58 protein-coding genes, 1 rRNA gene and 1 riboswitch (1 of these 60 running past the window's edge) are annotated in these 57671 nt (G+C 57.9%); of the genes, 3 read left to right on the forward strand and 56 right to left on the reverse strand.

Translation table 11 applies throughout. The features are described from left to right. The 22 genes from F560_RS0112275 to F560_RS0112380 all read right to left on the reverse strand — a co-directional run. A 16S ribosomal RNA gene (locus F560_RS0112275) occupies positions 1–133 on the reverse strand; the annotation flags it as partial. Positions 134–449: 316 nt separating this feature from the next. Then, entirely contained in the window at positions 450–1952 is a 1503-nt protein-coding gene (gene lysS, locus F560_RS0112280; RefSeq protein ID WP_019006031.1) for a lysine--tRNA ligase, read from the reverse strand. A 256-nt stretch (positions 1953–2208) separates the two neighbouring features. After that, complete coding sequence (greA, locus tag F560_RS0112285) at positions 2209–2685, reverse strand: transcription elongation factor GreA (protein WP_019006032.1); 477 nt, start codon at positions 2683–2685, stop codon at positions 2209–2211. Between the two features lie 257 nt (positions 2686–2942). Next, the gene (gene dusB / locus F560_RS0112290) at positions 2943–3968 is read right to left on the reverse strand and encodes a tRNA dihydrouridine synthase DusB (protein WP_019006033.1); all 1026 of its coding nucleotides are present in this window, start codon (positions 3966–3968) and stop codon (positions 2943–2945) included. Positions 3969–3989: 21 nt separating this feature from the next. Continuing rightward, positions 3990–4475, reverse strand: a complete 486-nt coding sequence (gene folK, locus F560_RS0112295) for a 2-amino-4-hydroxy-6-hydroxymethyldihydropteridine diphosphokinase (protein WP_019006034.1) — start codon at positions 4473–4475, stop codon at positions 3990–3992. Positions 4476–4481: 6 nt separating this feature from the next. Then, positions 4482–4874 carry a dihydroneopterin aldolase gene (gene folB, locus F560_RS0112300; protein ID WP_019006035.1) on the reverse strand — a complete coding sequence of 131 codons (393 nt, stop codon included), beginning with the start codon at positions 4872–4874 and terminating at the stop codon, positions 4482–4484. Between the two features lie 5 nt (positions 4875–4879). Then, positions 4880–5740, reverse strand: a complete 861-nt coding sequence (gene folP, locus F560_RS0112305; protein WP_019006036.1) for a dihydropteroate synthase — start codon at positions 5738–5740, stop codon at positions 4880–4882. Next, the gene (gene pabC / locus F560_RS0112310) at positions 5718–6626 is read right to left on the reverse strand and encodes an aminodeoxychorismate lyase (protein ID WP_019006037.1); all 909 of its coding nucleotides are present in this window, start codon (positions 6624–6626) and stop codon (positions 5718–5720) included. Before pabC ends, folP begins: the two co-directional genes overlap by 23 nt. Next, the gene (gene pabA / locus F560_RS0112315; RefSeq protein WP_019006038.1) at positions 6623–7204 is read right to left on the reverse strand and encodes an aminodeoxychorismate/anthranilate synthase component II; all 582 of its coding nucleotides are present in this window, start codon (positions 7202–7204) and stop codon (positions 6623–6625) included. The genes pabC and pabA overlap by 4 nt, the downstream gene beginning before the upstream one ends. 18 nt (positions 7205–7222) lie before the next feature. Next, on the reverse strand, positions 7223–8812 hold the full coding sequence (locus tag F560_RS0112320; RefSeq protein WP_019006039.1) for an anthranilate synthase component I family protein: 1590 nt from the start codon (positions 8810–8812) through the stop codon (positions 7223–7225). A gap of 139 nt (positions 8813–8951) precedes the next feature. After that, the gene (cysK, locus tag F560_RS0112325) at positions 8952–9890 is read right to left on the reverse strand and encodes a cysteine synthase A (protein WP_019006040.1); all 939 of its coding nucleotides are present in this window, start codon (positions 9888–9890) and stop codon (positions 8952–8954) included. 174 nt (positions 9891–10064) lie between these two features. Further along, entirely contained in the window at positions 10065–10967 is a 903-nt protein-coding gene (locus F560_RS23160) for a peptidylprolyl isomerase (RefSeq protein WP_019006041.1), read from the reverse strand. Between the two features lie 13 nt (positions 10968–10980). Further along, entirely contained in the window at positions 10981–11859 is an 879-nt protein-coding gene (hslO, locus tag F560_RS0112335) for an Hsp33 family molecular chaperone HslO (RefSeq protein WP_019006042.1), read from the reverse strand. 28 nt (positions 11860–11887) lie between these two features. Beyond that, positions 11888–12652: a type III pantothenate kinase gene (locus F560_RS0112340; RefSeq protein ID WP_019006043.1), complete on the reverse strand. Its 765-nt coding sequence runs from the start codon at positions 12650–12652 to the stop codon at positions 11888–11890. Then, positions 12649–13548, reverse strand: a complete 900-nt coding sequence (gene nadC, locus F560_RS0112345; protein WP_019006044.1) for a carboxylating nicotinate-nucleotide diphosphorylase — start codon at positions 13546–13548, stop codon at positions 12649–12651. The genes F560_RS0112340 and nadC overlap by 4 nt, the downstream gene beginning before the upstream one ends. Further along, positions 13541–15157, reverse strand: coding sequence for an L-aspartate oxidase (gene nadB / locus F560_RS0112350; protein ID WP_019006045.1), 1617 nt, complete (start codon positions 15155–15157; stop codon positions 13541–13543). The genes nadC and nadB overlap by 8 nt, the downstream gene beginning before the upstream one ends. Before the next feature lie 34 nt (positions 15158–15191). Continuing rightward, complete coding sequence (gene nadA, locus F560_RS0112355; protein WP_019006046.1) at positions 15192–16130, reverse strand: quinolinate synthase NadA; 939 nt, start codon at positions 16128–16130, stop codon at positions 15192–15194. A gap of 254 nt (positions 16131–16384) precedes the next feature. Beyond that, positions 16385–18400 carry an ATP-dependent zinc metalloprotease FtsH gene (ftsH, locus tag F560_RS23165; RefSeq protein ID WP_019006047.1) on the reverse strand — a complete coding sequence of 672 codons (2016 nt, stop codon included), beginning with the start codon at positions 18398–18400 and terminating at the stop codon, positions 16385–16387. Between the two features lie 99 nt (positions 18401–18499). Next, positions 18500–19039 carry a hypoxanthine phosphoribosyltransferase gene (gene hpt, locus F560_RS0112365; protein WP_019006048.1) on the reverse strand — a complete coding sequence of 180 codons (540 nt, stop codon included), beginning with the start codon at positions 19037–19039 and terminating at the stop codon, positions 18500–18502. A gap of 75 nt (positions 19040–19114) precedes the next feature. Further along, positions 19115–20512: a tRNA lysidine(34) synthetase TilS gene (gene tilS / locus F560_RS0112370; RefSeq protein ID WP_019006049.1), complete on the reverse strand. Its 1398-nt coding sequence runs from the start codon at positions 20510–20512 to the stop codon at positions 19115–19117. A 65-nt stretch (positions 20513–20577) separates the two neighbouring features. Continuing rightward, entirely contained in the window at positions 20578–21495 is a 918-nt protein-coding gene (locus F560_RS0112375; protein WP_026298247.1) for a serine/threonine protein kinase, read from the reverse strand. Continuing rightward, a complete protein-coding gene (locus tag F560_RS0112380; protein WP_019006051.1) occupies positions 21479–22234 on the reverse strand; it encodes a vWA domain-containing protein in 756 nt (251 codons plus the stop codon). Before F560_RS0112380 ends, F560_RS0112375 begins: the two co-directional genes overlap by 17 nt. Positions 22235–22561: 327 nt before the next feature. Here F560_RS0112380 and F560_RS25575 point away from each other — a divergent pair, with 327 nt between their 5' ends. Continuing rightward, the gene (locus F560_RS25575; protein ID WP_156828977.1) at positions 22562–22765 is read left to right on the forward strand and encodes a hypothetical protein; all 204 of its coding nucleotides are present in this window, start codon (positions 22562–22564) and stop codon (positions 22763–22765) included. A 438-nt stretch (positions 22766–23203) separates the two neighbouring features. On the opposite strand, the gene spoIIE is transcribed toward F560_RS25575, so the two are convergent. From spoIIE to pth, 14 genes are all read right to left on the reverse strand, one after another. Then, positions 23204–25741: a stage II sporulation protein E gene (gene spoIIE / locus F560_RS0112390; RefSeq protein WP_019006053.1), complete on the reverse strand. Its 2538-nt coding sequence runs from the start codon at positions 25739–25741 to the stop codon at positions 23204–23206. A gap of 637 nt (positions 25742–26378) precedes the next feature. Continuing rightward, entirely contained in the window at positions 26379–26804 is a 426-nt protein-coding gene (locus F560_RS0112400; protein ID WP_019006055.1) for a S1 domain-containing RNA-binding protein, read from the reverse strand. A 123-nt stretch (positions 26805–26927) separates the two neighbouring features. Beyond that, positions 26928–27236, reverse strand: coding sequence for an FtsB family cell division protein (locus tag F560_RS23170; RefSeq protein ID WP_156828978.1), 309 nt, complete (start codon positions 27234–27236; stop codon positions 26928–26930). Positions 27237–27365: 129 nt separating this feature from the next. After that, on the reverse strand, positions 27366–27932 hold the full coding sequence (gene yabQ, locus F560_RS0112410) for a spore cortex biosynthesis protein YabQ (protein WP_019006057.1): 567 nt from the start codon (positions 27930–27932) through the stop codon (positions 27366–27368). Beyond that, the gene (yabP, locus tag F560_RS0112415; protein ID WP_019006058.1) at positions 27929–28213 is read right to left on the reverse strand and encodes a sporulation protein YabP; all 285 of its coding nucleotides are present in this window, start codon (positions 28211–28213) and stop codon (positions 27929–27931) included. Before yabP ends, yabQ begins: the two co-directional genes overlap by 4 nt. Positions 28214–28411: 198 nt before the next feature. Further along, entirely contained in the window at positions 28412–28693 is a 282-nt protein-coding gene (locus F560_RS0112420) for an RNA-binding S4 domain-containing protein (protein WP_019006059.1), read from the reverse strand. A gap of 3 nt (positions 28694–28696) precedes the next feature. Continuing rightward, positions 28697–28969: an HU family DNA-binding protein gene (locus F560_RS0112425; RefSeq protein WP_019006060.1), complete on the reverse strand. Its 273-nt coding sequence runs from the start codon at positions 28967–28969 to the stop codon at positions 28697–28699. Between the two features lie 166 nt (positions 28970–29135). Next, complete coding sequence (gene yabN, locus F560_RS0112430) at positions 29136–30623, reverse strand: bifunctional methyltransferase/pyrophosphohydrolase YabN (RefSeq protein WP_019006061.1); 1488 nt, start codon at positions 30621–30623, stop codon at positions 29136–29138. Positions 30624–30631: 8 nt separating this feature from the next. Beyond that, complete coding sequence (locus tag F560_RS23175) at positions 30632–32434, reverse strand: oligosaccharide flippase family protein (protein ID WP_019006062.1); 1803 nt, start codon at positions 32432–32434, stop codon at positions 30632–30634. 380 nt (positions 32435–32814) lie between these two features. Then, positions 32815–33357, reverse strand: a complete 543-nt coding sequence (spoVT, locus tag F560_RS0112445) for a stage V sporulation protein T (RefSeq protein WP_019006064.1) — start codon at positions 33355–33357, stop codon at positions 32815–32817. Positions 33358–33723: 366 nt separating this feature from the next. Then, the gene (locus tag F560_RS23180) at positions 33724–34806 is read right to left on the reverse strand and encodes a peptidylprolyl isomerase (protein WP_019006065.1); all 1083 of its coding nucleotides are present in this window, start codon (positions 34804–34806) and stop codon (positions 33724–33726) included. Next, positions 34793–38317, reverse strand: coding sequence for a transcription-repair coupling factor (gene mfd, locus F560_RS0112455; RefSeq protein WP_019006066.1), 3525 nt, complete (start codon positions 38315–38317; stop codon positions 34793–34795). The genes F560_RS23180 and mfd overlap by 14 nt, the downstream gene beginning before the upstream one ends. 274 nt (positions 38318–38591) lie before the next feature. Then, the gene (locus tag F560_RS0112460) at positions 38592–38822 is read right to left on the reverse strand and encodes an anti-sigma-F factor Fin family protein (RefSeq protein ID WP_019006067.1); all 231 of its coding nucleotides are present in this window, start codon (positions 38820–38822) and stop codon (positions 38592–38594) included. A 69-nt stretch (positions 38823–38891) separates the two neighbouring features. Continuing rightward, positions 38892–39464 carry an aminoacyl-tRNA hydrolase gene (gene pth / locus F560_RS0112465; protein WP_019006068.1) on the reverse strand — a complete coding sequence of 191 codons (573 nt, stop codon included), beginning with the start codon at positions 39462–39464 and terminating at the stop codon, positions 38892–38894. Between the two features lie 163 nt (positions 39465–39627). Between pth and F560_RS0112470 the strand changes: the two genes are divergently transcribed. Next, positions 39628–39822, forward strand: a complete 195-nt coding sequence (locus F560_RS0112470) for a hypothetical protein (RefSeq protein ID WP_019006069.1) — start codon at positions 39628–39630, stop codon at positions 39820–39822. A 75-nt stretch (positions 39823–39897) separates the two neighbouring features. On the opposite strand, the gene F560_RS0112475 is transcribed toward F560_RS0112470, so the two are convergent. From F560_RS0112475 to F560_RS0112545, 15 genes are all read right to left on the reverse strand, one after another. Next, a complete protein-coding gene (locus F560_RS0112475; RefSeq protein WP_019006070.1) occupies positions 39898–40539 on the reverse strand; it encodes a 50S ribosomal protein L25 in 642 nt (213 codons plus the stop codon). A gap of 55 nt (positions 40540–40594) precedes the next feature. Next, positions 40595–41551 carry a ribose-phosphate diphosphokinase gene (locus tag F560_RS0112480; protein ID WP_026298249.1) on the reverse strand — a complete coding sequence of 319 codons (957 nt, stop codon included), beginning with the start codon at positions 41549–41551 and terminating at the stop codon, positions 40595–40597. A gap of 70 nt (positions 41552–41621) precedes the next feature. Then, on the reverse strand, positions 41622–43025 hold the full coding sequence (glmU, locus tag F560_RS0112485) for a bifunctional UDP-N-acetylglucosamine diphosphorylase/glucosamine-1-phosphate N-acetyltransferase GlmU (RefSeq protein WP_019006072.1): 1404 nt from the start codon (positions 43023–43025) through the stop codon (positions 41622–41624). Between the two features lie 142 nt (positions 43026–43167). After that, positions 43168–43452, reverse strand: a complete 285-nt coding sequence (gene spoVG / locus F560_RS0112490; RefSeq protein WP_019006073.1) for a septation regulator SpoVG — start codon at positions 43450–43452, stop codon at positions 43168–43170. 111 nt (positions 43453–43563) lie between these two features. After that, entirely contained in the window at positions 43564–43962 is a 399-nt protein-coding gene (locus F560_RS0112495) for a RidA family protein (RefSeq protein ID WP_019006074.1), read from the reverse strand. Positions 43963–43990: 28 nt separating this feature from the next. Next, the gene (gene purR / locus F560_RS0112500) at positions 43991–44824 is read right to left on the reverse strand and encodes a pur operon repressor (RefSeq protein WP_019006075.1); all 834 of its coding nucleotides are present in this window, start codon (positions 44822–44824) and stop codon (positions 43991–43993) included. 110 nt (positions 44825–44934) lie between these two features. Further along, complete coding sequence (gene ispE, locus F560_RS0112505; RefSeq protein WP_019006076.1) at positions 44935–45798, reverse strand: 4-(cytidine 5'-diphospho)-2-C-methyl-D-erythritol kinase; 864 nt, start codon at positions 45796–45798, stop codon at positions 44935–44937. 231 nt (positions 45799–46029) lie between these two features. After that, the gene (locus F560_RS0112510; protein WP_019006077.1) at positions 46030–46209 is read right to left on the reverse strand and encodes a small, acid-soluble spore protein, alpha/beta type; all 180 of its coding nucleotides are present in this window, start codon (positions 46207–46209) and stop codon (positions 46030–46032) included. Positions 46210–46359: 150 nt separating this feature from the next. After that, positions 46360–46635: a biofilm formation stimulator Veg gene (gene veg, locus F560_RS0112515; RefSeq protein ID WP_019006078.1), complete on the reverse strand. Its 276-nt coding sequence runs from the start codon at positions 46633–46635 to the stop codon at positions 46360–46362. A 68-nt stretch (positions 46636–46703) separates the two neighbouring features. Further along, positions 46704–47585, reverse strand: a complete 882-nt coding sequence (gene yabG, locus F560_RS0112520; protein WP_019006079.1) for a sporulation peptidase YabG — start codon at positions 47583–47585, stop codon at positions 46704–46706. Positions 47586–47696: 111 nt separating this feature from the next. Then, positions 47697–48596: a 16S rRNA (adenine(1518)-N(6)/adenine(1519)-N(6))-dimethyltransferase RsmA gene (rsmA, locus tag F560_RS0112525; RefSeq protein ID WP_019006080.1), complete on the reverse strand. Its 900-nt coding sequence runs from the start codon at positions 48594–48596 to the stop codon at positions 47697–47699. A gap of 6 nt (positions 48597–48602) precedes the next feature. Next, positions 48603–49157, reverse strand: a complete 555-nt coding sequence (gene rnmV / locus F560_RS0112530) for a ribonuclease M5 (protein ID WP_019006081.1) — start codon at positions 49155–49157, stop codon at positions 48603–48605. A gap of 299 nt (positions 49158–49456) precedes the next feature. Further along, the gene (locus tag F560_RS0112535; RefSeq protein ID WP_245554841.1) at positions 49457–50422 is read right to left on the reverse strand and encodes a resuscitation-promoting factor; all 966 of its coding nucleotides are present in this window, start codon (positions 50420–50422) and stop codon (positions 49457–49459) included. 451 nt (positions 50423–50873) lie between these two features. Then, positions 50874–51056, reverse strand: a riboswitch (cyclic di-AMP (ydaO/yuaA leader). Positions 51057–51235: 179 nt separating this feature from the next. Then, entirely contained in the window at positions 51236–52009 is a 774-nt protein-coding gene (locus tag F560_RS0112540) for a TatD family hydrolase (protein WP_019006083.1), read from the reverse strand. Positions 52010–52031: 22 nt separating this feature from the next. Further along, positions 52032–53324: an HD domain-containing protein gene (locus F560_RS0112545; protein ID WP_020621283.1), complete on the reverse strand. Its 1293-nt coding sequence runs from the start codon at positions 53322–53324 to the stop codon at positions 52032–52034. 325 nt (positions 53325–53649) lie between these two features. On the opposite strand from F560_RS0112545, the gene F560_RS0112550 reads away from it, so the two are divergent. After that, on the forward strand, positions 53650–53904 hold the full coding sequence (locus F560_RS0112550; protein WP_019006085.1) for an AbrB/MazE/SpoVT family DNA-binding domain-containing protein: 255 nt from the start codon (positions 53650–53652) through the stop codon (positions 53902–53904). A gap of 125 nt (positions 53905–54029) precedes the next feature. Here F560_RS0112550 and rsmI read toward each other — a convergent pair whose 3' ends face one another. The 5 genes from rsmI to F560_RS0112575 form a co-directional block, all read right to left on the reverse strand. Then, positions 54030–54989 carry a 16S rRNA (cytidine(1402)-2'-O)-methyltransferase gene (rsmI, locus tag F560_RS0112555; RefSeq protein WP_019006086.1) on the reverse strand — a complete coding sequence of 320 codons (960 nt, stop codon included), beginning with the start codon at positions 54987–54989 and terminating at the stop codon, positions 54030–54032. A gap of 118 nt (positions 54990–55107) precedes the next feature. Continuing rightward, positions 55108–55881: a tRNA1(Val) (adenine(37)-N6)-methyltransferase gene (locus F560_RS0112560; RefSeq protein WP_019006087.1), complete on the reverse strand. Its 774-nt coding sequence runs from the start codon at positions 55879–55881 to the stop codon at positions 55108–55110. A 168-nt stretch (positions 55882–56049) separates the two neighbouring features. Then, positions 56050–57009 (reverse strand): MraY family glycosyltransferase, encoded by a 960-nt coding sequence (locus F560_RS0112565; protein WP_019006088.1) that lies wholly within the window; start codon positions 57007–57009, stop codon positions 56050–56052. Between the two features lie 180 nt (positions 57010–57189). Beyond that, positions 57190–57504, reverse strand: a complete 315-nt coding sequence (locus F560_RS0112570) for an initiation-control protein YabA (RefSeq protein WP_425393281.1) — start codon at positions 57502–57504, stop codon at positions 57190–57192. Between the two features lie 90 nt (positions 57505–57594). Continuing rightward, on the reverse strand, positions 57595–57671 hold the 3' portion of the coding sequence (locus F560_RS0112575) for a PSP1 domain-containing protein (protein WP_019006090.1). The gene runs 724 nt beyond the window's last position; 77 of the gene's 801 nt are visible here — the last part of the coding sequence; its start codon lies off the right edge, out of view; the stop codon is at positions 57595–57597.

Raw genomic sequence — 57671 nt, forward strand, 5'->3', positions numbered from 1 at the left:
GGTTGCCTACGTGTTACTCACCCGTCCGCCGCTAACCTTCTCGGAAGCAAGCTCCCTCGAAGGTCCGCTCGACTTGCATGTATTAGGCACGCCGCCAGCGTTCGTCCTGAGCCAGGATCAAACTCTCCATAAAAGGTCCAACGGACCGGTTTATCGAAGAGCCGTTTGGCTCCAAATTCTTCTGGCTTGTCTCGCAAGAAAACTCTTGCTTGACGGTGTTTCGAATTACGCTCGATGTTCAGTTTTCAAGGAGCAATCGCTTGGCCCGAAGGCCTTCGCTTTCGCGCCGCCGTTCAGCGGCGACTCAAATAATATATCACGATCTATCCGCCTATGCAATACCTTTTTTAAAATTTTTTTGTGGGCAGATGATCATCCCCGATCTACCTTTCATATTGGCCATAATAAAGAAAGAAAGCCCGCTCTTGCGAGCGGGCTGCCGGCCACCCTTATTCTCCGCGCATATGCGGGAACAGCAACACGTCACGGATAGACGGGGCGTCGGTAAGCAGCATCACCAAGCGGTCGATGCCGATGCCGAGACCGCCGGTCGGCGGCATCCCGTATTCCAGGGCGCGGATGAAATCCTCGTCCATCTCGTGCGCTTCGTCGTTGCCCGCCTCCCTTTCGGCAAGCTGGGCTTCGAACCGCGCGCGCTGGTCGATCGGATCGTTCAGCTCGCTGAATGCGTTGGCATGCTCCCGCGCGACGATAAACAGCTCGAACCGGTCGGTAAACCGCGGATCTTTGTCGTTTTTCTTCGCAAGCGGAGAGATTTCAACGGGATGGCCGGTTACGAATGTAGGCTGAATCAGCGTATGCTCCACGAACGTCTCGAAGAACGCATTCAAAATATGGCCGACCGTCATGTGCGGCTCTACCTGCACCTTGTGCTCCTTCGCCAGACGATGCGCTTCCTCGTTGCTGATCGGAGCCGTAAAGTCGATGCCCACCGCTTCTTTGACCAACTCAGCCATCGAAACCCGGCGCCACGGCGGCGACAGGTCGACTTCCTGTCCTTGGTAGACGATCTTCGTCGTCCCAAGCACTTCCTTGGCGATATGGGCGATCATATTTTCGGTCAAATTCATGATGTCTTCGTAATCCGCATACGCTTCGTACAATTCGATCATCGTAAATTCCGGGTTGTGGCGCGTCGAAATGCCTTCGTTGCGGTAAACGCGTCCGATTTCGTACACTTTCTCCAAGCCGCCGACAATCAGCCGCTTCAAATGAAGCTCGATGGCGATACGCATATACAGCTGCATATCGAGCGCATTGTGATGCGTAATAAACGGACGCGCAGCCGCGCCGCCCGCAATCGCGTGAAGCGTCGGCGTCTCCACTTCCAGATACCCGAGATTGTCCAGGTACCGCCGCATCGACTGGATAATGCGCGAACGGGTAATAAACGTCTTTTGAACCTCGGGATTGACGATCAGGTCCACGTAGCGCTGACGGTAGCGCGTTTCGATGTCTTTAAGGCCGTGGAATTTGTCCGGCAGCGGAAGCAGCGACTTCGTCAGCACGTCCAGATCGCTTACTTTAATGCTGGTTTCGCCTGTTTTGGTTTTGAAGACGATGCCGCTGACCCCGATAATATCCCCGATATCAAGCAAATTAAACGCTTTGTACTTATGTTCGGGAACGGAATCCGCCCGCACGTAGATCTGGATTCTGCCGCTCAAATCCTGAATGTGGGCAAAGGAAGCCTTGCCCATCGAACGCTTGGTCATAATGCGGCCGGCTACCCGGACCTGGATATTCTGCGCCTCCAGCTCTTCGTTGGACAACGAATCGTAACGGCGGAGCAGATCGCCCGCGTGATGCGTCCGGTCAAACTTGACGCCGAACGGGTCGAGACCGAGCGCCCGCAGCTCGTCCAATTTGTTGCGCCGAATCTGCAGCATCTCGCTAAGCTCGGCCGCGTTTACCTGATGTTCCTCACTCATGCTTTTTCATTCCCTCCAGCCTGCGCCTTGCAACCCTCTGTTACGCAATTAAACGTCTTCGCCCGCATTTCGGAGGACGAGACGTTTAACGGCATTCCTTCATTACTATGAAGACAATTTCCCGAAGGACTGTGAACATGATGGTTCCGTCACAGAAAGTTAACATGCGTTTATAAAATTTCGGCAAAAAGCGGCCAACCGGCCGCACATGACGCCCGCGCTGACCGCCATCCGTTTGCGTTTTGCGCTCCGATGGTCACTTCTTGATTTCAACGATTTTGTAGGAAATGATGCCCGCCGGAACATTGACTTCCACGGTCTCGCCTTTTTTCCTGCCGAGAATCGCCTTGCCGACAGGACTTTCATTCGAAATTTTGTTTTGCAGCGGGTCCGATTCAGCCGTACCTACGATTGTATATTCAAGCGTATCCCCGAATTCCAAATCTTCGACGACGACCGTGGAACCGATTCCGACCGTATCGACGTCGATCTCGTCGTTATTGATGATTCGCGCATTGCGCAGCATCTTCTCCAGGGTGATGATACGCCCTTCGATGAAAGCCTGCTCGTTCTTTGCATCCTCGTACTCGGAGTTTTCGCTGATATCTCCATAACCGATCGCGACTTTAATGCGTTCCGCAACTTCGCGCCGCTTGACCGATTTGAGGTTTTCAAGCTCTTCTTCGAGTTTCTTTAACCCGTCCGGGGTCAGAAGGACTTCTTTCTCGGCCATCTCATCGATCTCCTGTCATATGGATATAATTTTCATGCGCGCTGCATGAACGGTCTGCTGCCATTTAAGTAAAAGGGTTTGGTACAGTCCGTTGCTATTCAAATATATGGCTGAACATCGCTGACATGACACCTGCTGCATGACATCCATAAACTCCGACAACCGTTCTGAGAGACGGTCGCGAGAATATTGGTTACGATTATATTTCAACCCCATAGAAATGTCAATTAGCGGAAAACCCTTCTATTTTTTAAATTTTAATGGACAAGCGTCTCGCCGGCGGATTCGCTTCCGGCTGGACGGGCAGCTTCCTCCTCGATCGTCCGGACGTATTCCTCCAGCCTTGCGGCCACAGCCGCGCGGGTCGTCATTTCCATAATTTCGTTTTTGACGCGGGCGGCGTCGGGCAGCCCCTTCAAATACCAGGCCAGATGCTTCCGCATTTCGCGAACGGCCTGTCCTTCGCCTTTCAGGTTCACCAGACGGTCCATGTGCAGCATGGCAATCCGAATCTTTTCTCTCGGCGTCGGCTCCGGGAGCAGTTCGCCGCGCGTCAAATAATGCACGGTGCGGTACAGCATCCACGGGTTGCCCAAAGCTCCGCGGCCGATCATCACTCCGTCCACGCCCGTATGCTTCAGCATGCGCTCGGCATCTTCGGGGGTAAAGACGTCCCCGTTGCCGATCACCGGAATGGATACCGCCTGTTTAACGTCCCTTATAATATCCCAGTTCGCTTTGCCGGTATACAATTGTTCCCTGGTCCGCCCATGCACGCTGACGGCCGCGCCGCCTGCACGCTCGACCGCCTGCGCGTTCTCCACCGCGTAGATATGCTCGTCGTCCCAGCCGATCCGCATTTTGACCGTAACCGGCTTGTCGACGGCGTCAACGACGGCCGATACCATTTCGTAAATTTTATTAGGATCGAGCAGCCAGCGGGCGCCCGCATCGCATTTCGTCACCTTGGGCACAGGGCAGCCCATATTGATGTCGATGATATCGGCATTCGTGTTCTTGTCGACGAACTTGGCCGCCTCGACCAGCGAATCCTTGTCTCCGCCGAAGATCTGCAGGCTGAGCGGCTTTTCGCGTTCGTCCACGTACAACATTTCCATTGTCCGCTTGTTGCCGTGCAGAATCGCCTTGTCGCTCACCATTTCCGCGCAGACGAGCCCGCACCCGAATTCCTTCGCAATGAGACGAAAGGCCGGGTTGCAGACGCCGGCCATCGGGGCCAGCACCACATTGTTGCTCATTTCGATATTTCCGATCTTAAGCATCGCTTTTCACTCCTTTCGGGCTTACCATTTCGCCCACAGCCGGATTCCGGCTTCTTTTAGCACACGATCCGTCAAAAACGAATTCCACGGAAAAGCCTCCGGCCCGTCCGCCCACACCTCGCGCAAAGGCACCAGCACGAACGCGCGTTCCTCCATGCGGGGATGAGGGAGCGTAAGCTCTTCCGTATTCATCTTTACCCCTTCGTACAAAAGCAAATCGAGATCGATCGTTCTCGGCCCGTACCGTATTTCCCGCACTCTGCCCATTTCCCGCTCGATGCCGAGCATGACGCGGATCAACTCGACGGGGGAAAGCGTCGTACCGAGCGCGACCGCCATGTTGAGAAAAGCGGGTTGTTCCGTATATCCGACCGGGTCGGTCTCATAAAGCGCGGAATGCCGCCGCACCTCGATGCCGGACGTCGCCGCCAGACGGCGGACCGCCTCGCGCAGCGACTGCTCCCGGTCTCCGAGATTGGCGCCCAACGCCGCGTAAGCTTCATACACGTATAATCAATCCTCTACAGGGACGATTTGGCCATCGCGATCCCGGCGCCTTCGCAGTTCGACCGTCACGCCGTCGAACTTGATATCGAAGGGCGGATGCGGCTTCGTTACCGAGACGGTAACTTCATGGATACTAGTATACGTTTCGAGCACACCAATGGCAATCCTGCCGGCAAGCGTCTCGATGAGCTTAACCGGAGGCCCTTCGACAATTCCCTTTACCAGCGAATGAACGTCCGCGTAATTGACGGTGTCGTCCACTTCGTCGCTCGCCGCCGCCCGGCTCAGATCCATCCGCATATCCAGATCGACGATAAACTGCTGGCCGAGCTTGTTTTCTTCCGGATAAACCCCGTGGTAGCCGTAGAACACCATCCGTTTGAGCGCCATGCGATCCATCCGTCTCAAGCCTCCTTCCGCCGTACGGCCTGGCGGTATACGATCGCATCGGTCATTTGGGCGATGCGCTTGTTCGCCTTCACGTCATGCACGCGCACGATCTGGCAGCCTTGCGCGATGCCCAGCGCCGTCGTGGCCCCCGTTCCTTCCACCACATCGTCCGCAGGCAAGCCGAGCGTATTGCGGATGAACGTTTTGCGCGAAGTGCCCAGCAGAACCGGATACCCCAGCGCCGTCAGTTCGTCCAGCCTGCCCATCAATTCCAGGTTTTGCTCATAGCTTTTGGCGAAGCCGATGCCCGGATCAAGCCATATCCGGTCGTCCTTTACGCCGGCTTCGCGCGCAAGGTCGATGCTTTGGCGCAGATCGTCAAGCACATCCGGCACAAAGTCGGCATAATCCGTGTCACTGCGGTTGTGCGTCACAATGACCGGGCAGCCGAACTCGGCGGCAACCGCGGCCATCTTGGGGTCTCCCTTCAATCCCCAAATATCGTTCAGGATATGCGCACCCGCCTCCAGCGCCCGGCGCGCCGTGTCCGCCTTGTACGTATCGACGCTGATCGGAACGCCGATACTGCCTGCCAGGGCGCGAATAACCGGCAAAATGCGGGCTTGCTCCTCCTCGGCCGACACCGGTGCGTGTCCCGGCCGGGTCGACTCTCCTCCGATATCGATCAAGTCGGCGCCTTCCTCGACCATCTGGCGCGCCCTTGCGACCGCATCTTCCACATTCAAATAACGGCCGCCGTCCGAGAAGGAGTCCGGCGTCACGTTCAGAATCCCCATCACCAGCGTGCGCTGGCCCAGTTCCAGCGTCAGCCCGTCATTAAACGTATACTTTCTAACATATATGGTCGGTTTCATGATTTTCGTCTCCTGCCTTCCCTATGGCCTGCCGGTACGCCGACATCAATCTGGCCGTCCACGGACCGCGGGCTTTCCATGCGCCGCTTGAAGCCGGACGGCCCTCCGCATCCTCCAATTTGTCGATCGGCACAATCTCCTGAATCGAATTGGTAACAAAAGCCTCTTCGGCCGCCGCCAAGTGCTCAAAGCGATACAAGCCTTCCCGCACCTCAAGCCCGAGCTGCGCCGCCAGTTCCATCACGTAATCCCGGGTAACGCCCGCAAGCGGCCCGGCCTGCAGGGCGGGGGTGTAAAGCACGCCGTCCCGTACCCAAAACACGTTGCTGACGATCCCTTCCGAAATATATCCCGATTCGTTCAAAAACACCCCTTCCGTGCCGGGCGCGGCGCCCGACGCGGACAGCTCCCGCTTCGCCGCTATATTATTCATATAATGGAACGATTTTAACCGGACGCCGCCTTCGGGCCCGCTGCGGGGCAGGCGAAGCAGCCGCAGCGTCTTGCCGGGCCGGGACGCCGGATCGTCCGGAGCCAGCGGCTTCATGTAGACGATTTCGCTCGGCTCCGGGTAATCGTCCGACGGCAAGCCGACCGGCCCCGTTCCCGCAGATACCGACCAGCGGACATAGGCGTCGCGAAGCCCGTTCGCTTCAAGCAGGCGCGCCACCGCCGCGGCCATTCGGTCCGGCTCCGGCCGATAACCGATGCCCAGCAAGCGGCACCCTTCGCCTAATCGCTTGGCGTGACGCTCAAGCAGCCAAGGCTTGCCTCCGTACGTCCGGAACGTTTCGAACAGCCCCATCCCATACAGAAAGCCGTGATCGTAGACGGAGATCACGGCTTCGTCGCTGTTCACCAAATGTCCGTTCAACAGCACCTTCATGCGCGTACACCGGACCGATAGGCGAGAAAATTGCTCAGCATTTTCAGGCCGCTGTCAGTCATGATCGACTCGGGATGGAATTGCACGCCTTCGATCGCGTACTCCTTGTGCCGCAGCCCCATAATCTCGCCGTCTTCGGTCTCCGCGCTGATTTCAAAGCAATCCGGCAGCGTCTCCCGTTTGACGATCAGGGAGTGGTAACGCGTTGCCGTAAACGGCGAAGGAATGCCTTCAAAGATCGTCTTGCCGTCATGGCGGATCGCCGACGTTTTGCCGTGCATCAGCTTGTCCGCCCTTACGACTTCGCCGCCGAACGCTTGGCCGATCGATTGATGGCCGAGACAGACGCCCAATATCGGAATTTCCCCTTTGAAGCGCTCGATAACCGCAAGGCTGATGCCCGCTTCGTTCGGCGTGCAGGGACCCGGAGAAATCAAAATATGATCCGGCTTCATGGCCGCGATACCGTCGAGATCGATCTCGTCATTCCGACGGACTTCGATTTGCTCGCCCAGCTCGCCCAAATATTGCACCAAATTATACGTAAACGAATCGTAGTTGTCGATCACCAAAATCATGGAGGCTCCTCCTTCGAATCAGACAAGTTCCCCGCTTGCGGCTTCAGGGTCTGCCCGATCCCAGGCCCCCTCCCCGTACTGCACCGCTTTCCAAAGCGCTTTGGCCTTGTTCAGGCATTCGTAAAATTCCCGTTCGGGATCGGAATCGATCACGATGCCGGCTCCCGCCTGGATATGGCATATTCCGTCCTTGACAACCATCGTGCGGATAATAATATTAAATTCCATATTCCCCGCATAGTCAATCCACCCGAACGACCCGGTATACGGCCCGCGGCGCACCGGTTCAAGCTCCTCGATGATTTCCATCGTCCGGATTTTGGGCGCGCCGGTAATCGTGCCTCCGGGAAAAACTCCCGCCAACACGTCGAACGCGTCCTTGCCCGCAGCCAGCCGTCCTTCGACCTGGGACACCAGATGCATCACATGCGAATAGCGCTCGACCGTCAACAGCTCCGGCACATGGACCGAGCCGTAGGCGGCGGTGCGGCCGATATCGTTGCGCAGCAAATCGACGAGCATTATATGCTCCGCGCGCTCCTTCTCGCTTGCCTTCAGCTCTTGTTCGAGGTTTTGGTCCTCCTCGTCCGTCCTGCCCCGCCTGCGCGTTCCGGCGATCGGTCTTGCGCTGATCCGGTCGCCTTCCAGCCGGATGAGCAGCTCCGGAGAAGCGGAGACAAGGCAAAAATCCGGAAACTTCAACAGTCCCATATAAGGAGAGGGGTTGAACAGACGCAGCCATTCGTACAGCTCCTCCGGACGCGAGCGAATCGGCCGGCTTTGGCGGAGCGACAAATTGACCTGGAATACGTCGCCCTGGCCTATATAGCGCTGAATTCGCCGGACGGCTTCCATGAAGGCTTCTTTGTTGAACGACGTGGCCAGTCCGGGAATCGCTTCGACGTCGATCTGCAAACTGCCGGATGCGATCGCCGCCTTCCGCGCGTCCGTCTCCCGCCGGGAATCCGCTTCTTTCGCAGCAGCCGTGATCCGGTCCCACAGCCGCTTCATTTCGTCCGCCCGGGCCGCCGCCCGCTCGTATGCCGCGCGCGCCCGGGCTTCGCCTTCCCCTTCCGGAAGCGGAACATGCACGGCGCAAAACAAAGCGGGTTCCCGATGGTCGATAATCCACAACTCATCGATGCGCATGAAGAGAAAATCGGGCAGCATCAGATCGTCGGCGGCCGTCTCCGGCAATCTTTCTAAAGAACGGGCCACATCGTAGCTCAAATAACCGACACAGCCGCCGATAAATTGGGGAACCCCCGCCGGCCTGGGCGCGCGATGACGCCCCATCCATTCCCGCAGCGCCTGCAGCGGCGCTCCAGTCCGTTCGGCTTCGGATGCGGGTTCCCTTCCCGCCTGAACGGCGACGAACCCGTCCTTGCCCCGAATCGTTTCGCTCGGGCGCAAGCCCAAGTAGGTGTATCGGCCCCCTTTGCCGCTTTCCAGCACGAAGGCGTGCTCGTCCGCCTGCTCCCAAGCGCCGCGCCAGACCGCAACCCGGTCCTCGCCCGCTTTCAGCGAATATTTTCTAACGTAAGGCAAACGATTGTAAACCCGCTCAGCCGCCCATTGCGCCCACTGTTCCCACGTTGTCGAAATCAACCCCGGTCCTCCGCTCTCACTTGTTGGTGCCCATAATTATACAAGATGAAGAAGCGTTGAACAAAGGCGGATTTCGGATTGCCAAAAAAGCCCTCGCGGCAAGCGAGAGCTTCTGGACGATCTATGGATGAAAAAACGATCAGTTTTCGAAATTGAACAGCGGCGTGCTCAGATAGCGTTCGCCGTTGGACGGAACAACCGCGACGACGCGTTTGCCTTCGCCCAGCTCTTTCGCGACTTTGAGCGCGGCATGGATCGCAGCCCCGGAAGAAATGCCGACAAGCAGGCCTTCCTTCTTTGCTACCGTACGAGCCGTCTCGAACGCTTCTTCGTTTTCGACCGTGATGACTTTATCGTAAATATCGCGATTCAGAATTTCCGGAATAAAGTTCGCGCCGATGCCTTGGATTTTATGAGGCCCCGGCTTGCCGCCGGACAAGAGCGGAGAAGCCGCCGGTTCGACCGCATAGATCTTGATGTTCGGGAAGTTCGCCTTGAGCACTTCGCCCGCACCCGTAATCGTGCCGCCCGTACCGATCCCGGCAACGAATGCGTCCAGCTTGCCGTCCAGAGAGTTGATCGCCTCCACGATTTCCGGTCCGGTCGTCTCGCGGTGAATTTTCACGTTCGCTTTATTCTTGAATTGTTGGGGCAGGAAATATTCCGGATGCTCGGCCGCGATTTCCTCGGCTTTCTTGACCGCGCCGTTCATGCCTTCGGAACCCGGCGTCAGCACCAGCTCGGCGCCGTAAGCGCGAAGCAGATTGCGGCGTTCCAAGCTCATCGTCTCCGGCATGACGATAATGACGCGATAGCCCTTGGCTGCGGCAACGAGCGCAAGGCCGATTCCCGTGTTGCCGCTGGTCGGCTCGACGATCGTGTCGCCGGGCTTAATGCGGCCTTCCTTTTCCGCTTCCTCGATCATGCTCAGAGCGATACGGTCCTTAACGCTGGAGCCCGGATTTTGGTATTCCAGCTTCACATAGATTTCGGCGCTTCCTTCCGGAACAACGCGGTTCAACCGAACGAGCGGCGTGTCGCCGATTAATTCGGTGACGCTTTGTACAATCCTTGCCATGGATACATTCCCTCCCAATGTATTCGGACGACCGGTTGCCGCCCCGCTTCTTAATCCGACTATTTCAGTCGGCATTTTCTGATTTCATCTTATCAACGAATGTTCGTATTGTCAATACTTACATAACGATTGCCGCGCTTCGCTGAACGAAAGGCGAAAGCCGTACTCCCGCCTTCACAGCTTCAGTTCGGGATCCCGGATTTCCGCCCCATACTTGTCCAGCAGCGCTTGTTCCAGCTCCGCCATCGGCTCCGCCCGGTCGAGCGCCAGCCGGCGCCTGGCTTCCTGGCGGGCCGCCTCGCGCCCCATGGCGGGCGTGTCCTTCCGTCCGGTGAGCATGACGATCTCGTAACCGGCTTCCGTTTCGATCGGTCCGGCGATCTGTCCGACCTCCAGTTCCGAGACGGCGTCCACAACGGCTTGATCGACAAACGGATCGCCTATTTCCATCCACCCGAGATCGCCTCCCTGGGACGCCGTCCAGCCGTCGACGGAAAATTCTTGGGCTAGCTCCGCGAAGTCCCCCCCGTCCTCCAGCTTCTTTAAAACCTTCTCCGCATCGTCGCGATTTTCGGTTACAATGTGCGAAAGTTGAAGCTCGGTTTTGGGCCCGAAATCCTCGGCGTGTTCTTTCAAATACCGATCGATTTCTTCGTCGGTCACGTTTACGGACATCGTGGCGATCCGTTCCAGTTTCAACCGGTACAGCGCGTCTTTGCGCACCTCGTCCCGGGTCAGGCCCAACTGCTCCCGCATGGCGGAAAAGTAGTTCTCCAAGCCGCCGTAGCCTTCGCTCAACCGTTCAAGTTCCTGCTCCACTTCTTCATCCGTAACGGCAATTCCGGCGGCAGCCGCCTCCTTGTCGACGGCGATCCGCAGCATAAGCGTTCTCAACGTCTGCGCGCCGGAGTTCGCAAGAAGCTGGTCGACCAGCTCCTGCCGTGTAATCTTCACATCCCCCACGGTGGCTACCGTATCGTTGCCCGGCTGGCCTGCCGTACAACCCGTTTCTCCCATCAGCACCCAGATGAGGGCGAGCAGAACGACCGGCGAATAGAGCCGCTTCGTTCGTCTCATCTCGATCAACCCCTCATTGCGCAGCCCGTTCGAACAACGCCTCGAGATAAGGACCGTCAAACCGGTACGTCTCATTGCAGAAATGGCAGTGAACCTCGGCATGGCCGTCTTCATCGATCAGCCGCCGCAGCTCCTCCTTGCCCATGCTGATGAGCGTCCGCTCCACGCGTTCTTCGGAACATTGGCATTGAAACTTGGGTTCGATTTCATCAAGCAGCCTCAGGTCGTCGCCGACCAAAAATTTCAGAATACCTTCGGGCGTTTCGCCTTGATCGAGCAGGGCCGTAACGGGAGGCATGGCCGCCACCGCCTTTTCCAGACGCGTCAGCTGCTCCTCCTTAAGTCCAGGCATCACCTGCACGATGAAGCCGCCCGCGTGAACGACCGAATTGTCCGTATCCACGAGGACGCCCAGCCCGACCGCGGACGGCGTCTGTTCCGAAAGCGCGAAATAATAGGTAAAATCTTCACCAAGTTCGCCGGAAATGAGCGGGACGCTGCCTTTGTAAGGTTCGCGCATTCCCAAGTCTTTGATCACGTACAAATAGCCTGTGCGGCCGACGGCTCCGGCCACATCCAGCTTGCCTTGGGCATTGCTGGGCAGATGCACGTGCGGGTTGTCGACATATCCCCGGACTTCGCCTGCGGCGTTGGCGTCGATCACGATTTGGCCGAGCGGCCCGTCGCCCTTGATTTGAATCGTCAGCTTTTCTTGACCCTTAAGCATGTTGCCCATCATCGCCGCAGCGGTTGCGGCTCTTCCCAGCGCCGCCGTTGCGACCGGATACGTATTGTGACGGCGCTGGAGTTCTCCGACGAGCGCCGTCGTCCTCGCGGCGAACACACGGATTCCGTCGTTCCAGGCCGTACCGCGAACCAGCTGGTCCTTCATCTCTCTTTGCTCCTTTGCCGATCTTTTCTTATTGATTGCGTTCGTAAATGATTCTTAACCCTTCCAGCGTGAGCATCGGATCGACCCGTTCGATCGTTTCCGATTCCCCCGCGATCAGTTCGGCCAGTCCCCCGGTCGCAATCACCTTGGCTTCGACGCCCTGCTCTCGGCGGATGCGGTTCACGATGCCGTCCACTTGACCCGCATAGCCGTAGATGAGCCCGGACTGGATCGCCGCAACCGTGTTGCGCCCGACCACGCGCTTAGGCTTGACCAGTTCGACGCGGGGCAGCTTGGAAGCCCGCTGGTACAAAGCTTCCGCGGAAATGCCGATGCCGGGAAGGATGACGCCTCCCAAATACGAACCGCTCGGATCGATGTAGTCAAACGTCGTCGCCGTGCCGAAATCGACGACGATAAGGGGAGCGCCGTAATGCTCGATTCCGGCGACCGCATTGACGATCCGGTCGGCCCCGACTTCCTTCGGATTTTCATAGCGGATGTTCAGGCCGGTTTTCATGCCCGGACCGACGACGAGCGGTTCGCGCCCGACGTATTTCCGGAACAGCCGTTCGAGCGTCGGCATGAGCGGGGGCACCACGCAAGCCAGCATGACGCCCTCGATATCCTCCACGTTCACGCCGGCGAACTGAAACAGGGTGACGATCTGAATTCCGTATTCGTCGACGGTCGCCGAACGGTTGGTGCTAAGCCGCCAATGCTGCTTGAGCGCCGCTTGATCGTAAAGTCCAAGCACGATATTGGTATTCCCGACATCGACAACCAGAATCACGATTTCGCCCCCTCTTTGATCTCGTTCAGATCGAGGCTGATGTCAAGCGCCTGGAACGAATGGGTCAGGCTGCCGACCGAAATAATGTCCACGCCGCTGGCGGCCAGCTCCCGGACGCGTTCCGGACGGACGCCGCCCGACGCTTCGAGCAGCACGTGCGGAGCGAGCTCGCGAACGCGGGCAACCGCCTCGCGCAGCCGTTCGGTGGGCATATTGTCGAGCATGACGATGTCCGCGCCGCTTCGGACGGCTTCCTCCGCCTGGGCGAGCGATTCCGCTTCCACCTCGATCTTCATCGTATGCGGCACGCGCGATTTGGCGGCCCGCACCGCTTCCGCGATGCCGCCCGCCGCTTTGATATGGTTGTCCTTGATCAACACGGCATCGTAAAGGCCGTACCGGTGGTTGTATCCTCCCCCGACCCGTACCGCGTACTTCTCCAGCGTGCGGTGTCCGGGGGTCGTCTTGCGGGTATCGGCGATCCGCACCGGGTACCCCTCCGCCGCATCCACATAAATCCGGGTCTGGGTTGCGATGCCCGAAAGCCGCTGCAGCAAGTTGAGCGCAAGCCGCTCGCCGGTCAGGATGCTGTGCGTGGAGCCTTCCACAACGGCAAGAACCGTCCCTTTTTCGAGACGGGTGCCGTCTTTTACTCTCGCTTCGAATTTCAGGCCGGGATCCACCGTTTCGAATACAAGCCGCGCAAGCGGCATGCCCGCCGCAATTCCGCTTGCCTTCGCATGAATAATGCCGCTTGAACGATGTCCTTCCGGCACGGTCGCCATCGTCGTCACATCGCCGCTGCCGATATCTTCGGCCAGCCAGGCGCGAATTTGCGACCGGATGGCTTCCACCGCCGGCCCTCCGACGCGAAAATCGCTTTCGCGCTCAAACATGCCCGACAACCTCCTCGCTGATCCCGCTCTCCCGATGCAAAATCGTATGTTTCTGCCAGCGAAGATCGTCCCGTTCGGGGAAATCCTCGCGATAGTGCGCCCCGCGGCTCTCCTCGCGGGAAAGCGCCGCCTCGGCCGTCAGCAGCGCGCACGTCAGCAGATTGGCGAATTCCAGTTCCTCGCGCTTTGTCAGCGCCGTCTGAAACAACGGTTCCTGCCGCTTCAATTCCTCGAGTCCTTTTTGCAGTCCGGCGCCGTTGCGCCTTAGCCCGACGTACCGCACCATAACCTTCTGCAGCTTCAAGCGGCGCTCGATGACCGCTCCCATCGGCCCCGCCGTCCGGTCCGTTTTGCAGCTTGTCCTCAGCTTGCCTTCGAGCGGAGTCAGACTCCCGATGCGCTCCGCGATCCGCCGCCCGAACACGATCGCCTCCGAAAGCGAATTGCTCGCCAGCCGGTTGGCGCCGTGAACGCCGGTGGACGACACTTCGCCGCAGGCGAACAACCGCGCGATGTTCGTCTCGCCGTTCAGATCGGTGCGGACACCGCCCATCATATAATGAGCCGCGGGCGCAACCGGAATCCAGTCGGCCGTCATATCGAGGCCGTAATTGAGGCAAAATTCATAAATATTCGGAAACCGGTGTTTGATCCGTTCCGGCGATTCATGGGTAATATCGATATACACGTACGTCGATTTGGTCGCTTCCATCTCGCTGACGATCGCCCTGGCCACCACGTCCCGCGGCGCCAGCTCCAGCTGCGGGTGATATTTTTCCATGAACCGTTCGCCCCGGATATTCCGCAGCACGGCCCCTTCGCCCCGCACAGCCTCGGAGATGAGGAATCGGGGCGCGCCCGGATAGCACAGCGAAGTCGGATGAAACTGAACAAACTCCATGTCCCGGATCACCGCTCCGGCCCGATAAGCCATCGCGATCCCGTCGCCCGTCGCCACTTCGGGATTGGTCGTGTAGCGGTACAGTTGGCCCGTTCCCCCGGTGCACAGCACGGTCGCCAGACCGCGGACGGCAACGCGCGCGCCGCCCGGCTTCATCACAAGCGCCCCGTGGCATTCCCCATCCTCGGTCAACAGATCGAGCGCGAAGTGGTCCTCCCATACTTCGATCCGGGAATCCGTCTTCACCTTCTCCGCAAGCGCGCGCACGATTTCATATCCGGTGGCGTCCCCGTTGGCGTGCAAAATGCGCCGCTGGCTGTGCGCGCCTTCCTTCGTCAACGCGAGCAGCCCGTTCTCTTCGTCGAATTGGGTCCCGTAGCGAATCAAATCCTGAACGCCCTGCGGGCCTTCATGCACGAGAACGTCTACGGCCTCCGGGTCGCACAGCCCGGCCCCGGCAATCAGCGTGTCCTGGCGGTGGAATTCGAACGAGTCCTCGTCGGAGATGACGGCCGCGATGCCGCCCTGCGCATACCGCGTATTGCTGTCGAAGAGCGATTTCTTCGTAATCATCAGCACCCGCTTGTTGCGCCGGCTTGCCTCGAGCGCGGCGAACAGGCCCGCGATGCCCGCGCCGATCACGATCACGTCGGTTTCGTAAACGGGCAGCGCATCCAAGTCGAAATCAACAATATAACGTGGAATCATGAACGGATACTCCTCATGAAGAAAGTAGCGCATGCTACTTCACTTGCAGCATGCGCATGAGCGACAGTCTGGCTTTATCGGCTACATCTTCGGGGACGTAGATTTGCGGCTGCATCGTCTCCAGGCAGCGGACGACTTTTTTGAGATTATTGACCTTCATGTTCGGGCAGACCAGGTATTTGGATGCAAAATGGAACGTTTTGTCCGGACTGTCAAGGCGAAGCTGATATCCCGTCCCGTCTTCCGTTCCGACAATGAATTCTTTGCAGTCCGATTCCCGGCAGTACTTCAAGATGCCTGTCGTGCTTCCGACATAGTCGGCCATCGCCACCACTTCCGGACGGCATTCGGGGTGCACGACGAATTGGGCGTTCGGGTATTTGGCCCGCATTTCCACGACGTCCTTGAGCGTCAGCATGTCATGCGTGTTGCAATACCCTTCCCAGATGATCATCTTTTTGCCGGTTTGCTGCTGCACCCAGTGGCCCAGATTTTTGTCCGGACACCAGATGATTTCTTCCGCGTCGATGGAGTTGACGACCTTCACCGCGTTGGACGATGTGCAGCAAATATCCGTCTCCGCCTTTACATCGGCGGATGAGTTAATGTAGGTCACCACTTTGGCGTTCGGATGCTTGGCTTTCAGCTCCCGAAGTCCGGCCGGGTTGACCATGTCCGCCATCGGGCAGCCCGCGCGCTCGTCTGGAACAAGCACGATCTTGTTGGGGGCGAGAATCTTCGCGCTCTCTCCCATAAAATGGACGCCGCAAAATACGATCACGTCGGCATCCGTCTCGGCCGCCTTTTGGGCGAGCAGGAACGAATCTCCGCGAAAATCTGCGACTTCCTGTATTTCATCCCGCTGATAATAGTGAGCGAGAATAATGGCGTTGCGTTCTTTCTTTAGTTGAAGCAGCCGTTCGCGAAGCTCGCGGTTCTGCTCCGCTCTGCGTTCCAGAGCTAAGGCTTCCATGGCGGATTCTCCTTGGTTAAATTTGTGAATATAAGCACAAAGTATCGGTCAAGCTTCCTATAGTGTGAACAAAATGCGTCCGTTTCATCGGGTTCGACACAAACGGTTCACCAACTAATTTACACTCGCGGCATAAGGCTGTCAATGAAAGTTGGGAAAAAGACGCTGTCCAAAAAAATGAATAATAAGAAAAGAAACCTCCCGCCCCCGCGAAGTTTCGCGTTGGGACTGAAGGTTTCCGTCCGGGATTCGGGTTACGATTTCGGTTCGTCCGAACCGTTGTCGTCCACGCGCTGATCCGGCGGCGTCGGCGTTGCCGCTTCACCCTCGCGGGTCTGAATGCGGACGCGGACATTGCCGCCGAGCGTATCGATATTCGGGTCGGCCGTGGACTCCGCCGAGCCTTCCGCAGAACCGCTGCCGTCCGACGATCCGTTGAGGTCGCCTTTCTCAAGAAGCCTCTTGATTTGCTCCAGCTCGAGCGTTTCTTGTTCGAGCAGCGTCTTCGCGAGCAAGTGCACCTCTTCGCTCTTTTCGGTCAGCAGCTTTTTCGCGCGTTCGTAGCAGCTTTGGATGATCGACCGCATTTCCTGATCGATCTCGTACGCGATTTTGTCGGAATAATTCTGTTCGTGCCCGAGATCGCGGCCGAGGAACACTTGGCCTTGGCTTTGGCCGAACTGCATCGGCCCGAGCTTTTCGCTCATGCCGTACTCCATAATCATGCTGCGCACGATGCTGGTCGCCTGCTTGAAGTCGCTGTAAGCGCCGGTGCCGATCTCGCCGATAAACAGCTCTTCGGCCACACGTCCGGCGAGCAGCCCGGTGACTTTGTCCAGAAGCTCCTGCTTCGTCACAAGCATCCGGTCTTCCTTCGGCAGCATGATGACGTAGCCGCCCGCGCGTCCGCGCGGAATGATCGTCACCTTGTGCACCATGTCGGCGTGCTCCAGGAAGTAGCCGACCACCGTATGGCCGGATTCGTGATAGGCCACGATCCGCTTCTCGCGCTCGCTGATCACGCGGCTCTTCTTCTCCGTGCCGACGATGACGCGGTCGATCGCTTCGTCGATCTCGGCCATATTGATCTCTTTCTTGTTCTTGCGTGCGGCGATAAGCGCCGCTTCGTTCAGCAGGTTCTCCAGATCCGCGCCGGTAAAGCCCGTCGTGCGCTTGGCGATCGTGTCCAGCCGCACGTCCTTGCTCAGCGGCTTGTTGCGGGCGTGAACCTTCAGGACGGCTTCGCGTCCCTTCACGTCCGGACGGTCGACCGTAATCTGACGGTCGAAGCGGCCCGGCCGCAGCAGCGCCGGGTCCAGAATGTCGGGACGGTTCGTCGCCGCGATGATGATAATGCCTTCATTCGCGCCGAAGCCGTCCATCTCGACGAGCAATTGGTTCAGCGTCTGCTCGCGCTCGTCGTGTCCGCCACCGAGGCCCGCGCCCCGCTGCCGGCCGACGGCGTCAATTTCGTCGATAAAGATGATACAGGGCGCATTTTTCTTGGCGTTCTCGAACAAATCCCGGACGCGGGACGCGCCGACGCCCACAAACATTTCGACGAAGTCCGAACCGGAAATGCTGAAGAACGGCACGCCGGCTTCGCCCGCCACCGCTCTGGCGAGCAGCGTTTTACCGGTGCCTGGCGGCCCGTTCAGCAGGACCCCCTTCGGAATCCGAGCGCCCAGCGCGGCGAATTTGCGCGGGTCTTTGAGAAACTCGACGACTTCCACAAGCTCCTGCTTCTCTTCGTCCGCCCCGGCGACGTCCTCGAAGGTGACCCTTTTCTTATCTTCATTATAAAGACGCGCCTTGCTCTTGCCGAAGTTCATGACCTTGCCGCCGCCGCCCTGCGCCTGATTGATCAGGAAGAAGAACAGGATGAACATGATCACGAACGGAATGATGGATGTCAGGAATGTGAGCCAGAAGCTCTGAGTCTTCATTTCTTTGAAATGAACGATGGCGCCTTTCTCGACAGCCATGGCCGCAAACTCGTCCGCAGCTCTATCGGTAAGCATGATCCGGCCAGCGAAGGCATCGCTCTTCCGGTCGGCTGGTCTTTCCTTGTAATGACCGGTAACCAAATACGTGCCGTTATCCGCCTGCAGCTGCAAGTCTTTGACGTTTCCCTGCTGCACGACGGCCAGAAGTTCGTTATACGTAAGTCCTTCCGTCGTCTCGTTCTTGCTGATAAAAAACTGAACGATTCCGACGGTCACCAAAAAAATAAGCAAATAAAAGCCTGTGTTCCGGATGATCCGATTCATCCCTGACCTCCTCTCGACACGCTTACATCATTTTACCATAGCCTGTCTGAGCATCACAACAAAATCAGCCTGCTCTTCAAGGCGGTCATCAGCGCATCCTTAGCTCGAATACACTTCGGGTTTCAGCACGCCTACAAAGGGCAAATTGCGGTATTTCTCCGCATAGTCGAGCCCGTACCCGACCACGAAGGCGTCCGGAATGACGAAGCCGGTGTAGTCGGCATTCAAATCGACCGTGCGGCGTCCCGGCTTGTCGAACAGGGCCACGACGCGAACGGACAGGGCGTTCCGGCGCTCCAGAACGTCCATGATGTAGCTTAGGGTCAGTCCGCTGTCGATGATGTCTTCCACGATCAGAACATCCCGGCCTTCGACGGAAGTGTCCAGATCCTTGACGATCCGGACTTCCCCCGACGAACGGGTGGAATTGCCGTAGCTAGATACGGCCATAAAGTCCAGCCCGATCGGCACCGTGATGTTCTTGGCCAAGTCCGCCATAAAAATAAAGGCGCCCTTCAGCACGCAGATGACGAGCGGATTGCGCCCTTCGTAATCGCGGCTGACGGCGGCACCCAACTCCTTGACTTTTTCCTGAATCTGTTCCTCGGTGAACAAAATTTCTTGAATGTCGTTCAGCAAAAATAAATCCTCCCGATCCGATTTAATACACGGTATGATAACGTTACTCCGTTCATGTCGCCGTTTATTGGCGATCTACCGGAGCTCTTCGACGAAAACCCGAACCGTCTTTCGGGTCCCGGCGTCCGGAACGGCGTGCCGCGAACGGCGCAACCCCGGAATCCACAAAATCCTGCCGTCCGCATCCGCCAGCAAAGGCACCGCATCCCGGAGGGAACGCGGAATTTTGGCGTCAACGAACATATCTTGCACTTTTTTGGAGCCTTTTAATCCGAGCGGCTCAAGCCGGTCACCGGGCCGGCGGCTGCGAATCGTCAGCGGAAACCGCAAGGCGGCCAAGTCGAAAAAAGCCTCCCTTTGGCTTTCCGCAAGCGAGGAGCCGCTTTCGTCCAGCGATCGCAAACGAAACACAACCTTTGCCTCCGGCACGGCGATGTCCGCATCCGGACCGGATACGGCATAGGCAAAGCCCGGCCGAACGGAAGGCTGGGGACCGAGGTAAGCCTCATCGTATTCGCATGCGACGATCCAGCCGCCGCCGATGTCGGCGCGATACCCTGCGGTACGTTCCGAAGCGATCGCCTGGGCAACCACTTCCACCTGCCCGAAGTCGTTCGCGTTTTCAAGACAGCTTAATATTAATTTAATCATTCTGCGTTGTAAAGCGACGTGAAGGCTGCGAAAACGCCGCCGGTCGATCAGCCAGCCTTCTTCCTTGCGAACCGCCGATTCCGCGAGCGCCTTGCCGGCTTCGGCTTCCATATACTCGTTCTCCGCCGCCGCCAGCTCCGACAGCCGAACAAGCGCCGCGCGAAGCTGCGGGTTGTACTGCTCCAGCATCGGCAAAAGATCAAGGCGGACCTTGTTGCGGAAATAGTCGCGTTTGGCGTTGCTGCTGTCCACGGCATGCGGAACCCCGTTTCGCACACCATATTCAAGCAGCTCACGTTTGGTTATACGCAGCAAGGGCCGAATGAGTTCCAAATCTTTTTCGCGGCGGCGATAGGGAATTCCTGCCATGCCCCCGATGCCGGTCCCCCGCAAAAATCGCATCAGCACGGTCTCGGCCTGATCGTCCGCATGATGGCCGAGCGCGATCGCGCTCGCCCCGTTCCGGCGGGCCACCTCGCGCAAAAACGCGTACCGCTTCTCCCGGGCTGCCGACTGCGGATTCAAACCCGTTGCGGCGATATAAGCGGGAACGTCGATCGCCGCCGTCTCGCAGGCCACTTGCCAGCTTCGGGCGACTTGCTTGACCAGCTCTTCCTCGGCGTCCGACTCCTCCCCGCGAAACCGGTGGTTTACATGCGCGGCCACGACGCGGAAGCCGTCGGTTTCCGCCATCGTCTTGAGCATATGAAGCAACGCCATGGAGTCGGGCCCGCCGGAAACGGCCGCTACGACCGTTTGGCCTGGGGCTCGCCAGATTTCTTCGGAGGTCTCTTCCATGACCCGGAGCAAAAGATCGTCCATTGTCTCTCCCCCCGTCCGCAGGCGCTTTTCGTCTTTCTTCTTATTGATGGGCCGTGAAGGCCAGCCTACCGAAGCAGCCAGTATGCCGTTACGGATACGAATAGAATGAGCGAGACCGCGAACAGGCCGGCCATCCAGCCAGGCACGCCGGATTTGTTGCCGGCCTGGCGCTGCTGCGGCTGCTGAAGCAGCCGCCAAGCCTCGCAGGCCTCCTCCGTATCCCGGAATCCTCCCGCCAAAGCCCGCTCCAGCCACGACTCGAGCGGCTTCAGCAGCCGGTTCGTGCGGACGAGCGTCATCAGCTCGCGCGGGTGCCGGTTTTGCGGCAGCAGCGTCCGGCTCAACTGTACAAGGCGCTTGCCGTCCAGGACGTGAATCCAGAGCATGGCGACGGCGAACCAATCGTAAGACGGCTCGGCCGTCCGGCTGCCCGCCGACCAGAAGCCGCGGTCGTACAGCTCGGTAAACTGCCGGACGCCGCGGCCCATCGCCGTCGTGCCGCCGTAATCGACCAAGCTGACCCGGCCGTATTGGCCGACCAGAATGTTGTCGCTCTTCAAATCGCCGAAAACCCAACCTGCCGCGTGCAGCTCGGAAAGCCGCTTCAGCAGCCGGTAGCCGATGACGCCGACCCATTCCTCCCCGTATCGGCGTATGTACGTCTTAACGGGCATACCCGGAACATACTGCATCGCGTAAAAAGGAAGCACCCGTTCGCCGGCCACGGCGTCGTCCACATCGAGCAAGAAAGGCGAGCGTCCCCGCTCCCGCTTGTCGAGCGAGGCGAGGACGTTCGCTTCGGCCTGCAATTCCGCAGGATCCTGGCCGATCTTGACGGCGCATATCGATCTTCCCGACGCAGCGAGATACACCTGTCCGTTCGAGCCGACGCCAAGCAAACGCCGCAGGGTGTAGCTTTTGCCATTCCATTTCCCGCGCAATACCGTTCCCGGCGGCAAACGGGATTCAGACGACGTAGTCACTCCGCACCTCAACGCTATCGTCCCGCTTTATAGGCGAGGGTGTTTGTACAGGTTCTATCATGATATTACCACAAGTCTCCCGGAAAAACTCCAACACATGGAGCAAAGCCGGTCCCGTCGGCGTCGTTCCGCGCATTTTCAGCTTGCCGGTCAGCATGCGGAGGCGATCCGTCCCGTGGGTCCAATCGCTGTCCATAACGCAAGGCTCGTCCGTCGCATCGCCGGGAAAATGGAACACCGCCACCATGCTCTCGCCTTCTCGCGCCTTAAGGCTCAAAGCGAGATCGCGGATCGCCTCCTCCACCGAGGGCAGCTTCGACCTCATGCTCGCGCTGGCGTCGACCAGAAGGGCGACACGCAGTTCGGCCGTTTCTCCGATATCCTCCATGACGCGCACGACTTCCGCCCTTTTGGCGGGCGGCAGCTCCGCCACCGACTCCACGCCGAACAATTGCCGCAGCTCGTGGTTGACGGCCTGCTGAACGGTGGCCGCTACCGTTTTGCGCGTCATCATCTGCACCGTTCCGGACAGTTGCCGCGACGTTACGATGCGGCTCATGCCGCCTCCGGCCCGCGCGATCTCCGCGATTTCGGTCGCCCCCTGCTCGCCGATGGCGCCGTCATCCACGACGCCCGCAACATTGACGACGATGCCTTCGGCGTAAGCTTGAGCTGCCGCCACGACCGGGCTTTCCCCCACGTTGGAACCGCCGTCGGTAATCAGCAAGATCTGCTTCAAACCTATCACTCCTCTTCTCTTGGCTCTATCAACATTGTGGCCAACAATTGCTAGGTTTAACCCCGGCTTCAAACGCGGCCGAAGGCGGAACGGAAAGGGGCAAGTCCGAGGAGATGGGTCTTGGGGAGCCTGGGGCAAGGGCCTTTGCGGGAACGGTCCGGCAATCGAGCCGGTCGGACGGCCTTACGGGAGCAGAACAAAAAGCCCATCCGCGTGCGGGCGCGAATGAGCAGGAATCCGCTCCGTTGGCCGTTTGCCTTGGGGATTGGCGGCAAAACGGCCAACGCGTTATTAGGCCAGGTGGATTCGAGGGGATGGCAAAGGGGAGTGAGCGGAGAGGGAAGAGCGGGCCCAAAGCGGGAAACGGACGAGGAGCGGCTTCGTCCCTTCCGCGTAACCCGGCTGCGTTCAGCCGGGCTTCTTCAGGGCCGGTTCGGCGTTCCGGAACGGTTCGGCTTTTGCCTCCGGGCGGGAACGGTCGACCGTCCGGCGCATGGCCTCGCTCCCCGTCTTTCCGGTTTGCGCGGGTAAGGACCGACGTATGGGCGCTATGGCCCCGGAGCGTTATGTCCGCTTATTGTCCGCCCTGTCGGAAACGGAAGAGGGAATCGAGGCCGAAACCGGACTTCAAACGAAAGGTGACGAGTTCTGCTCGGATACGGCGCTTCCGCCTGCGCGCTCCGGCCGGAATCGTCCAGGCAGTCCGCGGCAAATGAAGCCTCGGCCCTGCAGGCGCTATGCGCGTCAGGCGAAAACCCGCTTCCTTAATAAAGGCAAAGCAAACCGGTTGCGCAGGCCGGCCGAAGCCGCGTCATGCCGCGCCGTCTTGCGAATCGCGAATCACCGTTGTTGCGCTCACCTCCGCGTCATCGAATGGATCTATATCATCAAGCCCAGGCGGGCGTTGCGGCCGGCGGATCCGCCTTATGCGCCGTCTTGCGAATCGCGTCTTGATGCGCGTCGCTCCGCTCAGCTCACCGTTCGCGAACGCTCCAGCCGATCCAGCCCCGGCCAGCGGAACGCCGCCCATTCCGGCTCGCGGCGGACGATCTTCGTCACGACGACCGTCATGTCGTCCCGAACCCGTCCCCCCGGAAACTGGCGCAATGCCGTGTGAAGGAGCGCGTCGGCCAGTTCCTGGGGATCGTCGCTGCCGATTTCCTGCAGCACCCGCTTCATCCACAGCTCCTTATTGACCGCATGATCGGGAGCGTCGATGACCCCGTCCGTCATCATGATCAGCGTATCTCCGGGCTGCAGATCGACCTGCAGAACGTCGATTTCGATATCCTGCAAAATCCCGATCGGCAAATTGTTGGCGGCAATCGGAATCACTTCGCGTCCGCGCTTGATGAAGCTCGGGGTGGACCCGATCTTGAGCAGCGTGGCTTGAGCGGTATACAAATCGATCAGCGCGAGATCGACCGTGGCGAACATCTCTTCGGGCGACCTGAGCAGCAGGATCGAATTGACCGACTTGACCGCCACCCGCTCGTTGATGCCCGATTGCAACAGCTGCTCCAGCATCGACAGCGCCGCGCTGCTCTCCAGCCGGGCCCTCGCCCCGTTTCCCATTCCGTCGCTGATGGATACCGCGAACTTGCCGCTGCCAAGCTCGGTCATGCTGAAGCTGTCCCCGGACAGCAGGTCGCCGTCTTTGGCCGCCGCCGCCACTCCGGTCAGCACTTCGAAAGCCTTGGCGGAGCCGAACGTCACGGTCGTCCACCGCCCTCCCGATTCGGAGACCCGCTCGCTTCGCACCGAGATGCTTTCTCCCAGAATATCGCTAAGAAGCGGAGCGATCACTTTCCGGCACTCGTCATACCCGGGGCGAAACGCATGAACCATCTCGATCTCGACTTGTCCCTCCTCCAGACTGATAATATCGATGCGCTGAATGGCCAGTCCCAGCCCTTCCAGCGCCTCGCGGATTTGCTCCTCCTGGCGGCCGAGCTCCTTGGCCTCCCTTCGGATTTCCTTGACCAGGTCGTCCATGACCTGGGATACGCCGGACAACTGCTCGGCGACCAGCAACCGGCTGTCCTGCACTTGCCGCCGCCAATGCTGATCGTGCCGGTACAGGTCGTACTGCCGTTTGAGCACCTCCAGCACCTGCGGCGTCTTGACGCAATGCCTCGTCCATGGCTTCGGAAGATGCGACGAAGGCAGGTCCGGATCGGCTTCGACTGCGCTCATCATATCCGTGAGCAGCTTGTATGTCTGGAAAAACTGCCCGTCCCAGCACAGTCCCCGCTTGTGGCAGCTCTGGCAGTTCGTCTCGTGAACCGTATTGATAAAATGCTCGAAATCGCGCTCGTGGCTCTTCGTTTCCCCGGCATACGTGATCTGCCGGAAGCTGCCCGCAAGCTGGCGGAACACTTCCGAGAACCGCTCCACCCGTTCCGCCGTCAAATCCCGGACCTTTTTTGCGTAATCCTGCTGGTTTTGGGCATAATCCGGGGTCCCCGGAACATATCTTGCTATAGATTCGCTCCACTTCCGGGGCGTCGCAAACAGCAGCAGCGCGGCGGCGACGGAAGCCCATACCGACGACATGGCCGCTTGCGCCTGTCCTTCATACAACGACAGCATCGAAGTGCCCAGCAGCAGACCAAACGCGGCGGCAGGTTTGCCGCCTTGGCGTATCAGCCCGGCCATCAGCCCTCCGAAGGCGAGTATGCCGATTTGCGCAGCGGCGTCCAAATTCGAAAGACTCAAAATGATCCCGGCCACGACGCCTGCGGATGCGCCCAGCAGCGGCCCGGCCGCGAGCGCGACCAGCACGACCGCATATCGCGACAGCGCCATCTCCAGCGATATGCCGTAAACGGACCAACCGACGACGCCCGTCAGGACCGACGCCGCCAAGATCATCAGCCCGACCCATTCCTCGGGCCGAAGCCTCGTCCTTCGCGCCGAACGGGACAGAACGGGCAAGGCGTGCAAAAACAACAGCGTCAGCACGAACGAAAGTCCCGCTTCCACTGCCGTCAGCACGTAAGGCAGCCAGTTCGCGGTCGTCTCCGTCATCACCGTTACGAAGAGGCGGACCAGTAGCGTAGAAGTAAACACCACGACGGGCGCATGCGACAGATCCGCCCTCTCGTAAGCTTCCAACGCCCGGACAAGCAAATAGATGATGCCGATCTCCGCGATAATGACAGCCGGCGCGGACGAAACCGCCCAGAAACTTCCCGCGATCACCCCCGCGGCCGCCCAAACCGAAAGCTCCCGGCGCGTATAAAGCACGACGGCGAAAAAAGCGGCGGCAAATGGCGCAAGCCCTTCCAGCATGACGGCCCGTCCGAGCAAAAAACCGATAAGGGCTACAAGCGCGATCCATTGATAGCGCTGAACGAACGCTTGCCAGGCGGCTTTGTCCCCGGAACGCGGGGACGCCGATTTTTTTTGCAGATTGAATTTCCATCGCCTCTCCTTTTTCTTGTTTTGGGAACCGGTTTCTTGCTGCTGACGTGGCACGAACGGTATGACGGATGGTTTAATCATGCATAGCACCTCGTTTTTTAAAGAGTGTGCCTCTCATTATAGGTGCGGCGTTTTATAAAGTTTGTCAGAAGCCGTTGGCGACGCAAAAGTTTTTTCCGACAGCGCCCGCAGGTTGCGGGTGACGCGATTCGGGAAAGCGGCGAATCCGCATCCGGCCGGGAAAAAAGGCCGCGCAAGGCCGCTGCGCCGGCGGCCGTCCGTCGAATGCGGGAAGGAAAACCGCCCTTATCCGACGGCAATTGGCGACCTTGCGGCCCGTCCTTTTTTTCGCGAAGTGCCGGATGGCCCCGAAATACCGAACCCGAAAATGCCCGAGCGGCAAGAAAAAAAGAAGCCGGGCTTGCCAGCCCGGAGCGCGAAAAGCCGCCGCCAACCCGCCATGTCGTCCGTCCGGTGCCTCGCACGGACCCGAGCGGTTAAATGGAGCGGCTATGTTAAGTGGGTTACCTCCTGATGAGCGGTTGTGTGGAGCGGCCGATTGCCTTACGGATCCGGCTTCTGCGGGTAAAATGGATGGATTTTTCCAATATAGATATAAAAAACCGCCGATGATTCGGCGGTTTCCTTGTGCGGTTGTTTGTTGTGCGGTTGTTTAATGCAGCTTCATTGTGTATAAGACGGGGGCCGCAAGCTGGCCTTACGAACGACGCCCGCCGCGTCCGCCCCGTTTGGATTCCGTGTTCTTCTTCAGGGAAGACATGCGCTCTTCGCTGTCCTTGAGGAATCGGCTCATCTTATCCTCAAACGACGAGCGGCTGGAGCCGAAGGATTTGAAGGGTCGGCCTCCGCGATCCCCGCGGGGTCCGCGATGCTGTTGCTCCGGCGGCTTGTCAACAGCTTGTCGGATGGACAGACCGATCTTTCCGTCCTTGTCCACATTGATGACTTTCACGGTGACGACGTCGCTGATTTTCAAATGGTCGTTGACGTCCTTGACATAGCTGTCGGCAATTTCGGAAATGTGAACAAGACCCGTTACGCCGTCCGGCAAGTCCACAAATGCTCCGAAATGCGTAATGCCGGTCACTTTGCCCTCCAATTTAGCGCCCACTTCGATGGCCATAAAAAACGATGTTCCTCCCTGAACATAAGTGTGCCGTCAACATAATCAGTCCGGCTTACGCCGATTATAACCGATTGTGAAAAGCAAGGTCAACAGACGGATATCTTGAAAAAACGCCGTTTTTTAGGGTTTTATCTGAATCTCCCGCTCTCCGGGAAGCATCATCCCCTGATCCTTGCGCGCGATCTGTCCGACGTATTCCGGATCGTTCAACCTCTTGACTTCCAGTTTCAGCGCGGCCGTCTTCGCCTCCGCTTCGGCAAGCTTATCTTTCATCTCGCGAAGCTTGACGGTTCTTTCGGCTTCCTGATGATACTGGCGAAGCATGGTATAAGCAGCCCAACTCATGAACAAGGCAACAACGAGAAACAGCAGCTTCAACCGTCTGCGTGCGCCGACGGCTGCAGGCGTAGACATTGTGTTCGATGCCACCGGAAGCTCTCCTTCCTTCGTTCATGCGGAAATGCGCTAAAAAAGGGTTCAGGCGGTTGTATTATAGCATACTCCAAAAGCTAGATTATATGCTCCTTCGGACGCAAAAACAGCCGCCGCCGTGTCGAATTATGACTTTCGACGGATACGCGCCCACCATTTTTCCCATTTTTGCGCCATCGGGCCGAATAACCGCTTCCCAAGCCCCTGCCCTATCCGCCGGCCGATGCCGGCAAAGGGCTTCATCAGCAGCTTCGCGATCCATAACAAGAGAGCGGCAGCAACGATAAACAAAATGTCGAGCAGCCGGGCAACCGTGCGCACCAGCCAGAAAACCGGAACGATCAGCAGCATGCGCGCCGCCTTCCACAGCCATTTGCACAACGTTCCGGCCCATGCGTACAGCAAGTCGACCAGCTTTCGCATGAACGGGCTGAACAGGCCGAAATACCCCGTAACGCCGATGCCGATGCCCAGAAACACATACAGACGGACTTCTCCGAAGTTGCTCGCGAGCAGGATTTGGAACGCCGCGACGGTGGCGGCCACCCAATACAGGAAGTCAAGTCCGGGAAGCATCCATCTGCGGATATCGAAACGCCCGCACGCAACCCGGTACGCGTCGAACGCAAGACCCATGCCAAGCCCGAGCAAAATCATGGCGCCGATCGTCGTCCAATGCATAGCCGTATTCACTTGAACAACTTCCCGAACAAGCCTTTCGATTTGCTGCCGGCGGAGGCGCCGTCCAAATAGACGAATGAATGGATCAGCCCTTCGATCGTCACCAGCCCTTGCTCCAGGCTCAGGTTTTTCATATGCAGATTTTGGCCTCTGATCGTCAAGTAGCCGCACTCGGTTTCCAGCAGAAACTCTTCATTGTCGAAGCTCTCCACGTTGAGCACGCCGGTGATGTCCATCAGCTTGCGGTTGAGCATGCGGACTTCCTGCCGCTTGGCGCCCTTGCCCTGGTCCATGGCACGTCCCTCCTTTACGAGACTAGCATATGGACGGAAGGGACGAATTAGAACCGCATCCGCCGATATCTTTCGGCGCCCGCAATGCCGCTTTGGAGGACGACTGGGCTCGGATGGACGCTTCAGGTTTTGCGGAATACAAAAAAAGACGACCGCCCCTGCCAAAACGCCTGGGCGTCGTCTTGCGGATATACCGGCTTATGCGAGAAACGGAGGCTTTTCATTGGTTTTGAATTCTTCCTTCAGAACCGTATACATGCTCTCCGCCTCTTCCTTGCGCGTCGAATCGGCAAGCCTCTCCACGCGGACCGTCAGGATGCGCTGTCCGTACTGGATTTCCAGCATGTCGCCGACCTTCAGCGCGGCGCTCGGCTTCGCTTCCCTGCCATTGAGAAGGACGCGCCCTTGGTCGGACACGTCCTTCGCCACGGTGCGGCGCTTGATCAGGCGCGACACCTTCAAAAACTTGTCAAGCCGCATAAATTACTTGACGGCTTCTTTCAGCTTGTTGCCCGCTTTGAAGGCAGGGACTTTGGAAGCGGCGATTTGGATCGTTTTGCCGGTTTGCGGGTTGCGGCCGATGCGGCCGGAACGGCTGCGCGTTTCGAACGTGCCAAAGCCGATCAGCTGAACCTTTTCGCCTTTGGAAAGAGCGTCGGAAACTTCGCCCAGGAAACCGTTCAATACGGTTTCGACATCTTTTTTCGTCAGACCGCTTTTTTCCGCGATGTTGTTGATCAGATCCGTCTTGTTCATAATCGAAACTCCTCCTAGTTTCCAAATCGGTTATTTGCGTTTTGATAAGTCTGGCAAAAAGACACGAAGAATACTATTCTTTCTGCCTTAAAAAAAATCCTGCCGCACGATCAAAAAATTTCAGGAAAATTGTTGAAAGCGGCTAAGCCGTGACGAATTCCGCCGACTATAGAGGTTTGCGACTCTTCGCCTCCTGCCATAAATCTTCCATTTCTGTTAAGTCAGTTTCGTCAAAACTACGTCCTTTTATACGTAATTGCTCTTCTATATACCGAAAGCGCGAAGCGAATTTGCGATTGGTATAAGCCAGCGCCTCTTCCGGATCGGCGCCGATAAAGCGAGAGGCGTTCACGACGGCAAACAGCAGGTCGCCGAGCTCTTCCTTCTGGCGCTCCTTCGACTCGCCGCCCGCCGCTTCTTTCAGTTCGGCCAGCTCCTCCTCGATTTTCCCGAACACGCCGGCCAGATCGGGCCAGTCGAAGCCGACGCCGGCCGCTTTCTTCTGCAGCTTGTACGCGCGGGGCAAAGCCGGCAAGTCCTTCGGTATGCCGTCCAGCATCGATTTGCGCTCCTCGGCCCCTTTGCGGCGCTTCTCCTCGGCCTTCATCGCCTCCCAGTTGCGCAGCGCTTCCTCCGCGTCCTGCGCGTTGTCGCCCCCGAACACGTGAGGATGCCGGAAGATGAGCTTGTCGTTCAGCTCGGCCAGCACGTCGAAGACGGTGAACGTTCCATTCTCCTCTTCCATTTGGCTATGCAGCAGCACCTGCAGCAGGACGTCCCCGAATTCCTCTTTCATGTTGTCGGGGTCGTCGTTGTCAATCGCTTCGATCGCCTCGTACGTTTCTTCGATGAAGTTTTTGCGGATCGATTGGTGCGTCTGCTCCCGGTCCCAGGGGCAGCCTTCCGGACTGCGCAATATGCTCACGATCTCATGCAGCCGCTCGAACGAATGGCGGCGCAGCCGGTCGTCGCGGCTGGCGGCGACGTAGACGAGCGTCAGATTACCGTATTCGTCCAGACGGTCGAGCTCATACAGCGGAATCCGCAGAATCCGCTCCTGTCCCGGAACGCCAAGCGCCTGGCCGACGACGATGGGATAGTCGTCCGGGTATACGTCCATCAGCGACAGCTTCACGTCGGAGGCGGTGTAGACGTCGTAGACCTGACCGATCAAGGTATGCAGGCGGGGCCGCAGATGCTCGCGGGTAAGCTCGGCGGCATCGAGCAATTGAAAGCCTTCGATCGGGTCGAAGCCGAGCCGGGCGAACGCCTCGTCGAGAAAGCTTTCGCCGCCGAGGAGGCGAACCTCCACGTTTCGTTGCGGCGCGCGCTCGCGCAGCAGCCGCACTGTCCGCTCGGCCACCATCGGGTGTCCGGGAACGGCGTAGACGATAGGCGCATCCGGATTTTCCGCGGCCAGGCGAAGCAAGGTCTCCGCTATCTGTTCGTAGACCTGCTCGAAATCGCCGCGCGATTCGTAAACGGCATCGAAGGTTTCGAAGGTGATGCCGCGCCGCGCCAGATCGGCGACCGCCGGGTGGTCCGCCGTGCGCGCATAGCGCCGCCCGGAAGCTTCCAGCAGCTTCAGGACGCCGAGCGTCAACCGGTCTTCGCCGCCGGCGCCCAGGCCGACGACGGTAATGGTGGAAGGCATAAAACGAATCATCCTTTCGGAGGGATAAAGTGGGTCGAATCGTTGGGGTCCGGGCGGCCGCGGCGCAAAGCGGCGGCAAGCCGGGCGAGCCGCGCTTCCCAGCGGGTGCCGGCGACGCCCGGAAGCGCGCCCCATTCGCGGGGGCCGAGCGCGCCCGTGGCGACGAGCGCCGCCGCGAACACGAGCGCGCCCGCGGCGACGCAGGGCAGCGCCGTGAGCGCGGCCGCGATGCGGGGCGGCAAGCCGCCTGCGAGCGCGTGCAGCGCGGCCGCAAGCAGCGCGACGACGGCGGCCATCGCCGCGAGCGAAGCTGCGGCGCGCCCGGCGGCGCGGGCGCCGGGGCGCGGCATCGCCGCCATGCGGCGCAGGCGGCGGACAGACAGCGCGGCCGCGGCCCCGTAGGCCGCGATCGCGGCCATGGCGGCGCCCTCGATGCCGAAGGCGGGCGCAAGCAGCGCGTTCGCCGCCGCTTTGACAAGCGCGGCGGCGGCAAGATGGAGGGCGGGCGAGCGCAGGTCGCCCAGGCCCTGAAGCAGGGCGGCGGCCACCGCCTGCAGGGCGCCCGCGCCCGCGGCGAAGGCGAGCAGCGCCATCGCGGCGGTCCCGCGCCCGTCGGCGAACAGCGCGACGTTGACCGGGCCGGCCAGGAGAGCGAGGCCGACCGCGGCCGCGGCGGCGAACCACCAGGCGAGCCGCATGGCCAAGGCCGCGTGGTCGCCCGCGGCCGCGTGATCGCGCCGCGTCCTGGCGGCGGTCAACGCCGGCACAAGCGCGGCGGCCGCGCTGCCGGCCGCGAGGACGACAAGCTGCAGCAGGGCGATGCCGCGGTTGTACGCGCCGAACGAGGCCAGCGCCTCCGCGGACGACTGGCCTGCAGCCTGCAGCAGCCGGGGCAGCGTAAACGCATCGATCAGCCCGAACAGCGGGGCCGCGACCGAAGCGGCCCCCACCGGCAGCGCAACGGCGGCGATCCGCCGAAGCAGCTCGCGCCGCGTCCAAGCCGCGCCTTCCCGCCGCCCCATTCGGGCGCCGCCCGCGCCCGCTATTTCCCTAGCGCTGCCCGAAGCCGAGAGCGGGGCCGGGGCCGCACCGCGCGGGCTCGAACGCGCGGACGCCCGGCCCGCCACGCCTGCGGCCGCCTCGCGCCCCTCCCGGCGGCGCCGCAGGCGCGGGATAGCCATGGCGGCGAGTCCCCCCGCCGCCCCGACCGCCATGCCGCCGTGCACGGCGGCGGCCGTCGAAGCGGGCGACCAGCCGTGCCCGATCGCCCACAGCAGCGCGGCCAGCATAAACGCCACCCGCGCACACTGCTCCGCAAGCTGCGACGCCGCCGGGCGCAGCATGTCCATCCGCCCCTGCGCGCCGCCGCGCAAAACGGCGGTCAGCGGCGCAAACAGCAGCGCAAGCGACGACATGCGGATCGCGTCCGCCGCCGAGGGAACCCCCATCCAGCGGGCGAACGTATCCGCCGCCAGTTGCAGGACGGCGAACGCGGCAAGCCCGCTTGCGCCAAGCAAGCCCGCCGACCAGCGCAGCACCCTTCGCGCCCCGTCCTCGTCCCCTTCCGCCGTCCGCTCCGCGACGAGCACCGACACGGCCACCGGCACGCCCGCGGCGGCGAGCGTCATCCACATCACCGTAAGGGCGTACACCGCGCTGTACAGGCCGAACGCCTCGTCGCCCGCAAGGTTCTGCAACGGGATTTTCTGCAGGGTGCCGATCAGCTTGGAGAGCAGTGCGGCCCCTCCCAGCAGCGCCGCGCCCTTAAGCAGCGGGGAAGAGCCTCCGCTCCTTGTCCGTCTGTCCGTCATGACGCAAATCCTTTCTTCGCTTTCCCGCCCGTGCTTCGCGGCCCGGATGCCGGGCCGAATGCCCGGATGCGCGCGCGCAGCGTAGCGTATCCGGCGAGCCGATCAAGCTTGGCCTTCGAAAAAGGTTCTAAAGGCATTATACAGGGAAAACGGCCGGTTGCGCGAAACGGCCGGAAAAGCGCATGCAAACGAGCGCCCGCTGCCGCCCGGCCCCATGCGGATCGCCGGGCGGCAGCCGATTCGCGGCAGCCGATTTAACCATCCGGTCCGTCCGGGTCCGCCCAAGCCTTCCCGATTCGGCAAAAAAGCTCCGCCGGCAAGTGTTCGACCACTTCCGCGAAGCTTTTCCGCCGGTCCGCCGGACCGTTCGCCAATCGTGATTATTGCTCCATCTGTTTGGCCAGAAAGCCGGCCGCCGTTTCCACCATCTTGCTTTCCAACTCGCCCATGGTTACGCCCTCTTCCTTGCTGAGAAGGACGACCGTCCCGATCGGGTCCCCGCTTGCGACGATCGGCGCTGCCGCAAAGGAGGAGAACGTCTCCGCGTTATCCCGCAGAATTTCATAGTTGCCGGAGCCGGTTTCCAGCACGATTTTGCGGTTTTCCATGCAGGTTTCCAGCAAATTTCCGATCGGTTTTTCCAAATATTCCTTCTTGGACGCGCCCGCCACGGCGATGATGGTATCCCGGTCCGAAATCATGGCAATATGGCCGGTGCTCTCATGCAAAGATTCGGCATATTCCTTGGCGAAGTCGCCAAGTTCGCCGATCGGCGAATATTTCTTCAGGATGACTTCTCCGTCGCGATCCACGAAGATTTCCAGCGGATCTCCTTCACGAATGCGGAGCGTGCGGCGAATTTCCTTCGGTATGACGACCCGACCGAGGTCATCAATGCGGCGTACAATCCCGGTTGCTTTCATGGCAAGTGTTGCCCCACTTTCTTGGATGTTTTGGAACTTGGCCCCAAGCTCCCGCCATTGGCGGTCAGCTGTATAACGTACGCAAGAACACTCGATGATCGGGTGAACTTGAACTTGGGCATAGTATTCAACCCCTCCCAATTTCTTATGCGCATACCCTCCGCTGGGGGATTTCCCCAATCGACCATCGACGCTGCCCGGGCCAAAACCGGGTCGTATTTTTGATTTACACCATGCGCCCCGCAGCGAAACGGAAAACATGGAGCCCCGAACCCACAGCTTGCTCCGCGCAAAAAACCTCCATTTCCGCGTTTCACAGAAATGGAGGTTGGGGTTGCATCCAAGTCGCATAGGCTCTTGGTCGCGTTATTTGCCTGCGGATGCGGAAGCCGATGCGCTTGCGGAGGCTGTCGGCGAAGCCGAAGGCGATTCCGATGCGGGAGCCGATGCGCTTGGGCTCGGGGATGCCGAAGGCGAGGCGGAAGGCGACGGAGACGGAGACGGTTTCGGCAAGTTTATGCTCTTAATCAGGCCAGGGAGCTCGTCCGTCATAAATTTGCCGATGTTCTCCGAAGCGATCGTTTGCTTGATGGACGTCTTCGCTTCGTCGAACGTCTTCGTTCCGCGCTCCTCGACCTTCATGACATGGTAGCCGTATTCCGTCTTGACCGGGTCGCTGATTTGGCCGATCGGAAGGGTTTGGGCCGCCTTCTTGAATTCTTCGACCCATTCCGAAGGGTTCGCTTTTTCATACAAACCGCCGTTCGAGGCCGAGCCGCCGTCGTCGGAATATTCCTTCGCCAGCTCGGTCCAGTCGCCGCCCTTTTCCAGCTTAGCTTTGACTTCGTTGGCAAGTTTGAGCGCTTCTTCGTCCTTGCGCGTTTTCCCGTTTTTGTCGGTCAGACCGATCAGAATATGGCGCACGGTCACATAATTAAAGCTGTCCTTATTTTCGTTGTAATATTTTTGCGCTTCTTCGTCGGTGACTTTGGATTCCGCGTCTTTCAGCATGATCTGCTGTTCGCTCTCGAACTGAACGATGAGATCATCGGTCAAGCCGCCTTCCTTCATCGTTTTCTTCAACTCTTCGTTGGAATTCAGGCTTTTCTTGATCGCTTCGAATTGCTCCTTAACGTCTTTGCTTGCCTGCTCCTTAATCTCTTTGGAAGCGCGGTCGCTCAATATGCGAATTCCCACGAATTGTTTCAGAAGTTGCTCCTGAGAAGAAGGTTCGTCGACAAGGGACGGGAAAGACGAATAAACAGAGAAAATCTTCAAAAAGGTTTTGTAAGCCGTAAACTCTTTATTGGTCACCTGGCCGCCTTCATATTCGGCTACGACTTGATTTTCTTCTTTTTTACCGCAGGCGGCCATAAGGCCGACAAGCAGCGCCGCCGCCACCGTGATGGCGATCAGCCGGCCGAGCAAGCGGCCTTTACGGTGCAACATCTTGCAATTCCCCCTCGATTGTAGTCGCTTCTTTGTATTTTACCAGAAAATCCTCGACGAAAGCGAGCAGCGCATCGTCGTCGAGCTTGCGCACGAACAGCTTCAAAACCGGCTGCGGCTGAAGCGAGACGATTTGCAACTTGCCCTGCATGCGCTTTTCCATCTGCTTCAGCTTCGTCTCGTCGATCGTCCGGCGATGGCGTTCCGCGAATTTGAGGACGACTTCATCGCCTTTCCTGACGATCGATTCGATGCCGTAATGCCGCCCGTACACTTTCAGCCGGGCAACGGCAAGCAGGTTAAGCACGGATTTGGGCGGTTCGCCGAAGCGGTCCGTCAATTCGTCGAAAAGCTCGCCCACATCGTCCAGCGAAGCGGCTGCCGCAACTTTTTTGTAAATTTCGATCTTCTGGATGCTGTCGTAAATATAGTCGGACGGCAAGTACGCGTCCACCGCCAAATCGAGCTGCGTATTGACCGGCTGCAGCGGAACCGTCTCCTCGCCGAACGCCTTCGCCTTGCGCGCCTGAATCTCTTCAGCCAGCATTTGCGAATACAAGTCGAAGCCGACCGATGCGATAAAGCCGTGCTGTTCCGCCCCGAGCAGGTTGCCGGCGCCCCGGATGGCCAGATCGCGCATGGCGATTTTGAACCCGGAGCCGAGCTCGGTGAACTCCTTGATCGATTGCAGACGCTTCTCGGCCACCTCGGTCAGCACCTTATCCCGCTGATAGGTGAAATAAGCGTACGCAATCCGGTTCGAGCGGCCGACGCGGCCGCGCAGCTGGTACAGCTGGGAGAGGCCCATCTTGTCGGCGTCATGCACGATCAGCGTATTGACGTTCGGGATGTCGACGCCCGTTTCGATGATGCTGGTGCTGACGAGAACGTCGTATTCGCCGTCGAGAAAATCGAGGATCGTCCGCTCCAGCTCCTGCTCGGTCATCTGTCCGTGCGCAACGGCAATGCGCGCGTCGGGAACGAGCGCCGAGATTTGCTCCGCCATCTGGTAAATGCCCTGAACGCGGTTGTATAAGAAGTACACCTGTCCGTCCCGGGCAAGCTCGCGCTCGATCGCTTCCCTTACAAGCGTCGGGCTGTATTCGACGACATACGTCTGCACCGGGAACCGGTTCTCCGGCGGCGTCTCGATCACGGACAAGTCGCGCACGCCCAGCATGGACATGTGCAGCGTGCGCGGAATCGGCGTCGCCGTCAGCGTCAGAACGTCCACGTTCGTCTTCAGTCGTTTGAGCTTCTCTTTGTGGGACACGCCGAACCGCTGTTCTTCGTCGACGATAAGCAGTCCAAGGTCCTTGAAGACGATGTCCTGGGACAGCAGGCGATGGGTGCCGATGACCACATCGACCGTGCCGGCTTTAAGCCCCTTGATCGTCTCGTTCTGCTCCTTGCGCGAACGGAACCGGCTGAGCACGCGGATCTGGAACGGGTAGCCCGCAAACCGCTCGCGGAACGTCTCGTAGTGCTGCTGGGCGAGAATGGTCGTCGGCACGAGCACCGCAACCTGCTTGCCTTCGATCGCCGCCTTAAACGCGGCGCGGATCGCCACTTCCGTCTTGCCGTAGCCGACATCGCCGCAGAGAAGCCGATCCATCGGACGGGGTTTTTCCATATCCCGCTTGATCTCTTCGATCGCCCGCAATTGATCGGGCGTCTCCTCATACGGGAACATGGCCTCGAATTCCTGCTGGTAAGGCGTATCCTTGCCGAATTGGTATCCCGGGGTTGCCTGCCTTTCGGCATACAGCTTGATCAAATCGTCGGCGATGTTCTGGACGGACGAACGGACCTTGGTCTTGACGCGGTTCCATTCGGATCCGCCGAGCTTGTTGAGTTTCGGCTCCTTCTCCTCGGAACCGACGTACTTCTGAATAAGGTCGAATTGCTCGACCGGCACCGACAGACGGTCGCCGCCGGCGTATACGATATGCAAATAATCTTTGTGAATGCCGTTGATCTCCAGCGTGCCGATCCCCAAATATTTGCCGATCCCATGATTCTGGTGAACGACATAATCGCCCACCTTGAGTTCGGTGTAACTCTTGATCCGTTCGGCATTGTCGATGCGGCGGTCGACGCGCCGGGCTTTGCGCTGCTTCTGGGTAAACATCTCCCCTTCGGTAATAACCACCAGCTTGACCGAGGGCAGTTCGAAGCCGCTCTGCAGGTTGCCTTCCAGGATGTCCGGCTGCGCGATATGATAATCTTCGAGCACCCGCTTCATCCGGTCGGCCCGCTCGGCGTTGCCGGCCAGCATGATGATGTGCGAACCGCTTCTTTGCCAGCGCTCCATTTCCGCTTTGAGCACGTTCATCTGCCCGTGGAAGTTCTGCATGCCCCGGCAGACGAAGTTGACGATATTTTGGGGCTGGGTGTGCGGAACTTGACGGACGAACAAGGACAGGTAGATCGTCTGGAACGCTTTCGGATACAGCGCCCGGTCCGCTTCCACGGCCAGGACAAACCCGGGCAGCGATTTGCCCTGCTGCAAAAGATGGGTCGTCCACTCCGACTCGTCCCGTTCAAGTTGCCGCGCCGTTTCGGTCAGCCGGTTCGGTTCGTCCATCAGAAGCAGCGTATCTTTCGGCACATAGTCAAGCAGCGTGTGGCGTTCCGGGTACAGCAATGAAATATATTTGTAAATCTCGGGAAAATAAACGTTTTGCCGCAGCAAATCAATTTCCCGGGCAATTTCCCCGCGCAGCCGTTCCTTCGCCTGACGGTCGGTCATGCGTTCCAGTTGCTTTTCCAGCAGTTCGTATGCATGCTGGGCGGCGTTGTTGAATCTTCGCGCGTCCGCCACAATTTCCCGGCAAGGCCGGACAAGGAACTGCTCCAGCTTGTCGATCGAACGCTGGTCGGCGGGATCGAAGGTGCGGATCGAATCGATTTCGTCGTCGAACCATTCCACCCGCAGCGCCACGGGCGAAGTCAACGGGAAAAAGTCGACGATTCCCCCGCGCACGCTCATATGCCCTTTTTGTTCCACCCGGTCCACGCGCTCATAACCGAGCCCGACCATGCGCTCAAGGAATTGGTCCATCGGCAGCGATTCGCCGACCTTAAGCGGCACGAAGGCCTGCGCCATCGTCTCGCGATCGGGTTGAAAGCGCCGAACGCCGGAAAAAGGCACGACAACAACCCCGCGGAAGCCTTCCGCGAGTTGCAGCAGCACATCCATTCGACGCGCAGACATTTCCGGACTGGAGATGGCCGTCTCCGCCGCGATCAGCTCGTTGGCGGGATAAAGCAGCACTTCGCCTTGCGGCAAACATTCCTGCAAATCCTCCGCTATTTTCTGCGCGGAGAACATATTATGCGTCACCACGAGTATCGGGCGCCGCAGTTCGCGATACAAAGAGGCGACCATCACCTGCCGCGCGGAGCCGGACAAGCCGGCGACGAGCTGCTCCCGCATGCCGCTTCGCACGCCCGACAGCACCGAGACAAAATCAGGATCGGTCGCAAACGTATTCAAAAGCGCCTCCATGGCGGTTCCCCTTTCCTTACGTAAAGCGTTTCCGTTCTGACCGGCAGAAAGCGGCCGCTTTGATTCCTGCAACGGCTTCAATCGTTTCGATATGAAGGGTTCAAAGATGACCGGCAGCGGTCGGGGAAACAGTTCTCGCAACCCAACGCTTTTTCCGCTCAAACGCTTTATCGGTTTCGTCTTTCTGCAACTGCGCAGCGCTTTTCATGCAACGTTAAAAAGAAGCCCCGGCAATGCCAAGGCCTCCGTTTCCCTGTCGCAACGGCGCATTCACTCATTGAAGAGGATTGGACAGCAACGAGAGCTCCGGATATTGATCCAGCGTCTGGCTGCAGTATTCGCATATGACCCGCACCGTTACGTCCCCGTTGGAATTATACGATATTATACGCTTCCGCTCATCGGGGGTCAAGAAATGCAAGCCTAGCCTGTATTCCGGAACCTGCCAGCTCTCGAAGCTTCCGAGCGGCATGCGGCAATGTCGGCAAACATAGTTTACAGCCATATGTATGCCTCCTGAAGAGTGGTTATGCGGCGGGCGCATTCCTCTTCAGTATGTCCCGATAAGCGAAAATTAAGCGCCGGAGCGGTTGTTGAATTTGGCCATCGTCTCCTCGAACGGATGCGACAAAGCAAATTCGATGGCGTCGCACGCATCCTCCACCATGCGGCGAACGCGTTCCTGTTCCTCTTTGGCAAACGGGGCCAGCACGTAGTTCACGATCGGAAACCCCGGCTTCGGACGCGATATGCCCATCCGCACGCGGTTAAAGCTCTGGGTGCCGGTATGCTGGATGATCGATTTGATGCCGTTATGGCCACCTGCGCTGCCTTGATAGCGCAGCCGGATCCGTCCCGTCTCCGTATCGAGATCGTCGTAAACGATAATGGCGTCTTCCAGCTTCGCTTTGTAGTAATCCATGAACGCGCGCACCGATTCGCCCGACAGATTCATGTACGTCATCGGCTTGATCAGCGCCACCTTTTGCCCGTTTATGCGGGTCTCGCCGATCAAAGCTTTACACTTGTTCTGAGTGACGCTGATCTGCCAGCGCCTGGCCAGTTCGTCCACGACCATAAACCCCGCATTGTGCCTTGTCGCTTCGTATTCGGGACCGGGATTTCCGAGTCCGACAATCCATCTCATGATCAAATCCTCCTGCTTGGCGCTAGTTCGTCACTTTTGGGGAGCATGCAACGATTTGTTCATGTCGCGTGTCCTATCTCATGGAAGGGTTAAAACACGAAGAACCTTAAAACCGGCGTTTCGCCATTATTTTCACTGACAGAAAGAAGGTGATATCGTGTACATGAACGGTCAAATGATTTTTGACGACCATCATTTTTACGATCATATGAAGGCTGAAGTTCCGATCCAGGTATACCGCGGGCGGATGCACAGCGACATCGGGCTTATCGAATATTATGGCAAAGAATTTGTCAAGGTCAACAATATTTTCTACAGCCGCAAGCAATTTACGTTTGTCTCCCGCCCGGGATATTAAATCGGGAACCGATCATGCTTGTCCCAATGAAAAAGTGCGGAGCTGAGGCCAGTCCGCACTTTTTTCGTTTTCCGTTTAGCTTTTTTCCACCGTATTTGCGGCCTTGCTATGCTGCGCGTTCTCTTCCGCCGCATCGTCCGCCGCGTTCAGTTCGTCGTCCGGGAGCGTCTTCTGCGGCGCCAGCACGGACACGACCACCGCGTCTTCGTCTTCCGCGGCCGCAACTCCCTCCGGAAGCCGGAGCTGTCCGACCGTAAGATGGTCGCCGATCTGAAGCGAGCCGATATCGACCGTCAGCTTTTCCGGCAAGTCTTTGGCTACGCACTCGACTTCCAGTTCGTGCATCACGATCTGAAGCATGCCGCCTTCCTTCTCGCCAGGGCTTTCGCCGACAAATTCGAGGCGGACCGGAGCCTGGATCTTCTCGTCCAAGCTGATCTGATGAAAATCGGCATGCAGCAGTTTGCCGTTGAGCACATCCCGTTGAACTTCATTCAGCAGCACCGGCCGGCTTCCCAACCCGGCAATTTCAAGCTCCACAATGCCGTGCCCTTCGCTGCGCAGCAGCGAGGACAGTTCCCTTGCATCCAGTGCAATGGCGGCAGCGCCGAACTGCTTGCCGTAGACGACGGCGGGAACCTTGCCTTGGCTCCTAAGCCGGCGAAGCGCTCCCCGGCTCGACTTTGTTCGCGGTTCCGCATGTAATGTCGTACTCATTTGGGCATCCCTCCTGGCAGCGGTATACCCTATTCGTACCCATTACGTCCGATTGCTAAACATGCGGTTCGAACAACTTGCTGATCGACTGCTGCTCGTGAATGCGGATAATCGCTTCGCCGATCAGCGGAGCGACCGACAGCACCCGGAGTTTGGTCGAAGCAGCCGGATCGCGGAGCGGAATGGTATCCGTAACGACAACCTCGGTGATCGGCGAGGCTTCCAGGCGGGACAACGCTTGTCCGGACATGACCGGGTGCGTGCAGCAGGCGTAAATCTCCCTCGCCCCCGCTTTCTTCAGCGCTTCGGAAGCCAGGCAGATCGTGCCGGCGGTATCGATGATATCGTCGATCAAAATAGCGGTGCGTCCCGCTACGTCGCCGATAATGTTCATGACTTCCACCACGTTCGGTTCGGGGCGGCGCTTGTCGATGATCGCAAGCGGGGACTGCAGCTCGTCCGCCAGACGGCGGGCGCGCACGACGCCTCCGTGGTCGGGGGAGACCACAACGGGAGCAAGCAGCCCTTTGGATTTGAAATAATCGCCCAGAATCGGCACGCCGAGGAGATGGTCGACCGGAATGTCGAAGAAACCTTGAATCTGCATCGCGTGCAAATCCATGGCAATGACACGATGCGCTCCCGCGGTTTCGATCAGGTTCGCGACCAGCTTGGCCGTGATCGGATCGCGGGATTTGGCTTTGCGATCCTGGCGGGCGTACCCGTAATAAGGAACGACGACGTTGATCGTTTTGGCGGAAGCGCGTTTAAGCGCGTCGACCATGACGAGCAGTTCCATCAAATGCTCGTTTACGGGCTGCGAAGTCGACTGAACGACAAAGACGTCGCTGCCCCGTACACTTTCGTTTAACCGGATATGAATTTCGCCGTCACTGAATCTTCGCATGTCCGCATCTCCGAGCGGTACGCCGATATGCCGCGCAATGGACTCGGCCAGTCTTAAGTTAGAGCTGCATGCAAACAATTTCAAAGTGGCGTCCGGATAAGACATGAAGCCACCTGCTTTCCGTTTTAATCGATGGTTGAAAAGCCGTGCCGAAGTCGATCACACGGCAGTTGATTTAGGATTTCGATTCTTCCCGTTCTTTTTTGAGCCGGGCTTTGATCCGGAGTTTTTCGGCATAACCCGGTTTGTTGACTTGGCGCTCCCGTGCAATCGCGACATCGTTTGCGGCCACGTCGTGGGTAATCGTCGAGCCGGCTACGACATAGGCGCCCTCGCCGACGCGGACCGGCGCGATCAGATTGGCGTTGCTGCCGATAAAGGCGTTGTCGCCGATCACCGTCTTCGACTTATTGTATCCATCGTAATTGGCGGTAATCGCGCCGCAGCCGATATTTACGTTCGCCCCGACTTCCGCGTCGCCGATATAGCTGAGATGCGGCACTTTGCTGCCGATGCCGATGACGCTGTTTTTCACTTCGACAAAGTCGCCGATCTTCACCTTGGCCAGCAAGCGGGTTCCCGGCCGCAAGTAAGCGAACGGTCCAACCTGGCAGCCTTCGCCGAGCTGCGCCTGGTCGACGACCGACTGGCGAACGGTCGAGCCGTCGCCGACTTCGGCGTCGTTCAGTTCGGCGTTCGGTCCGATCACGCATTCGGCCCCGATCTTCGTCTTCCCGCGCAGGATCGTGCCCGGATGCAGGACGGTATCCTGGCCGATTTGAACGTCCGGCCCGATATACGTATGGTCGGGATCGATAATCGTCACCCCGTTCGTCTGATGCCGAAGCGCGATCCGCCTGCGCATCAGCCGTTCGGCTTCCGCGAGCGCCACGCGGTCGTTCACGCCGATCGCTTCGGCCGGATCGTCCGTCTTGTAGGCGGCAATGCGCTCCCCTTGTCCCTTGAGAATGCCGATGACATCGGTCAAATAATACTCGCCCTGCGTATTCTCGTTCGTCACTTGCCCGAGCGCGGCGAACAGCTTGCGGTTATCGAAGCAGTACGTGCCGGTGTTGATCTCGCGAATCGCCGCTTCTTCGGCGGAGCAGTCCTTCTGTTCCACGATACGCAACACGCTGCCGTCCTCTCCGCGGACGATGCGGCCATAGCCGAACGGATCCGCAAGCTCGGCGGTCATGACGGTCGCAGCCGCGCCTTCCTTCTGGTGGAGCGAAATAAGCGCTTCGAGCGACGAGGATGTCACCAGCGGCGTATCCCCGCAGACGACAATCGTGACGCCGTCCGCTTCGCCCAGCAGCGGCTTCGTCTGCAGCACGGCATGTCCGGTGCCGAGCTGTTCCGTCTGCAAGGCGTATTCGGCCGCATCGCCAAGCTCCGCTTGAACGGCCTCCGCCCCGTGGCCGACGACAACGACCGCGCGCTCGCAGTTCGCCTGCCCTACGGCTTCCAGCACATGCCTGACCATCGGTTTCCCGCATACCGGATGAAGCACTTTATATAATTTCGATTTCATTCGTTTGCCTTGACCAGCGGCAAGAATAATCGCCATTCTTTTCATAAAGCGTTCAACCCCCTTCCTTTCACGCACAACAATCTCTACAGAATCATAGCTTATTCCGGGACAAATGAAAAGAGAGCCTGATTAAGGCTCTCTCATAAAACCAAAGATATCCATTCTATTTCTCGTTTATGAATCGGGTTCAGGCGCCTTCAACCAGCACTTCCTCTTCTTGAGCCGACCGTTCATATTCCGCAAGGACAGCGGATTGAATTTTCTCGCGCGTACCCGAAGAGATCGGATGAGCAATGTCCCGAAACTCCCCATCAGGGTTCCGCTTGCTCGGCATGGCTACGAACATGCCATTGTTGCCGTCGATGACGCGAATGTCATGGACGACAAACTCATTGTCTATCGTGATTGAAGCAATGGCTTTCATCCGTCCTTCGGAATTGACACGACGCAGCCTCACATCTGTAATTTGCACTTGTGTTCACCACCTTTGCCCCATCGGAAGACTTGGTGTAATATTCCACATTCATGTGCAAATTTCCTGCTTAATCCTGGCAAAACAAGCTGAGAAAATTAAAAAAATTTTTTAATAACTTCCATTTTCGACAGCAATCTCCGCGATCAACTCTATTTCGACAAGAACATCCTTGGGCAGCCGTGCGACTTCCACCGTCGAGCGGGCGGGCGTATGCTCTCCGAAATAGGAAGCGTATACTTCGTTGAAGGCGGCAAACATATTCATATCCTTCAGGAACACGGTCGTTTTGACGACGTCCCGCAGCGTTGCGCCTTCCGCCGCAAGCACGGCTTGCAGGTTGCGAAGCACTTGGCGGGTCTGCTCCTCGATGCCTCCCTGGACAAGTTCCCCGGACGGCAGAAGCGGAATTTGACCGGAGGTAAACAGCAGATTGCCAACCCTTACCGCTTGCGCATAAGGCCCGATGGCCGCGGGAGCGTCTTTGGTCGAAACGATTTTAAGCGACATTCCGTTTCCTCCTTATAATTAGAAGATTTTAATTTTCCGTTTCAAAAAAATTTCCCGGCTTCACGACGATCTGACGGGTCTTCAGGTCCACTTCACGCAAACTCGCGAGCGAAACGTAATCGTGCAAAAGCCGTTCCTCGCTGCCGATTTCCCCGGATTCCACAAACACGCCGACACCGGCCACGGAAGCGTGGAATTCGTGAAGCAAGTCCACCATGCCTTGAATGGTGCCTCCGGCCTTCATGAAGTCGTCGATAATCAGCACCCGCGATTGTTCTTTAAGCGCCCGGCGCGTCAAGGACATCGTCTGAATCCGTTTGCTGGAACCGGAAACATAATTGATGCTGACGACGGAGCCCTCGGTCACTTTATGGTCGCGGCGAACGATGACGACCGGCACGTTCAAATACACGCTTGTGGCGTATGCAAGCGGAATGCCCTTGGTTTCCACCGTCATAATGACGTCGACTTCCCGGTCGGCGAATGCGGTGGCGAACATCCGGCCGATCTCCTGCAGCAGCTTCGGCTGTCCGAGCAAATCGGTCATATACAAATAGCCGCCGGGCAGCAGGCGATCCGGCTGCTCCAACTGCCGGCATACACCCATAATCATCTGAAGCGCCTGCTCCTTCCGGCACTTCGGCACATAGCGCACGCCCCCCGACGCTCCCGCCAGCGTATGCAAATCTCCGATCCCTTCTTCTTCGAAAACCTCTTTAATGATCGCCAGATCCTCGCTGATGGACGACTTGGCGGATTGATAGCGATCGGCGAACGCTGTCAGCGATATTAACGTATGGGGACGGGCAATCAGGTATTGGGTCATTTCTACGAGGCGCGCGCTGCGCTTCAATTTTTTCACTCATCCTCACTCCCGTCCAAATCCGAATAATTTATCGACATCATAACACTTTTATCCGGTTTTGGGCAAGGTGGGGGCATTTGGAATGATAATATATGTAACACAGTGCGTTATTTTAACCCTGTCAACATCCGAACGACATAGACTTCTTTGCAAAACCCGCGCAAGCCGTTGTACAGCCTCGCCACCTTCGATTCTTTCGCGACAAGGCCGAAGACGGTCGGTCCGCTCCCCGACATCAGCACCCCGTCGGCGCCCAACTTCTCCATGACATTTTTGATTTGCCGGACTTCGGGATAACGATCCAGCGTTACGGTTTCAAGCACGTTGCCGAGCTGGCTGCAAACGTCCCGGAAGGACTTCCGGGCTATGGCATCCAGCATGCCGGAAACGGACGGATGCTCCTTCAGCTCGCTTGCTTTTAGCCTTCCGTATACGTCGGCCGTCGATACGTTGATCGGAGGCTTCGCCAGTACAACCCAGCACTGGGGCGGATTCGGGATCGTCTCCAGGATCTCTCCGCGCCCCCGGGCGATTGCGGTTCCTCCGCGGATGCAGAAAGGCACGTCGGAGCCCAGCTCGGCGCCGAGTTGCTCCAGCTCGCTCAGCGTAAGTCCCAAGTCCCACAGGCGGTTCAGTCCCCTTAGCGTCGCGGCCGCATCGCTGCTGCCGCCGGCAAGACCCGCGGCGACGGGGATATGCTTGTCCAAGTGAATATAGACGCCGCGTCTGACGTTGTACCGTTCCTTCAGCAAGCGCGCCGCCTGAAACGCCAAGTTCTTTTCGTCGAGAGGGATAAAGCCCGCGTAACTGGACAGCACGATCTGGTCGCGCGGCAGTTCGGACATTTCCAGACGATCCGCCAGGTCCACCATCGTCATGATCATCTCGACTTCATGGTAACCGTCTTCCCGCTTGCGAAGCACATCGAGCAATAAATTAATTTTGGCCGGAGCCTTTTCGTAAACTTTCATCATGGTCATCACCTGTCGGCTAAAAACGGTTCGAAAGCTTTACATATTATAACAAACCCCCGGGTGAATTGCGATTTGCGGACTATCCAGGACTTCGGTCGCGGGAAACGGAAAGGAATCGATGCGGATAGAATCGGTGCGGATGCTTGCGAATACAGATACATACGAATCAAGACAGGGCGAACGGTCGTCCGGCACGGCCGCATTCGCCCTGTCTTGTGGTTTTGCGCCTTATTGAGGCTTCCGGGATGCGGCCTGTTCGGCGATCTGAATTGCGCGCTTGACCATGTTCCCGGCATCCTTGGCGCGAATGCCGCCCCAGCCCTCCCGCTCGACCGTACCGTAGAACCCTAGGTCTTTGGCCAGTTCGGCTTTGAACTGTTCGGACATCGTGCTTCGTCTGCGGCCCATTGAAACGCCTCCTTAAGACAAGTGACGCCAATTCGGACGCCCGAATTTAGAATGCCCCGTTCGGGCGCAAGCGAATCTTTATCGGCCCCGCCATTGCAAAACGGACAACCACGCGCCTTAAGCGCATGATTGCCCGCTGTGAAAAACGTGTCAATGCGTCATAAAGTTGATGCGTACTTGGCCGTCGTCGTTGCAGACCATCACTTCCACGGATTCGGTCAGAATATCAGCGTAGCTATACGAAACCCGCTTGAAGGCATTCTGTTCCTGATCCAGCTTGACAATAAAAACGGACGGGTAGATCTCTTCCAACACGCCGGTTCGTTCGACGGTTTTGCGGCGTCCACCATTGGCGCGGAGCATGATTCTGGAGCCAACGTGCGGTTCCAAACTCCGCCTGATCTCCATAAGCGTGTTTTTAGCCATGATCCACTACCACCTCTTTCCCTGTAAATTATAACTAAAAAGAGGCGATGTGTCAAATAAGATGATTATTATATCAGCGATCCCGTTTTTTTGTCAATGGCGTTTTTCATGCTTGGAAGCCCAATCCGATATTTCCCCATCGTTTCAATGCCGCCGACTCCCTGAATGCCGCTGATGGTATGCGAGATCACGTCGGCAATGTCGATCGTATCGCGAAAGGGAGTAAGGGCAGCCCGAACCGCTACATACACCGGATCAAGCGCATGAATCATAATCCGGCCGGGAGAGCTGGCAAAATTAGCCCCTGCCGACAGAATGGCTTCGAAGTGGGATTGGCACGCTCCCGCGACAACCACGAGCGAATCGCGATGCTTTTCGTATTCCCTGGCCACGTACACCGCGCGGACAAAATTGACGGAGTTTTTGTAGCTGCTCAAATTTTGGTAATCTTTTCGATGCTTCAGCACCCCGTCATGCCCCGTAATCACGACGATATCCGGCCTGACCTGCGGCAACAGACGCATAAGCACCTGGGGCATTTGCGATTCGTGGCAATAAGTGCCCTGCGCGGGAACGCCGAGCTGCGCGTAAACCGCCATGCTTTTCTTGAGGTAGTTCGAATCCCCGTCAAGATGAAGCACTTTGCCGGGCAGCTCGAAATAAGGCTCGCGCCGCAGCGGGCCTTGCTGCAGGGCGGGTGCGATCTTCGGTTTAAGCTGCGCCAGCTCCACCTTCATTCGCCGCAGCGTTTCATGGGTCTGAATGCGCGCTTGAAGCGTTCCTTCGAGCTCGTCCGGGTCTCGCACCGCGTGGAGATCATCGATCCTTGAATCGGCCAGCAGACGATAATCCGTCCCGCGCAGAACCGCCAAGCGGCCGGATAGAGCCGCTATCCGGAACAGAATGTCTCCGCCGTACGATTTGCGGACGACCAGGTCACCCTGCTTCATGGGCTAATCACCTCTTTCGTCTATCCTATGGAGGCGAATCCCGCATGGTGCAGAGCGTCTGCAAAATGATTGCCGATCCCTTTCATGTTTGTTGGCGGCCGCATTTGGGGCTTACTTCACCAATCCTGCTTCCGCAAGCGCGCCTTCGAGGCGGGCGAATTCGGCAAGCGAGAGCGTCTCGCCGCGCCGCTCGGGCGCAATGCCGGCGGCGCTCAGCACCTCCGCCAGCTCCGCTTTGCGATCCTTGCCGAAGAAGGCCGTCAGGTTGTTGTGCAGCGTCTTGCGCCGCTGCGCGAATGCGGCATGAACGATGCGGAAAAACCGCTCCTCGCTCGCCACTTCGACGGGCGGCTTGCTTCTGCGCTTCAACCGAATGACCGCCGACTCGACATTCGGCGCCGGGATGAAGGAACCCGGCGGCACGGTGCAGACGTATTCCGGCTCGCAATAATATTGAACGGCGATGCTGAGCGCGCCGTACTCTTTGCCCCCCGGAGCTGCGGCCATACGTTCGGCCACTTCCTTCTGCACCATCACGACGATCGATTCGACCGGCAGCTTGTCCTCGAGCAGCTTCATCACGATCGGCGTCGTCACGTAATACGGCAGGTTGGCGACCACGCTTACGCTTTCGCATTCGGCGAACCGTTCGTTCCACAAAGGCCGAAGATCGGCTTTCAGCACATCCGCGTGCAGCAGGGTGACATTGTCGTAGATGGCGAGCACATCCCGCAGAATCGGAATGAGCCGGTCGTCGATTTCGACAGCCGCCACCTGTCCCGCCTCCTGCGCCAGCCGCTCCGTGAGCGCCCCGATGCCCGGGCCGATTTCGAGCGCGCCTTTGGTCGGCCCCAAATCGGCTGCCGCGATGATCTTGTCCAAAATATTTTTGTCGATCAGAAAATTTTGTCCCAGGCTTTTCCGAAACGTAAATCCGTGCCTGCGAATAATTTCTTTGGTCCGGCTCGGAGTCGCGATAGCGGCTCCGCTGCGGACGACGCTTTTGTCCATAGCCGTCTACAATCCTTCCCGCTCCAGCTGCGATAACGCGCTTGCGAACTCCTCACGCGTAATGCGGAACATTACGCAGCGCTTGTAAAACTGTTTGCCGTTCGCGTATCCGATACCGAGCAGCTCGCCCATCCGCCGGCGGCGCTGCGCGGCCGAACCGTGAACGATCAGCCCCGCCTCCAACAGATCGGTCCAGGCGATTTCCGGCTCGTCGCCCTTCTCCGGCGCCTCTCCGCTGCGGGCCTTAGCGAGCGCCTGCCGGATCGCTTCGTCGGTTGCGTGCTCGACGCCGATCCCGTCCTTGCCGCGGGCTTCGGCCCGGGTCAGAAACGCGTGCTTGCAATCCGGAATCCGCTCGGCGATGATTTTGCGAATCCGCTCGCCCGGCACGTCCGGATCCGTAAACACGATGACGCCTCGGCGCTTGTGCGCCAGCTCGATTCGGCGGAGGACGTCTTCGCCGATCGCCGATCCCCCGGTCTCGATCGTCTCGGCCGAAACCGCGCGCCGGATGGCGGCCGTATCGTCTTTTCCCTCCACCACAATGACTTCTCGAATCATGTTTTGCCATTCCGCCTTCTTCGTATCCCGTATAAATGCAACAAATCTTATTATAACCGAGAACGGGATCGTGCCGCATGCCGGCGGATGCATCGGTCCTAATGCGTCGCATCGTCACCGCGACACCGGCCCCCGTCCCCGAAATTGCAAAAAGAAGGGGCGTAACGCCCCTTCCACTATCATTGCCGCTGTATTTCGCATATGCTGCGGACGCGTCCCGCGGTTGGCATCCCCGATCGACGCATCCCGATATCGGCCCGATCCGCGGCTCCGGTTCGGATCGGCTTCAAGCCTGGCGATCAGCTCGCCGACGGCTTGACAGGTCCGATCACATATACCGTATATCCGCTTCTCGCGCCGAATTTGTTGGCATATTTCTCGCTGTCGAAATACACATCGATTTTTTTCCCTTTGATGGCGCTGCCGGTATCTTCGGCACGGCGGAAGCCGATGCCTTCGATGTAAACCCACCAGCCGAGTGGGATCACATCGGGGTCGACGGCAATCGTCCGCCCTTCCTCCACCTTCGTGCCGGATGCGGTAATGCCGTAGCCCTCGTCTCCGACATCTTTGCCTGTGGAAGCCGGACCGGCCGAATAAGCGGTCAGCTTGACGTTTTTCAGCACGCGCTTGACCTTGACCGACTGTCCGTTAAGCTTGACGATGTTGTTCGCATCGTACGACATGATCTTGACTTCCGGCGCTTTTTTCTTGGTGCCGACCGCCACGACCTTCTGCACGGCCGGTTTTGCCACCGTCTTGGAAATCAACTGGTCGCTGACCAGACGGCCGTCTACATAAACGCGCTCGAACTTTTTGACCAGCAAGCCTTCCCTACCGGATTGAACGACTTTTTTCTTACCTTCGAGCAACGTGCCGTCCTTCTTCTCAACGATCGTGAAGGTGACCGGATGCTTCGTCTCCACGATCTCTTTTTTCACTCGCAGCACTTGAATGGTCATACCGTCCGTTATCGGCGTCGTCGGACCGGGATAAACCCGATCGTTCGCCGAAAGCGTGATGTTCGCTGCCCGCAGCACATCCCGAACGGTATCTGCGGTTGTATATCGGATTTCCTTTTTTCCGTCTGCCTGCAACGTAATGCGGGCCGCACGCGTAATCGCGATCGTGCTGCCTTCTTCCAGCTTGGCATCGAGCGGTTGGGAGATTTCATCTTGCGGGCCGATGACGATATTATGCTCCGAAAGAAGCGATCGCACATCGGAGACTTTGGTTTTGATAACGGTTGTCTTCCCGCCGTCCACAACGGTCACGCTTCTTGCGGACGCGTCGTGTAGCAGCAATAAGAACAAGATGGTCATAGCAAAAGAGAGAATTGCGCTGAGGAGAATCAAACGCAAATGCTCATGCTTCCATCGCGCTGCGAAAAGCTTGCCGGTCGGTCGTGGATCATGGGTGTTCCCGACAGGAACAGTTCCCATTTTCTCGTTCCTCCTTCATAGCCCCGCCGTCGACTGTTACGCATGACTTCGTCTGACGCGACTATCCTTTTTTGATAACGGCGCAATGCTTCGCGCGAAGCGGCATTCGCACGGAAGACGCGCGCCGTCCTGACCAGTGAAGGTCTCACCTTGTGGCTGAAACCATTCGCCCTTTTTGTTACACCGAAAACGGACAACAAAAAAAGCCGACGGACAGAGGATCTGTTCGTGGCTTCCGCTTGCGGCAACTAAAGGGAAATGGGCAGCACGAGATGACCTCTCTCTCATACGCTTGCGAGGTTAGCTGTCGGGTTCGGACCTCGAGAGTAGCCCTATTCGCTTTGAAGCGAAATTCACCCCAAGATTGCTCGTCCGCCGAAGCCGTGTTCTGGCAATCGTACACAACTTCCGCGTCGGGTCCCCCGCTCTCCTTGCGGAGATTCAGCGCACTGGAAAAGGGATGCCATATTCAAACTCTTGGAATTGATCATAACCTCTTGGCGGCGAAGGTGTAAAGAAGGCGTAAAGAGCGAATTTCTCCATTTTCCGGCGGAAAAAGCTCTGTTTTTTGAATTTTATCGAGCCGAGTCCAGTTTTTTCTGACAATAGGTTTATTTTTCTCGAAATGTTACCGTTTTATCTCGCAAGTCCCAAACAGGTGCGGCTATTTAAGGATGTTAAATTAGCAAATTCTTCCACTGTTTTCCCTTTTATTTCCGCTCCTGCCTCCGCTACGAAACGCACATATGCGGACTCGTTTCGCTTCCCTCGATAGGGGTGGGGGGTAAGGTAAGGCGCGTCGGTTTCAATCAAAATCCGGTCGTCCGGAACCTTCGCCAGCACCTCTTTGGGCACCCTTGCGTTTTTGAACGTGACCGGTCCGCCAAACGAAATATAGAAATTCATGTCGAGACATTGCTTCGCGATCTCCCAGCTTCCGGAAAAACAATGCATGATGCCGCCTACCTCGGACGCCCCCTCTTCCTTCAGCAGACGGACGACATCCTCGTGCGCGTCACGATTGTGGATGACGATCGGTTTTTTGAGCCGCTTGGCCAGACGGATTTGCTCCCGGAACACGGTGTGCTGGATTTCTTTAGGGGACGTGTCCCAATAGTAATCGAGCCCGATTTCGCCAATGGCGACCACTTTCGGATGCGCGCACAGCCGCTCGATCCATGCCAGATCCTCTTCCAGTCTCATGTCGATCGCATCCGTCGGATGCCAGCCTACGGCCGCATAAATAAACGGGTATTGTTCCGCCAGCGCCATGGTGGTCGGAATCGTTTCACGGTTGAAGCCGATGTTGACGATGATATCCACGCCAGCCTCGCGCGCGCGGGCGATGACTTCCGCGCGGTCGTTGTCGAATTTGGGGGAGTCGAGATGAGCGTGTGTGTCGATAAGCATAGCGTAATTTGTCTCCTTCGGTTTAAATTCCAAAAAGCTCGCGGGTTTCCGGCTTAAGCGCCGGCGCCTTTTTGCTGACCTCGTCTGCGGGATAGTACAGATAGTATTGTCCCCGGTGCAGCCCGGTAATGGAGCGGATAATGTCCGATTTGACCGAAATTTCCGTCAGCCTTTCCTTGGAATCCAGCAGCAAAATCGGCGGTTTTTCCGCCCCGTCCGGCTCCGCTCCCGGTTTATAGACGTCATACGGAAGATCGACAGGGGTATCGGCTTCCAGGTGATACTCGGGGTGAAGGCCGGCTTCCGCCCATTCGCCGCGAAGGCGCTCGATCAAGGCATCGTCCCGTTGATCCAGCGAGATGTATTTGTAGAGCCGGCGGTTTAAAAAACGCGAACAAAGGTCGGCAAGCAATTCGTCCCGCTCCTTCGTCCATTGTCCGAACGTCGTCTGCACCATGGCTTCGTCCACCGCCAAATACGATTCGACCGTAAGCGTGCCTTCGAACAGTTGCCGAAGCTGCGGCAGCAGGAACGCGAAGCGGTAGCCGGATTGGAACAGCTCTTTCGCCCTGCGGAAAATTTGCCTTAAGACGATCTCCGAACTCCGGGTCACGGGGTGAAAATAAACCTGCCAATACATTTGATACCGGGACATCAAGTAATCCTCAACGGCGTGCATCCCGCTTTCCTTGACGACAATGCGGCCCTGGAACGGCCGGAGCACGCGCAGAATCCGGTCGAGATCGAACGTGCCGTAATGGACGCCGGTAAAGTAGGCGTCCCGAAGCAAATAATCCATGCGGTCGGCATCCATTTGGCTCGAGACGAGGCTGATTACGATCTGCTTGTCGTAATCCTTGCGGATGACGGCCGCCACCCGCTCGGGAAAATCGTCCCCGACTTCCCTCAATATCCGGTTGATATTCGTGTCGCCGAGGATAATGTCGCAAGACCATTTCTCATGATCGTTACCGAATACCTGTTCGATCGAGTGCGAAAAGGGGCCGTGTCCGATATCGTGCAGTAAAGCCGCGCACAAACAGACCAGATTCTCCTCTTGCGGCCAATCGAGATAGCGGTTCCGTTCAAATTGGCTTATAATTTTTCTCGTAATTTCATACACGCCGAGCGAATGCGAGAATCGGCTGTGTTCCGCACCGTGGAAGGTCAAATAGGTCGTGCCCAGCTGCCGGATGCGCCGCAACCTCTGGAATTCCGGTGTATTGATCAACTTCCAGATCGTCTGGTCTTGCACATAAATCGAATGGTGAACCGGATCTTTAAACACCTTTTCCTCTTCCAACCGACGGCTCATCGACAGCACCTCCATTAAATGTCATCATCCGACATTCCGCCAAGATAAATGTCGAATTTTGTCTAATTATTTATCGAAACCCGATTTCGTCGTTTCTTCCGAAATAATTCGCCGTTATCGTTGCCATTCCCCTATAAAACAAGTATTATCAAGCAATATTATGATTAAAAATCTCAAATCCGCGATTTATTTGGTTGACTTAAATGGGAATGGTTGGTATGATAATAATCGACAATTCGGGAAAAATGTCGAATCCTGACGAACGTAAGCAAGTTTCTCAAAATAGCATTGCTTTTATTTTAACCTGAAAAGAGGGAGTTTCCAAATGATGAAATCTACGGGAATTGTTCGTAAAGTCGATGAATTGGGACGGGTGGTCATTCCGATCGAATTGCGCCGCACTTTGGGAATCGGCGAGAAGGATGCGTTGGAAATTTATGTAGACGGAGAACGCATCATGCTGAAAAAATACGAGCCGGCCTGCATCTTCTGCGGCAACGCGGAAAACGTCATTTACTTCAAAGGAAAAATTGTTTGCCGAGATTGTTTGAAGGATTTGCCTGTACCTGTGACAAATTAAAAAAAATACGTTATAATACCTTTGTGAGCTTGTATTCTGTTAATTCTAACCTTTTTATATCTCCTTATGCTCCCTCCCGATCGAAGCCTCGGGAGGGAACTTTTTTTGTTTGGCCGGCTTGAACGTCATCGCTCGCTTTCGATCAGCGCCTGATAAACATCCCGGCGAGACAACCCGCGATCCTTGGCGACAAGCCGCATCGCTTCCTTGCGGCTCAGCTTGTCCGTCTGTTCATAACGCTCCACGTGCTGCGCCACGGTCAGATCCCGCCACCAGGCGCCGGCATCGGATTGCGGACGCTCATCGGTGCCGTACGTTTTTCCTTCGATGACCAGACAGATTTCTCCCAAAGGCGGAAAGGCCTCGACATGTTGCAGGCAAGAACGAACCGTTCCCCTCACGACTTCTTCATGCCGCTTGGTCAGTTCCCGTACGACGGCCGCTCTGCGGCTTCCCCATTTTTCCGCCATCGTCTGCAGCGTCTTGACCAGCCGGTGCGGCGATTCATAAAAGACGAGCGTGCCCGGTTCTTCGCCCAGCTGTTCAAGCAGTTGCTCCAGCCCTTTGCGTTGCCTGGGCGGAAAGCCCGCAAAGAGAAACCGGCCGGTCGGCAAACCGGACACGATCAGCGCTGACAGCGCGGCATTGGCCCCGGGCACCGGCACGACCGGAACGCCTTGCGAGACCGCTTCCGCCACCAGCTCGGCGCCCGGATCGGATATGGCCGGAATGCCGGCGTCGCTGACCAGGGCAATATTCTTGCCGTCCAGAAGCATCCGGATCAACTCCGGGCCGCTCGATTCTTTATTATGTTCGTGATAGCTGACAAGCCGGTTCGAAATGCCGAAATGCGTGAGCAGCTTGCGCGTTTGCCGCGTATCCTCCGCCGCGATCAGATCGGCCTCTTTGAGGATGCGAATCGCCCGGAAGGTCATATCCTCCAAATTGCCGATCGGCGTTCCCACCAAATAAAGCGTGCCGGTCTGCTGCTGTTCGCCGAAGCTCTTTTGAACGGCGGCTCTTTCCGCCGGATGATGTCCGCCCCGCTCCAGATCGTTCACGAAATGTCCTCCTTCCGGCTGCATGTTGTTCGGGCTTGTCCCGATCAGCGCGTTTTTCCTCGAGTGTTTCTTCTTATTATATATGGGTAAATATGGAGGCAAAACAAGTCTTGCCTTGACCCTGTCCCGTCCGTTCTTCGGGTTAAAATTTCAACCGGTTCTTTTCGCCGTAAAAGACGTCGAGAAGCTCTTGGGTATACTCCGTTCCTTTGCCCTCGTAGACGATCAGCGGCGGCAGCAGCCGAACCTCCGGGCGGCCGTCCTTCAACGCGTCGAGCAGGACCATGTTCGCCTCCGCGTCCGCCCGCGGATGAACGAAGCGTATTCGCTTCGGCTCCAGCCGGTGCCGCCGCATCGTCTCCACAATATCCGCCAGTCTTGCCGGCCGATGCACCATCGATACGCGCCCTCCCGGTTTCACAAGCCTGGAAGCGGCAGCGGCGACATCGTCCAGCGTACAGCCGATTTCGTGGCGGGCCATCGCCTGGTGCCAGTTTTCTTTACGATCTCCCGTATGGACGGGCAAATAAGGCGGGTTGACCGTAACGGCGTCGTACGGCACGGCCTCCGGGTCGGCAAATGTCTTCAGATCGGCCTCGATGATTCGCACCTGCTCCCCAAGGCCGTTCATTTCGACGCTGCGCCTGGCCATGTCCGCAAGACGCGGCTGAATCTCAACCCCGTCAATGCGGGCGCCTGTACGCGTTGTCAGCAGCAGCGGCACGACGCCGTTGCCCGTGCACAAATCGAGGACGCGTCCGCGCGGCGGCACGCTGGCGAATCGGGCGAGCAGCACGGCGTCCAGCGAGAAGCTGAAAACTTCGGCGCTCTGGATGATCTTCAGTTCGTACGTCAGCAGATCGTCAATCCGCTCGCCGGGCAGCAGGTTCGGTATCGGCCGCATTTCTTTTTCCATCTCCATCCGATCTCCGTTTCCATTAGCTTACTCGATTCGGGGTTCGATTTCATCTTTCCGCTCAAAAGAAGACAGGCCCCCAACGTCTCCGATGACCGAGGACCTGTTTGTTCCGCTTTGACTGTTGCGCCGCCATGCCCTTTGCCGCTTCCGTTAACCCCCGGGAACTTATCCTTGGGCCAGCAGAAGCACGATCGAGAACAAGCCGAAGCAAAGGTTCACCAAGTACAGGAAAGAAACGACCTGAACCGGCTTCATGCCGGTCTCCAGCAGGCGGTAATGGACCTGCGACGCATCGGCCCGGTAGATGGGAACCCCCTTCATCAACCGGACAAGAACGACGCGGATGTTGTCGAGAATCGGGACGCCAAGGGCCAAAATCGGAATGAATAAGGAAATCAAGGTCGCCTGCTTGAACGCACCGTCGAGTGCGACGACGCCGAGCATAAAACCGAGGAACGTCGCTCCCGCATCCCCCATAAACACCTTGGCAGGCGGCCGGTTGAACAGCAAATAGCCGATGGAGACGCCGACCGTGATCACGGCCATCATCGCCGAATCCTGCTGCCCCATGACAAGGGCGACGACCAGCAGCGTGCCGCCCGATATGGCGGATAATCCGCCCGCCAACCCGTCCATGCCGTCGGAAAAGTTGATCACCGTCGTCACGCCGAAAATCCAAAGCACCGTAAACAGAAACGACAACCATTCGGGCAAAACGACGTATGCGCCGTTCAGCGGATTTTCAAACCCCGCGAAGACAACGCCGGAGGCATAGACAAGAATGGCGGCCGATATCTGCACGAGGAACTTGGGCAGAGCGGGAAACTCTTTGCCATGCGTCTTGTGCCAGTCGTCCACGAGCCCGATCAGCAGAACAAGCAAGCCGCCTCCGAGTATCGCCCCCGTCTGAAGCCAAGAATCCCGCACGAAAATCAGATAAACGGCAATAAACGCAATATAGATAGCAATCCCGGCCGTCAGCGGGATGGGTTCTTTGTGTATTTTGCGCGCGCTGTCCGATCTGGGCTTATCTACAAAGCCGATTCGCAGCGCCACTTGTTTCAATGGAGGAATGAGCGAGATCACGATAAAGAAAGACAACGCGAAAGCGATAAAATAACTCATCGTCGACTCCTTTCCCGCTTCGACAGTCTATTTCCTCGATTGTAGTCGGAAAAGTTTGATAGTGTCAACGCTAGAAGCATTAAGCTTTATTAATCGGAGCGCCGCAGGCGAACGTTAAAAAAGCCGCCCGTCCTATCGGACAGACGGCGTGTTCTTCACGCTTCGGGTTGCTTACCGCTTTTATTTGCTCAGGAATGACAAGCAGAACAGGCAGTCGCCTTCCAAACGCAAATGCCCGTAGTACACATTGCAAATATGAAAACCTTCGTGATAAAGCCGGGCCAAATTGTCGTGGCCTTCTCCCACGCCAACGATCGAAGACGATTTCTCTTTCCCTTTGACGACGGCCGATTCGTCTGTCGCCTCTTGCGGAAATTCTGCAGTCGTCTCGCGCTTCAGGACTTTGCGCAGCTGCTGGTTTTCAATTCGGAGCCGTTGATTTTCTTCGAGCAATTCTTTGATCTGCAGCTTGAGATCGCCGAAGTGCGTGTGCATATGGCCCAAAGCTGCTTCAAGTTCGTCCACGCGAAGGAAAATGTCTTTCATCAACACCTTACACCTCAAGCCCCAGGTAGTGTTGCAACATTAATTGACCACAACGTCCTCAAACGGCAATTCTTTCACTTTTCCGAGCTCAAACAACTGGACATGAACGGTGCGGT

This window comes from Cohnella laeviribosi DSM 21336 (assembly GCF_000378425.1).
Classification (GTDB): Bacteria; Bacillota; Bacilli; order Paenibacillales; family Paenibacillaceae; genus Cohnella; species Cohnella laeviribosi.

Coding starts and splice junctions, on each gene's coding strand:
- lysS (WP_019006031.1), bottom strand. CDS start 1,952: ATGAGTGAGGAACATCAGGTAAACGCGGCCGAGCTTAGCGAGATGCTG.
- greA (WP_019006032.1), bottom strand. CDS start 2,685: ATGGCCGAGAAAGAAGTCCTTCTGACCCCGGACGGGTTAAAGAAACTC.
- dusB (WP_019006033.1), bottom strand. CDS start 3,968: ATGCTTAAGATCGGAAATATCGAAATGAGCAACAATGTGGTGCTGGCC.
- folB (WP_019006035.1), bottom strand. CDS start 4,874: ATGGATCGCATGGCGCTCAAACGGATGGTGTTCTACGGCTACCACGGG.
- folP (WP_019006036.1), bottom strand. CDS start 5,740: ATGAAACCGACCATATATGTTAGAAAGTATACGTTTAATGACGGGCTG.
- pabC (WP_019006037.1), bottom strand. CDS start 6,626: ATGAAGGTGCTGTTGAACGGACATTTGGTGAACAGCGACGAAGCCGTG.
- pabA (WP_019006038.1), bottom strand. CDS start 7,204: ATGATTTTGGTGATCGACAACTACGATTCGTTTACGTATAATTTGGTG.
- cysK (WP_019006040.1), bottom strand. CDS start 9,890: ATGGCAAGGATTGTACAAAGCGTCACCGAATTAATCGGCGACACGCCG.
- F560_RS23160 (WP_019006041.1), bottom strand. CDS start 10,967: ATGAGACGAACGAAGCGGCTCTATTCGCCGGTCGTTCTGCTCGCCCTC.
- hslO (WP_019006042.1), bottom strand. CDS start 11,859: ATGAAGGACCAGCTGGTTCGCGGTACGGCCTGGAACGACGGAATCCGT.
- nadC (WP_019006044.1), bottom strand. CDS start 13,548: ATGTTTGAGCGCGAAAGCGATTTTCGCGTCGGAGGGCCGGCGGTGGAA.
- nadB (WP_019006045.1), bottom strand. CDS start 15,157: ATGATTCCACGTTATATTGTTGATTTCGACTTGGATGCGCTGCCCGTT.
- nadA (WP_019006046.1), bottom strand. CDS start 16,130: ATGGAAGCCTTAGCTCTGGAACGCAGAGCGGAGCAGAACCGCGAGCTT.
- ftsH (WP_019006047.1), bottom strand. CDS start 18,400: ATGAATCGGATCATCCGGAACACAGGCTTTTATTTGCTTATTTTTTTG.
- tilS (WP_019006049.1), bottom strand. CDS start 20,512: ATGGACGATCTTTTGCTCCGGGTCATGGAAGAGACCTCCGAAGAAATC.
- spoIIE (WP_019006053.1), bottom strand. CDS start 25,741: ATGATTAAACCATCCGTCATACCGTTCGTGCCACGTCAGCAGCAAGAA.
- F560_RS0112400 (WP_019006055.1), bottom strand. CDS start 26,804: ATGGCCATCGAAGTGGGCGCTAAATTGGAGGGCAAAGTGACCGGCATT.
- yabP (WP_019006058.1), bottom strand. CDS start 28,213: ATGGACCAGGGCAAGGGCGCCAAGCGGCAGGAAGTCCGCATGCTCAAC.
- F560_RS0112420 (WP_019006059.1), bottom strand. CDS start 28,693: ATGCGGCTTGACAAGTTTTTGAAGGTGTCGCGCCTGATCAAGCGCCGC.
- F560_RS0112425 (WP_019006060.1), bottom strand. CDS start 28,969: ATGAACAAGACGGATCTGATCAACAACATCGCGGAAAAAAGCGGTCTG.
- yabN (WP_019006061.1), bottom strand. CDS start 30,623: ATGCCTTCCACCATTACCGTCGTCGGCCTGGGCGCCGGCGGCGAAGAC.
- F560_RS23175 (WP_019006062.1), bottom strand. CDS start 32,434: ATGACGGACAGACGGACAAGGAGCGGAGGCTCTTCCCCGCTGCTTAAG.
- spoVT (WP_019006064.1), bottom strand. CDS start 33,357: ATGAAAGCAACCGGGATTGTACGCCGCATTGATGACCTCGGTCGGGTC.
- F560_RS23180 (WP_019006065.1), bottom strand. CDS start 34,806: ATGTTGCACCGTAAAGGCCGCTTGCTCGGCCGGCTGATCGCCATCACG.
- mfd (WP_019006066.1), bottom strand. CDS start 38,317: ATGGAGGCGCTTTTGAATACGTTTGCGACCGATCCTGATTTTGTCTCG.
- F560_RS0112460 (WP_019006067.1), bottom strand. CDS start 38,822: ATGGCTGTAAACTATGTTTGCCGACATTGCCGCATGCCGCTCGGAAGC.
- pth (WP_019006068.1), bottom strand. CDS start 39,464: ATGAGATGGATTGTCGGACTCGGAAATCCCGGTCCCGAATACGAAGCG.
- F560_RS0112470 (WP_019006069.1), top strand. CDS start 39,628: ATGAACGGTCAAATGATTTTTGACGACCATCATTTTTACGATCATATG.
- F560_RS0112475 (WP_019006070.1), bottom strand. CDS start 40,539: ATGAGTACGACATTACATGCGGAACCGCGAACAAAGTCGAGCCGGGGA.
- F560_RS0112480 (WP_026298249.1), bottom strand. CDS start 41,551: ATGTCTTATCCGGACGCCACTTTGAAATTGTTTGCATGCAGCTCTAAC.
- glmU (WP_019006072.1), bottom strand. CDS start 43,025: ATGAAAAGAATGGCGATTATTCTTGCCGCTGGTCAAGGCAAACGAATG.
- F560_RS0112495 (WP_019006074.1), bottom strand. CDS start 43,962: ATGTCGCTTAAAATCGTTTCGACCAAAGACGCTCCCGCGGCCATCGGG.
- ispE (WP_019006076.1), bottom strand. CDS start 45,798: ATGAAAGTTTACGAAAAGGCTCCGGCCAAAATTAATTTATTGCTCGAT.
- F560_RS0112510 (WP_019006077.1), bottom strand. CDS start 46,209: ATGGGCCGCAGACGAAGCACGATGTCCGAACAGTTCAAAGCCGAACTG.
- veg (WP_019006078.1), bottom strand. CDS start 46,635: ATGGCTAAAAACACGCTTATGGAGATCAGGCGGAGTTTGGAACCGCAC.
- yabG (WP_019006079.1), bottom strand. CDS start 47,585: ATGAAGCAGGGTGACCTGGTCGTCCGCAAATCGTACGGCGGAGACATT.
- rsmA (WP_019006080.1), bottom strand. CDS start 48,596: ATGGACAAAAGCGTCGTCCGCAGCGGAGCCGCTATCGCGACTCCGAGC.
- rnmV (WP_019006081.1), bottom strand. CDS start 49,157: ATGATTCGAGAAGTCATTGTGGTGGAGGGAAAAGACGATACGGCCGCC.
- F560_RS0112540 (WP_019006083.1), bottom strand. CDS start 52,009: ATGCTTATCGACACACACGCTCATCTCGACTCCCCCAAATTCGACAAC.
- F560_RS0112545 (WP_020621283.1), bottom strand. CDS start 53,324: ATGAGCCGTCGGTTGGAAGAGGAAAAGGTGTTTAAAGATCCGGTTCAC.
- F560_RS0112550 (WP_019006085.1), top strand. CDS start 53,650: ATGATGAAATCTACGGGAATTGTTCGTAAAGTCGATGAATTGGGACGG.
- rsmI (WP_019006086.1), bottom strand. CDS start 54,989: ATGCAGCCGGAAGGAGGACATTTCGTGAACGATCTGGAGCGGGGCGGA.
- F560_RS0112560 (WP_019006087.1), bottom strand. CDS start 55,881: ATGGAAAAAGAAATGCGGCCGATACCGAACCTGCTGCCCGGCGAGCGG.
- F560_RS0112565 (WP_019006088.1), bottom strand. CDS start 57,009: ATGAGTTATTTTATCGCTTTCGCGTTGTCTTTCTTTATCGTGATCTCG.
- F560_RS0112570 (WP_425393281.1), bottom strand. CDS start 57,504: ATGCACACGCACTTCGGCGATCTCAAGCTGCAGATCAAAGAATTGCTC.